Below are 57671 nucleotides of genomic sequence, written 5' to 3' on the forward strand. Positions count from 1 at the left end.
TGCAATGGAAAAATCCAAAGAAGCACTTCTTGAAGGTGTTAAAGGTTCTAATATAGAAATAGTAGATTTCGTATGGTTTGGTGGAGATTCAACATACGAAAATGTAGAAATGCTTAAGAAAAATCCCACAGTTGCAAATGCTGATATGGTATTTGCTGTTGGTGGTGGAAGAAGCGTTGATACAAGTAAAACAATGTGTGACCAAACTGGTCAGCCAATATTTGTGTTTCCAACTATTGCTTCAAATTGTGCAGCAGTAACCTCTACAACTGTAATTTACGATTCCAATCATGTGTTTAAAGAATTGTATTTTCCTAAAAAACCTGCTACTCACTGTTTCATAAATACCAAGATAATAGCAGAATCACCTAGCAACTTTATTTGGGCAGGTATTGGAGATGCATTGTCAAAGCAATACGAATGTACATTTTCTTCAAGAGGCGACAAACTCGATCACACTAATCTATTAGGTGTTGATATAAGTCGCAGATGTGTAGAGCCACTACTTGAGTATGGTAAAAAAGCTTATGAAGATGCCAAACATAACAGAGTATCATATGAACTTGAACAGGTAATTCTCAATATAATAATCACTACAGGGCTTGTATCAGTTTTTGTAATGAATGATTATAATAGCTGCCTTGCACATTCAGTATATTATGGATGCACAACTTTAGAAAATGTAGAAAAGAATCATTTACATGGAGAATTGGTTTCTTATGGTGTCCTTGTTATGCTTACCTGTGACAAACAATTTGAAGAGCGTGACAGAGTATATAATTTTAACAAGAGCATAGGTCTTCCTACTTGTCTATCAGATATTGAAGTGTCTGAAAATGACCTTGACAAAGTACTAGATAAGGCAATGCAAACTCAGGACATAAAGCATGTTCCTTATGAAATAACAAAAGATATGATTTACAACGCAATTATGGACCTAGAGAAGATGAATTCTACAAAACAAGTAGAAATGATTTAAAACTCATATATGTAAGTTTAAGCACTTAGCCTAATACAGGTTAAGTGCTTATTTTAGGTTAAAATTGAAATTATTATAGATAAATTACTTAACTTTAGTTATTTAGAATAATATTCTTGAATATGAAAATAAATCATTGTATAATATAATCTGTTAATATGCGAACAATATCTATAAAAATAGTTCATGTAGGGAGGATATCAATGAAAAAAGTAAGTTTATTTTGTTTAGCTATAGTAATGCTCTTAAGCGGCTGCTCTTCTTCCAAAGATGCAACTAAAACTATAAAAAATACATCTGAAAATAAAACCCAACAATTTATAATGGGCGGAAAAATAGCAACAAATGAAAAGGCAGATATAAGTTCAAAGATTTCTGCAAAAGTTACTGAAGTATCTGTAGATGTAGGATCAACTGTAGCAGAAGGAGATGTTTTAGTAAAACTTGATACAAAAGACCTTCAAGCACAAGTAGATCAAGCACAAGCTGCAGTAAATACTGCAAAAGCAAATCTTACAAATGCACAAAACAGTACACGTCCTGAACAGATTGCACAGGCTGAAGCTTCTGTAGAAAGCGCATCTAAAACCTATGAAACAGCTAAGAAAAACTACGATCGTGTACAAGCTTTAGTAGACTCAGGTGCTGCAACTGAGCAGGAACTAGATTCTATTAGCCAAAGCCTTGCATCTGCAAGTTCAGCATATAAAACTGCTCAAGAACAATTAAACATGCTTAAAAATGGTCAAACCAAATACAGCATAGATGTCTTTAAAGCACAAGTAAATCAAGCAGAAGCTGCCTTAAATACAGCTAAAACCGCTCTAAGTAATACTGTAATAACTGCTCCTATATCTGGAACAGTAAGTGCGAGAAATATAAATGTAGGTGATACTGTATCTCCAGGAGTTTCTATAATTTCTATAGTAAATCCTACAAATTTATTTATAAATGCATATGCACCTCTTGATATTGTAAATCAATTATCTGTAGGAAAATCAGTTAATATAAAAGTATCTGAAATACCTGACAAGGAATTTCACGGAAAAATATCTGTTATAAACTCTCAAGTAAATTCACAAAGCAGAGATGTTTTAGTAAAAGTAACTTTTACAGATAAAAGTTCTGATTTAAAACCTGGAATGTTTGCAGAAATAGCATTAGAAAAATAGGAAAGAAGGTTGTATTTATGAAAGATAAACGTAAAATATTAATTATTGGTATTTTATCAATTATTGTAGTAGCATTATCTAGTATAGGTTTTTATTATTGGTATCAAAACTCATATTATGTTTCAACTGATGATGCTTATGTTGACGCTGACTTTGTAAATGTAACACCCCAAATAAGCGGTAAACTATTGGAACTTAACATAGAAGAAGGAGATACAGTTGTAAAAAATCAGATACTAGCTCGTCAAGATTCATCAAGTTTGCCAGACTCTTCTATAGATAAATCACTTATAAGAGCACCTATAAGCGGAAGAGTGATTAAAAAGCAAGGTACAATAGGTGAAATATGGTCTCCTGGAGAAACTCTTATAACTTTAATAGATCCAGACAATCTATATATAACTGCCAACATAAAAGAAACCAAACTTGGCAGAGTAAGAATAGGTCAGTCAGTAGATATTACAATAGATGAATTTGGATCACAAAAATTTACGGGGAAAGTTAAATCTGTAGGTGAAGCAACTGAATCTGCATTTTCACTTCTTCCATCTTCAACAAGTGGAACATTTACAAAAGTAGTAAAAAGAATACCTGTAAAAATAAAACTAGATAAATTCAATGAAAAAATACTTCCAGGTACCAATGCAGTTGTAAAGATTCATGTCAAATAACGAGGTGATGGCAATGGAACAAAATAAAAATGATTCCATATACAGCTGGTTGGCTTTACTAGTAGTAGTAATAGGCACATTTATGGCTATACTAGACAGTAGCATAGTAAACATTGCTATTCCTAAAATCATGACTGTATTTGGTATATCAATGGATAAATCAAAATGGATACTTACATCATATACACTAGCACTTGGTGCAATTATACCATTGACAGGATATCTTCAAGACGTGTTTGGATCAAAAAAAATATATATGTTTGCACTAGGAATGTTTACTGTAGGCTCTATGCTCTGCGGTTTTTCATGGAACAATACATCTATGATATGTTTCAGAGTAATACAAGCTATAGGTGGCGGTATGATAATGCCTGTTGGAATGTCTATAATATATGAAATATTTCCTAGAGAGAAAATAGGTCTTGCCTTAGGTGTATGGGGAATAGCTTCTATGGCTGCTCCTGCTATAGGACCTACATTAGGTGGATATATAATCGAAAAATTAGATTGGAGGCTTATTTTCAATTTAAATGTACCAATAGGTATAATTGGAGTATTTTTAGCTGCCATTTTGCTTAAGGACTCAAGGCCAAAGAAAGTTAATCCATTTGACATAGTAGGATTTTTATCATCTACTATAGGTGTAGTCAGTATACTATATGTTCTTGGAGAGTGGTCTTCAATTGACTGGTCAAAAGCAAGATATCCACTGCTTATAGCTCTTGGATGTTTAAGCTTATTGCTGTTTGTAGTAAATGAACTTACCCATCCTTACCCTCTGCTTGATCTCAGCGTATTCAAACTATTTAATTTTACTATGAGCCAAATTATAGTTTCCATTTTAACTCTTGCACTAATGGGTGGAGTTTATGTAATGCCTCTATTCCTCCAAAATATAAGAGGATATACAGCAATGGAAACCGGTATTATAATGTTTCCTGCAGCAATTGTAGTAGGGATTCTTATGCCAATAAGCGGAAATTTATTTGATAAAATAGGTATAAAGCCAGTTGTTATACCTGGGCTTGTAATACTTGGTATAAGTTCCTATATGCTTTCAAATTCTATAAATATGAACTCAACTAGAGAATTTATAACTATACTCTTGTGTTTAAGGTCAGTTGGGTTAGGACTTGCCATGATGCCAATAAATACTGCTGGAATGAATGCTGTACCTAAAAATTTAATAGCAAAGGCTTCAGCTCTTTCAAATACTATAAGGCAGATATCAAGTTCTTTAAGCATAACTATAATGACTGTAATTATTCAAAATAGAACAAATTACAACTATCTAAAGTTGTCAGAACAGATAACTTCATATAACAAAACTGCAGTTGATACTATAAATTCACTTACAAGTGGATACATGTATTCAGGACAATCTGCTAGTGAGGCTAAAGCATCTGCCATATATACCTTAACTTCAATAATTCAAGGAAAATCCACAGTAGATGCCATGGCCTATGCTGTAGCCATAACTGCTTTAATAGTAGTCATAGCTATACTTCTCACTTTTCTAATGAGAAATGAATTAAAAAAACAATTAAAGGTAGGTAATTAATTAAAAATGGTTGTGAAAAAAAATTCATCTATTGAGAACAATGAATTACTATTAAAACAAGGAGAGAGAATTTTCTCCGTGTTCAAAACTATTCATAAATTACTTAGTATTAAATTCAAGGAAAGTGCTGATAAATATGGAGTAACAGCACCACAACTTGCAGTTATATTCCATCTTCACTGTATGCCTGGCATAACATTAAATCAATTAAGTGAACATATGATGCTTACAAAGAGCACTGTGTCAGGAATAATAGACAGATTGACAAAACAAAATATAGTAGTAAGAGAAATACCTGAAAATAACCGTAGAATTGTAAAATTATCTCTTTCCGATGAATTTAAAAAAACTCACGATATAACTTCAATGAAAAAAAGTTTTATATCAGATTTTGTATTTGATACTATAAAAGATATGGATCCTTTAGAAGTGGACAACTTTATTGCTTCACTAGAACATTTCGCATCTATTTTAAAAAAATAGCAAACTCAAATAAGCTCTAAAGAAAAATAAATCTCTTTAGAGCTTGACTTTTCTACCTGTATCTTTCTTTCATTTGTCTTTCTATATCTCTCTTTGCAGCCCTTTCAAGCATAGAATTTCTCTTATCATAGTTCTTCTTTCCTTTAACTACTGCAAGATTTACTTTTACACGGCCATTTTTAAGATAAAGGGATAGCGGTATTATTGTATACCCCTTCTGTGAAGTGTATCCAAGTAATTTAGATATTTCTCGCTTATGAAGAAGCAACTTTCTCTTTCTAAGTGGATCCCTATTAAATATATTTCCATTTTCATAAGGACTTATATGCATATTTCGAACAAATATTTCTCCGTTTACTATGTCAGCATAACTATCTTTTAAATTTGCCTTTCCAGCTCTTATAGATTTTACCTCTGTACCAATAAGTTCTATACCTGCCTCCATAGATTCTTCAATAAAATAATCATGTCTTGCTTTTCTATTTTCAGCTAATGTTCGATTTTTGCTATTCTTTTTAACCATAAAAACCACCTTCTTTACTTTTTAATATAATACTATTCATTTATCTTGTTATCTATTTTATCACTTAATTTTTCTTCATCATTACTAACAAGTTCAAAGTAAATTTCATGAGCCGATAAGTCAACTTTCAATACCCTAATTTTTACTTCATCTCCCAATTTATATATTTTTCTAGTCTTTTCCCCAACTAGTGAGAGATGCCTATCATCATATACATAATAATCATCAGTCATAGTACTCAAATGTACCAATCCTTCTATTGTGTTTTCAAGTTCTACAAACATTCCAAAATTAGTTACAGACGATACAATCCCTAAATACTCTTCTCCTATTCTATTGCTCATGTACTCTGCTTTTTTTAAGTCATCTACTTCTCTTTCAGCATCTTGAGCAACTCTTTCCATTTCAGAAGACTGCTTTGAAGCATATTCTACTTTCGGATTAAGCCTTTTTATTTCATTTTCATCTAGTTTACCATTTATAAATTTCTTAATTATTCTATGGATAATAAGATCAGGGTATCTTCTTATAGGAGAAGTAAAATGACAATAATATCTAGCTGCTAATCCAAAATGTCCAGTACATTTAGGTGAATACCTTGCCTGTTTCATTGATCTTAAAAGCAATGTACTAACTACAGTTTCTTCCTTTTTTCCTTTTACCTTTTCTATAATTTCTTGTAGTGCTTTAGGATGAACTTCTTGGCCCCACTTTATTGTATATCCAAGATTGTGTACAAATTCATTGAAATACATCAGTTTCTCTTCATTTGGTTCTTCATGTATTCTATAAACAAATGGCATATTAGTCCAAAACATGTGTTCAGCTATAGTTTCGTTACATACAAGCATAAACTCTTCTATTATATGGTTTGCTATTCCCCTATTATATGGTTTTATCTCTACAGGTCTTCCAAGATCATCAAGTGTTATACTGCATTCTTGAAAATCAAAATCAACTGCACCTCTAAGCATTCTTTTTTTATATAATATCTCTGAAAGTTCTTTCATTAAATTAAAAGTAGGAACTAGATAGTTATATCTAGCTATAGCTTCCTGATCTTTTCCTTCAATTATATTTGTAACATCCGTATATGTCATTCTTTCATTAGAACTTATTATACTTTCAAATATTTCATGATTGACAACTTTGCCACTATTATCTATTTCCATAAAACAGCTAAGAGTGAGCCTATCTGTCTTTGGATTAAGACTACATATACCATTTGACAATTTTTTAGGCAACATCGGTATTACTCTATCAATTAAGTACACTGATGTTCCACGTTTAAGAGCTTCCTTATCAAGTGGACTTTTATCTTTAACATAATTTGAAACATCTGCTATATGAACTCCAAGATAAAAATTACCATTGTCAAGTTTTTCAATAGATACTGCATCATCTAAATCCTTAGCATCTTCTCCGTCTATAGTAACTATAGTTAGATTTCTCAAATCCTTTCTTCTCTTATACTCTTCTTTAGGTATTTCATCTGGTATACTTTCTGCATAATTTTGAACCTTTTCAGGAAATTCCTCAGGCAATCCGTTTTTTTTAATTATAGTTAATATATCAATTCCCTTTTCACTTTTCTTCCCAAGTACATTTGTAACTTTCCCTTCAGGATTTCTCCTTCCATCTGGCCATTGAGTTATTTTAGCAATTACAACATCACCTGTTTTGGCACCTTTTTTACAATTTTTAGGTATAAATATATCTTGATATATTTTCTTTTCCTCTGGTACTACAAATCCGAAATTTCTGCTGTCTTCAAATGTTCCCACTATTGTCTTATTAGCTCTATTAAGTATTCTTATTATTTCTCCTTCACATTTTCTACCTTTGTTTTCTTCTTTTATGATTTTAACTATAACTTTATCTCCATTCATAGCTCCATTAATACCTGATATTGGAATAAATACATCTACTCCTTCTTCAGGTACTACAAATCCAAATCCCTTTTGATGTCCTTGAAATTTTCCAATTACAAGCCCCATCCTATCAGGTACCCCATATCTATTAGTTCTTGTTTTAATTATATAGCCATCTTTCTCCATACTATTAAGTATCTTCTTGAAGTCCTTTTTTTCATGTTTTTTTATTCCAAACACTTTTTCAAGTTCTTTTATATTCATAGGCTTATAGGCCTTTTCTCTCATAAAGTTTAAAATTGACTCAGTTATATTCATAATTTCACCACCTTTTATTATATTGGTATAAATTTTATAAAAATATTCAGTAATTATATAAAAATAAATACAGTAGGAACACTTCTCCACTGTATTTTAAGCAAATTACTTTATAAAGTTTTGAGCTATGCATAAAACAGCAAATATTATAGCCAAAATGACAGTTAACTTAGACAACATAGCCTCTGAAGTCCTAGATTTGTTCCTTGAATAAAAACTTTCAGTTGTTCCTCCAGATATAAAACCACTTAACCCATCAGTTTTACCTGGTTGAATCAATACAACTGCTATTAAAAGAACTGAAATTATAACTTGCATTATTACAAAAAAAGTAGTCATGAGTTTAATCCTCCTGATATTTCCCTTAATCCATATACAATATTTGACCTAAAGAAATAATTTTATGGTAAAATATATACCTATTTGCGTAAATTATATTTTATCATATTTAAGCTTTAATTTCAATTTATATTAAATTTTAAAATTAGAGCAGGCACAAAATGTACCTACTCTATTTAAAATCAATTACTTTTTTAAATTATAGAATGCAGAAAGTCCTCTGTACTCAGCTACTTCTCCAAGTTCTTCTTCTATTCTAAGAAGCTGATTGTACTTTGCAACTCTTTCTGTTCTTGCAGGTGCACCAGTTTTTATCTGTCCTGCATTTACAGCTACAACTAAATCAGCTATAGTTGTGTCTTCAGTTTCTCCAGATCTATGGGAAACTACTGCTGTATATCCTGCTCTTTCTGCCATTTCTATGGCATTCAAAGTTTCTGTAAGAGTTCCTATTTGATTCAATTTTATAAGTATTGAATTGGCAACTCCAAGTTCAATTCCCTTTTTCAATCTAGTAGTATTTGTAACGAACAGATCATCTCCTACTAATTGGATCTTATCTCCAAGTTTTTCAGTAAGTACTTTCCATCCGTCCCAATCTTCTTCAGCCATTCCGTCTTCAAGAGAAATTATAGGATATTTATTTGCAAGATCTACATAGAAATCTACCATTTGCTCAGGAGTTAAAACTTTTCCTTCTCCTTTTAGATTGTATTTTCCATCTTCGAAAAACTCTGATGATGCAGGATCAAGTGCTATATATATATCTTTTCCAGGTTTATATCCAGCTTTTTCTATAGCCTCAACTATTACTTCTATTGCTTCCTCATTTGATTTTAAATTTGGAGCAAATCCACCTTCATCACCAACACCTGTGTCATAGCCTTTTGATTTTAAAATTGATTTCAATGTATGATAAACTTCAGTACTCATTCTCATAGCTTCACTAAAATTAGGAGCTCCAGCTGGCATTATCATAAATTCCTGTAAATCTACGTTGTTATCAGCATGTTTTCCTCCATTTAGTATGTTCATCATAGGAACTGGAAGAACCTTTGCATTAACTCCACCTATATATTGATATAAGCTAATTCCAAGATATTTTGATGCTGCTCTTGCACATGCAAGTGATACTCCAAGAGTGGCATTAGCACCTAATTTTGCCTTATTATCTGTGCCATCTAATTCTATCATAGTTTTGTCAATTAAAACCTGATCAAATATATTCATTCCTATTAATTCTTCTGCTATAACATTATTTACATTATCAACAGCTTTTGTAACACCTTTACCTTGATATTTATCTTTATCACCATCTCTAAGTTCTACGGCCTCAAAAGCTCCTGTAGAAGCTCCTGATGGTACTCCAGCTCTTCCTACTGTTCCATCTTCCAATACTACTTCTACTTCTACTGTAGGATTTGCTCTGGAATCAATAATCTGTCTTGCACTTACATCTACAATCTCTACATAATTTTTCATAAATACCGCCGTTAATCAAATAACGGTTCTTTCAACTCCTTTCTAATCTATAGTACTGTTAATTAAAATTTAAATATTTAAACTATATTATAAACCTATTTTATAAGACTTTTACCTGTCATTTCCTTTGGTTTATCAAGTTTCATAACCTGGAGAATAGTTGGTGCAATGTCTGCAAGGACTCCACCATCTCTAAGCTCGGAAGGGTTTTTAGATACATATACAAATGGAACAGGATTTGTTGTATGTGCAGTCATAGGTTTTTTTGTATCATAATCTATTTCCTCTTCGGAATTTCCATGATCTGCAGTTATAAATAATGTTCCGTCTTTCTCTAATATTTTATCCGCAACTTTCCCAAGACATACATCAACGGCTTCAATTGCTTTTTTTGCAGCTTCAAAAACTCCTGTATGACCAACCATATCAGGGTTTGCAAAGTTTAATATAATTAAGTCATACTTATCTTCATCTAATCTCTTTAAGAGTTCATCTGTAACTTCGTATATACTCATTTCAGGTTGTAAATCATAAGTAGCTACCTTTGGAGATGGAACAAGAACTCTATCTTCATTTTTATTTGGTTTTTCTACTCCGCCATTGAAAAAGAAAGTAACATGTGCATATTTTTCTGTTTCAGCTATTCTCAGTTGATTTTTACCTAACTTACTTACATATTCGCCTAATGTATTTTTATAACTGTCATTTTTAAATGCAACATCTACTCCCTTGATTTCAGCATCGTATTCTGTCATTGTTACAAATTCAAGGTTTAAAGTCTTTCTTTGAAATCCATCAAATTCCTTGTCATTTATAGCTCTTGTAAGCTGTCTTGCTCTATCAGGTCTAAAGTTAAAAAATACTACTGAATCTCCGTCTTTTATTGTTGCCAAAGGCTTACCATCTTTTTTTATTACTGTAGGAACAATAAATTCATCTGTTTTGCCATTTTTATATGAGTTTTCAATAGCAGCAAATGCACTATCTGCCTCAACACCTTTTCCAAGTACCAAAGCATTATATGCAAGTTCTACTCTTTCCCATCTCTTATCTCTATCCATGGCATAATATCTTCCAGAAACTGAAGCTATCTTTCCTACTCCTATTTCATTCATATATTCTTCTATATCTTTTACATATTCTTTAGCAGAAGAAGGAGGTACATCTCTTCCATCTGTAAAGGCATGAACGTATACTTTTTTCAATCCTTTTTCTTTTGCAAGCATTAAAAGTCCTTTCAAGTGTTCCATATGTGAGTGAACTCCTCCAGGTGACAAAAGTCCCATTATATGGAAATCAGAATTATTTTTCACAACATTGTCCACTGCTTTATTCAATGCCTCATTTGTAAAAAATTCTCCATCTTTTATAGACTTTGATATTTTAGTCAATGCTTGATATACTATTCTTCCTGCTCCTATATTTAAATGTCCAACTTCTGAATTTCCCATCTGTCCATCAGGAAGTCCTACACTAAGTCCACTAGCTCCTAATGTTGTGTGTGGACAAGTATTATAATATTTATCAAAATTTGGTTTATATGCTGCTTTGACTGCATTTCCTTCAACTTTGTCAGAAATGCCAAATCCGTCAAGTATCATGAGCATTACTGGTTTTTTATTCATATCTTCCTCCAATCTTGTATTACAAGTCGTAATTTACAATTTTTGAGAAGTCTTCTGCTTTTAAGCTTGCTCCTCCAATAAGTCCTCCATCTATATCAGGTTGTTTCATCTGAGCTTTTATTGTAGCTGGCTTTACAGAACCACCATATTGTATTCTCGTCTTTTCTGCAGTATCTTTGCCATAAAGTTTTGCAATTACGCTTCTTATATATGCAATTGTAGTATTTGCCTGCTCATCTGTAGCAGTTTTTCCTGTTCCAATTGCCCAAATAGGTTCATAAGCTACAACTAATTTTTCTACTTGATCTTTTTCAAGATTTGCTAAGTCTAATTTAATCTGTCTTCCAAGTACTTCTTCTGTAACATCTGCTTCTCTTTCTTCAAGAGTTTCACCACAGCATACTATTGGAATTAAATTATGTTCAAATGCTTTCTTTACTTTTTTATTTATAGCCTGGTCTGTTTCATTAAAATACTGTCTTCTTTCACTATGACCAAGAATTACATAATCTACACCTAATGACTCTAACATAGCTGGTGATACTTCTCCAGTATATGCACCACTTTCTTCAAAATGCATATTCTGAGCTCCAACTTTTATATTACTTCCTTTAGTTGCTTCAATTACAGCATTTAAGCATACATATGGAGGACACACAACTACATCGCATTTAGCATCTTTTACTAAAGGTTTTAATTCCTCTATTAATTTTTTAGCCTCATCTACAGTTTTATTCATTTTCCAGTTTCCTGCAATTATTGCTTTTCTCATTTTCATCTAACTCCTTTTTTTTAGTTTACACCTTATGATAACTATTTTCAACTACAAATCATTATTAGAATTTATTGTTTTTATTTATCATTAAGAGCTGCTATTCCAGGAAGTTCTTTTCCCTCTAAAAATTCAAGTGAAGCTCCACCACCTGTAGATATGTGGGTCATCTTATCGCCATAACCTAGCTGATTTACTGCAGCTGCACTATCTCCTCCACCTATTATAGTAGTTGCTTCAGATTCTGACATAGCTTTAGCTACTTCATTAGTTCCTTTTGCAAATTTAGGGAATTCAAATACTCCCATTGGTCCATTCCATACAATAGTCTTTGCATTCTTTATAGCATCTGTAAATAATTTAACAGTCTTTGGACCTATATCTAGTCCCATGTATCCATCTTTTATGTTTGGATCTTCTGTTACAACAGCTTCTGCATTAGCATCAAATTTATCTGCTGTTACAGTATCTAATGGAAGAAGTAATTTTACATTCTTTTCTTTTGCCTTTTCAATCATTTCTTTTGCATAATCTATTTTATCCTCTTCAAGAAGTGAATCACCTATATTATATCCTCTTGCTTTTGCAAAAGTATATGCCATTCCGCCTCCAATTATCAAAGTATCTACTTTTTCAAGTAAATTATTTATAACATTTATCTTGTCTGAAACCTTTGCTCCTCCTAATATTGCAAGGAAAGGTCTCTTTGGATTTTCTACTGCATTTCCAAGGAATTTAAGTTCTTTTTGAATTAAATATCCACATACAGCTACATCTAAAAATTTAGTAACTCCAACTGTAGAACAATGTGCTCTATGAGCTGTTCCGAAAGCATCATTTACAAATACATCTGCAAGAGAGGCCAGTTCTTTTGAAAAATTATCTTCATTCTTTGTTTCTTCTTTTCTGTATCTAGTATTCTGGAGTAATACTACATCTCCATTTTTCATATTTTCAACTGCAGCTTTAGCATTTTCTCCTACTACATTGTCATCTGCTGCAAATACAACTTCTTTTTTAAGCATCTCGGAGAGTCTTTTTGCAACTGGTTCTAATGAAAGTTCAGGTTTTGGTTCTCCCTTTGGTTTACCAAGATGAGAGCACAATATAACTTTAGCACCATTTTCAATTAGATATTTTATTGTAGGAAGTGCTCCAATTAATCTGTTTTCATCTGTTATTTTTCCATCCTTAAGTGGTACATTAAAGTCACATCTTGCTAAAACTTTTTTACCATTAACATCTATATCCTCAATTGTCTTTTTATTAAAAGCCATAACACACACCTCTTTTAAATTTTTTATTTATTTTTAAAGTTAAGTATTTAACTTTGCGTAGCTATAAATTGCCTTATATTATTAAAGATCTGGCCTCATAGCCTTAACTACAAAACCAGACCTTTTACTATGCCACCCGTTAAATAATATCTATTAAGTAATTAGTCATAAATATTTATTATTTAGAAATCTTTGCAAAATAAGCTAAAGTTCTAACTAACTGTGAAGTATATGACATTTCATTATCATACCATGCAGCAGTCTTAACTAATTGTGATCCATTTACATCTACAATTTTTGTTAAAGTTGCATCAAATAATGAACCATAGCTCATTCCTACAACATCTGCAGAAACTATTGGATCTTCAGTATATCCAAATGATTCATTAGCTGCTTCTTTCATTGCTGCATTAACTTCTTCAACTGTAACATTCTTCTTAAGTACTGAAACCAATTCAGTTATTGAACCAGTTGGAACTGGAACTCTCTGAGCATTTCCATCTAACTTACCTTTTAATTCTGGAATAACTTGACTGATTGCTTTAGCAGCACCTGTTGAAGCAGGAATTACACTTACAGCTGCAGCTCTTGCTCTTCTTAAATCACCTTTTCTGTGTGGTCCATCTAAAGTATTTTGATCATTAGTATATGCATGGATTGTAGTCATAAATCCTTTTTCTATTCCAAATTTATCATTTAATACTTTAGCCATTGGAGCTAAGCAGTTAGTTGTGCATGATGCACCTGATATAACTGTTTCACTACCATCTAAAGCATCATTATTTACATTGTAAACAATTGTCTTTAAGTCATTTCCAGCAGGAGCTGAGATAACAACTTTTTTAGCACCAGCTCTTACATGAGCTTCAGCTTTTTCCTTCTTAGTGAAAAATCCTGTACATTCAAGTACAACGTCTATTCCAAGTTCTCCCCAAGGTAATTTTTCAGGATCTGATTCAGCGAATACTTTAATTTCCTTTCCATTAACTACGAAAGCTCCTTCTTTAACTTCAATATCTCCATTGAATTTACCTTGTGATGAGTCATATTTGAACAAGTGAGCTAAAGTTTTTGAATCAGTTAAATCGTTAATTGCAACAACTTCTAATTCAGGAACTTCAAGAATTCTTCTTAAAGCCAATCTTCCTATTCTTCCAAAACCATTAATAGCTACCTTTGTCATTTTAATTCCTCCTAATAATAATATTATTTATAATAAATAAAAAATTTATTTACTTTTCAATAATTCTAAAATTTTTTTTGCTGCACCTTCATCTGTAATAAGTACACCATTTTTATTATTTATTTCAACAGATAATATTGCCTCAGCTTTGCTGCATCCACCAGCTACTGCTATTAGTGTTTCAATATTATGTATACTGTCGTTCTTTATTCCTATACTTGGAGTAGAATATACTATGTTACCTTTTTTATCAAAATAGTATCCAAAGGCTTCCCCAAGAGCACCTTTGTTTTTTATTTCTAATATTTTTTCATTATTCAGTCCTCTTCTTCTTGCCATCTTACAAGCTTCACCAATTCCATATACAAGAACATTTGCATTGTATATAAATTGTAGTACATTCTGTATAGATTTTTCCTTTAATATAGTATCTCTTGCAATATCACTTAAATTATCTGGAACATGGAGCATTTTGTATGTTCCATTTACTTTATTGGCAAGACTAGCTGCAAGGGTATTTGCCTGAGTTTCTACATTTGCACCCATTCCTCCTCTTGCAGGAACTACAAGTACATCATGTATATTTGATATTTTAGGCATGTTATCTACAACTTTTTTAATAGTGGAACCACCTGTAACTGCAATTACATCACTATTTTTCAAAATGCTTTTTAAATATACTCCTGCTACTCTACCCATTTCACTTAGTATTGTACTATCTTCATCACAATTTCCTGGAACAATAATAACTTTTTTTAATCCAAAATTAATTTTAATAGTATCTTCAACTTCTGACAACCCTCTAAGTTCATGTATTGAATCCTTTAATTTATCTATAATATACTCTCCATCTCTAGTTACTGTCATTCCTGGAGTATTTATGTCAATAAATCCTTGATTTTTCAAGAAATTTATTTCTGTCCTAACTATTCTTTCACCAATACCTAAGTCATTTGCAAGTACTCTTCTACCAATAGGTTGATTATAGTAGATAGTTCTTAAAATATTGTATCTCTTCTCTAATAATTCAACTAGTTCTGGTACTATTCTCTTTTGTAATTTAAGTACTTCTTCCATAACGACGCCTCCTGGTCTGTTACTGTCCCAGTACTATATTCCCTGTCCCACTTAATATTATAAATCATATAAACTTTTTTTTAAATAGTATTTTAAAAAAAGATTTAAAAAATGTGTTAAGTATATAGTTTTAGAATCGTTTTCTGCCCTTAGATGACTTTATTCCTAATTGCTCTCTATATTTTGCCACTGTTCTCCTTGAAATATTCATTCCATTTTTATTTATTAAATTGCAAATTGCCTGGTCAGATAATGGCTTCTTTTTATCTTCTCCATCTATTATATCCTTAATTTGTTTTTTAATTATATTTACAGAAACATTTTCACCTGATTTAGATGTAGAAATTCCTGTAGTAAATAAATCCTTTATTTTCACTGTGCCTCTATTTGTATATATATATTTATCTCTTATAGCTCTGCTGATTGTGGATTCATGCATATCCAAACTTTCAGATATTTCCTTGAGAGTCATTGGCTTTAAATACCCATCTCCATAATCAAAGTAATCTCTCTGAAGCTCAAGTATTTTTTCAAGTACCCTATATATAGTAGTTTTTCTATGTTGTATACTCTTTATCAAAAATACTGCACTATTCAACTTATCTTTTACATACTTCACTGTATCTTTATCTGATTTTTCTTCATTAGTTTCACTTTTTATTATATTTCTATACATGGAATTTATTGTTAATTTAGGGAGTAAATCATCGTTCATTATTATAAAATAATCATTATCTATCTTTTTTATATAAGCATCGGGCAATATATACTTTGTATCTTCTTCTGTATAAAATCCCCTTGAAGGTTTTGGATTTAATCCCTTTATTATATCTCCATACTCTTGAGCTTCTTTTATATCTATATTAAGTTCCTTTGATATTATATCATATCTATTTTCAGCTATAAGTTCAAGATAATTATCTATAATATTTATTATATTTTCATCATCTATATTCTTCTTTTTTAATTGAATTTTAAGACATTCCTTAAGATCTCTTGCCCCTATTCCATCCGGTTCTAAGGATTGTACCTGTTTTATACAATAATCTGCAATTTCCGAGGAAATATTGAATTGTTTTTCAAGTTCCCCCTCTAAAAGTTCAAGATAACCTCTTGAATCTATATTTCCTACAATATATACACATATTCGTTTCAAGTAATCCTTTTCAGGTAAATATTCTATTTGTTCTATTAAATATTCTTTAAGAGATTTACTTTTTGAAATAAAATTAAATGGAGAAACTTCTTCATCATAATTTTTTTCATAACTACTACTGTGACTATAATTATCAAACTCAAGATTTTTTATAATCTCCTTATAGTCCAACTTAGTTTTTTCAATCTCTTTATTAGATTCAATTTCTTTAACATCAAGAATTGGATTTTCCTGTATTTCCTTTTCAACATACTCTTTAAGTTCAAAACTTGACATCTGTAATAATTTAACTGATAATTGCATTTCCTGAGTCATTACTAATTTCTGTTCTTGAGTTAAATTAAGTCCAAAATTAAGATCCATAATCACACCCCCAATATGAGTTCAATGCACAATTCACAATTCACAATGCACAGTTCAATGCACAATTCACAATGCACAATGCACAGTTCAGTTCACAGTTCACAATGCACAGTTCAGTTCACAGTGCACAATTCACGATTCACAGTGATGGTCGTTTTTCTTCACTTTGTTTCAGAAAAACTACATTTTAGATTTTTCCCAAGAAAAATCATCCTTCTTATTCAGTTCACAGTTCAGTTCAATTCACAGTTCACAATTCACAGTGCACAGTGATGGTTGTTTTTCTTCACTTTGTTTCAGAAAAACCTATAATTTTAGATTTTTCCCAAGAAAAATCATCCTTCATTGTGATTTGTGCATTGTGAATTCTTAATTCTCCTTCAATCATTATGATTTGTGCATTGTGAATTCTTAATTATCCTTCAATCATTGTGCATTGTGAATTCTTAATTATCCTTCAATCATTGTGCATTGTGAGTTGTGAATTCTTAATTGTTTAGTTATATTATAGCATGAAGATATGCAAAATATAAGCTCGAAGCTTTAGGTATAAATATAATCAAGCTTATAAATTTTTATAAAAAAATTAGATAAGAATAAAAACTATTCAGCTCTATTCCCATCTAATTTTATCATATTTTTTACTTATTCTTCTCTATATAATTTTCTGCCATAACTGCTGCTATTGCACCATCAGATACAGCTGTAACTATCTGTCTTAGCATTTTTTGTCTAACATCTCCAGCTGCAAATACACCTGGTACATTTGTCTGCATATTTTCATCAGTAATTATATAATTTTTCTCATCTAAATTTATTTTATTCTTAAATACTTCTGTTGCAGGTGTATCACCAATAAATACAAAACATCCTCCAACTTTTAATGTAGTTTTTTCTCCAGTTTCTCTATTCTTTACTACTATACCTTCAAGAAATTGCTCTCCAAAAGCTTCTTCAACTTGTGAATTCCAAATGAAACTTATTTTAGGATTTTTAAAGGCCTTATCTTGAATTGACTTTGCAGCTCTTAGAGAATCCCTTCTATGAATTACTGTTACATGACTTGCAAATTTAGTTAGATATATGGCTTCAGTTATTGCGGAATCTCCTCCTCCTACAACTGCTATATCCATATCACTAAAGAAATCCGCATCACAAGTAGCACAGTATGATATTCCTCTTGCTCTAAATTTTTCTTCATTTTTAAATCCAGCAAGTCTTGGATTAGCTCCAGTTGCAATTATAACGGTTTTTGACTTATATATATCATTTTTCCCTTTTACAATTTTTAATTCTCCTGAAAAATCTACATCTGATACGTCATCTGACACAAATTTAGTTCCAAAAGACTCAGCCTGAATTTTCATTCTATCACTTAAAGTAGCACCTGTTGCATTTTCTACAGATCCAGGATAATTATCTATATCAGCAGTAGTAGATACTTTCCCACCATATATCTCTTTTTCAATAACAACAACATTCAACTTTGCTCTTGAGCAATAAAGTCCAGCAGCAAGGCCTGCAGGTCCTCCTCCAATTATTATGGTATCATAAAAATATTCCATATCAACTCTCCTTTCCAATAAAATAAATATTAGGAATAGCTATTTTGTCATTTATTAATAATCTTCCACAAAGAACAAACCACATGCATCAGGTCCTGCATGTACTCCTACTACGCAGCCAACTTCACTTTCTATAAATTCTACATTTCGTTTTATAAGCTCATTTCTAAGTGGTTCAAGTATTTCGGTCTTCCCAACATGAAGTAGTATAGGAATTTCCCCAGGTTTTATTCCTTTTCTGTCTATATAATCAATCATAGCCTTAAGTACTTTTTTATTTCCTCTTATTTTGGTAGCTACTTCCATTTGTCCATTTTTTGCTTCTACAATTATTTTTATTCCTAAAATATTTCCTATAATTCCTGCTGTTTTAGATAGACGTCCACCTTTCACCAGATTGTCTAAACTATTAAACTCCAGTGTACTTTTAACATGAGGGGAAATCTCTTTAATTTTAGCTTCTATTTCATGTATATTTAAGCCTTCTTCTATAAGTTTTGCAGCTTTAATAACTTGAACTCCAAGACCTGAGGTAACATTCATACTATCTATAACTACTATATCATCGGTTTCAAGCATATCTCGGGCAATGCATGCAGATTGATATGTTCCGCTCATCTTTGAAGATAAATGGATAGATACTATACTATACCCTTCATCAATATATTTTTTATAACACTTCATAAACATCTGTGGATTCACTTGAGCAGTTGCAGGAAATTCATCACTAGTTTTCATTCTTTCAAGAAGTTCTGAAAGATTTATATCAATTCTATCTCTATAAGTCTTTTTATCAATAATTACAAAAAGAGGAAGTACCTCTATATTATATTTTTTTATTATGTAGTCCGGTAAATCTGCTGTACTATCAGTAATTAATTTTATTTTTTTCATAAAATCATACCCTTCCTATTTCATAACTGGAAAATTCATCTGCCTTAAAGCCTCATATGCTATTATAGCTACGGTATTTGATAAATTAAGGGAACGAGTGCTAGTTTTTATCATAGGTACTCTTATACAATTTTTACTATTTTGTTCTCTAATATAGTCAGGAAGCCCACATGTTTCCCTTCCAAATACTATAAAATCTTCATCTTTAAATTTTACATCATTATAATAGTTTTTCCCATGAGTAGTAGAAAAATAAAATGTCCCGTCTTTGTATTTTTCTCTTAGCTCTTCATATGAATCATATAATGTAAGGTCAAGATAAGGCCAATAATCTAATCCTGCTCTTTTTAAATGTTTATCATCTATACTAAATCCAAGAGGTTTTATAAGATGGAGTCTTGATCCTGTAAGAACACAAGTTCTTGCTATATTACCCGTATTTTGTGGTATTTCTGGTTGAAACAAAACTATATTCAAACTCAAAAGTTTCTCCTCCTTTGATATATCAAAAATACATATCCATGTATTCATTTCGCAACTTATAAATATTTTTTGTATTTTTTGTACTTTTTGTACTAAGTAGTTCAATAGTTCTAATAAATATATTACTATATTATAATTATTCAGTCAAAGAATTTAGAGAATTATAAAAGATGTTGCTACACAACTTTTCTGTGCAACAACATCTTTTCTACTATCTCATATATCTCATCCCAACTAAAAACTCTCATTATATTTTCATTAAGTGGCTTCCTATTATAAGTAGTATCAATCAAAAGCACTTTAAAACCATCTTTTGAAAGCTCTAGTGCATTTTCATAACTGTCTTCTATAAATACATCACATCCAACATCTTTTGCTGTACTACTCTTATGAGTTGTACCAAGTACGAAAACATCATCATAAGGAACATTATGTTTATTTAAATAATGATAAGTTAGCATTTCCAAGTCCTTATCTCTTGCAGTTACAAAATATATATTACTTCTATTAAATAACTTATTTATAATTTTAACGGCATCTTCTCTTATAGGTTCCTCATTATGAATCTTAAATCTATTCTTTTCATAAAATCTTAAATATTCCTCTATTGAAACTCCTATAGTTTCATTTATAGAATATTCAGTAATTTCCCATGGTTTTATATTTTTATTAAAATATTTATTTGCAATATCTAGCCAATAATATGGATCTGTAATTGTTCCATCGATATCTATACATATATTGAGATCTTTCATTCATGTATCCACTCCTTTTATATTCATCTTATTACACAATTTATAAAAACAAAATATCTAATAGTTATTTCTTAATGATACATAATATACAGTAAATTCTATAATGTTACTAAAATCGAAAAGTTTTGGTATGAATTTATGATATCATAAAATATTAAGATAGTTTCAGAGAAGGTATAAAATATTTTGATTAGAATATACTAGATGGTGCGGATAACAGGACTTGAACCTGCATGAAGTTTCCTTCACTAGAACCTGAATCTAGCGCGTCTGCCAGTTCCGCCATATCCGCACATAATTACTAATAATTAATTTATGTCCCATAGTATATCATTAGATAATTAGCATGTCAATAGATATACTATATTGCTATATATTTACAATATATGTGTCTTGACTCAAATGAAAAAACATTTATAATGAATGATATATTATGAAATAAGATGATTCCATAATAATTTATGAGATCCTAATTGAAAGGGCCACAATTATGAAGAATAAAAATAATAAAATGAATGTAACACAACTTACAATGACAACTGCAATAAACATGTTAGGAGCAGGAATAGTAATGCTTCCTACAACTTTAGCCGAAGTTGGAACTATGTCCATACTATCTTGGATTGTTACAACATCCGGATCCCTAGCATTAGCCTATGCACTATCAAAGTGTGGAGCATTTAGCAAAAATCCTGCTGGTATGGGCGGATATGCTGAGTATTCCTTTGGAAAATCTGGAGGATTTATTGCAAATTACACATATGGTATATCACTTGTAATAGCAAATGTTGCAATTGCACTTTCTGCTGTAAACTATACTTCAGTACTTTTAAATAAAAATCTTTCTCCTGTTTCTTCAGCGCTGTTTACAATACTTATTCTATGGCTTGCAACTACCCTTAATTTTAAAGGTGCAAGGATTACTGGTAAAATTGAATTTTTAACTGTATGGGGTGTAATTATTCCTGTACTTATTATATCTATATTTGGATGGTTCTGGTTTAGTGGAGATCTATATATTAGATCTTGGAATCCAAATCATTTTCCATTTTTCCAAGGTGTTGGAAAATCAATTTCAATAACCCTCTGGGCATTTCTTGGCTTAGAATCTGCCTCTGTAAATATGGATGCCATTGAAAATCCACAAAAGAACGTACCTATAGCTTGTCTAGCAGGTACTATAATTAGTGCAGTTATATATATAGTATCAACAAATGTAATAGCTGGTATAGTTCCAAATTTAGATCTTTTACACTCTAATGCACCTTTTGGACTGGCATTTACAACTATGTTCAATCCAATTGTAGGTAGAATCGTTATGGCTTCAATGATTATTGCATGTTTTGGTTCTCTACTCGGTTGGCAGTTCACAATTGCAGAAGTTTTTAAAAGTTCTGCTCTTGTAGGATACTTTCCTAAAATATTTGGTAAAGTTTCAAAAACTGACACTCCAGTTCTAGGACTTATTATAATAACAGTAATGCAAACTCTGTTGTCACTTATGACCATTAGTTCGAGCTTGTCAAAACAATTCAATATACTAGTAGATTTAGCTGTAGTTACAAATATTATACCTTACCTGCTATCTATGGCTTCTGTTAACGTAATACAGAGATCTGCTGGTGTGGAAGAACATAAAATAAAGTTTACTAATTTCACTGCATTTTTAGCTTCCTTATACAGTCTTTATGCACTATATTCATGTGGTGCTGAATCTATGCTGTATGGATCTATAACAGTATTTATAGGTTTCACTTTGTATGGATTTATTTCACATAGATTTGATTTAGAAAAGAAATTGAATTGATTCATATTGTACTAAAATTATTGTATTAAAACAACTGATGATTTTATATATATAACTTAGAAGGAGGTTGTAAAATGGCATTAACTATTAAAGCATTATTTCTTGTAGTCATAGCTGAAATGGGTGACAAAACCCAACTGCTTGCTATGGCTATGGCAAGCAAGTACAAAGCATCTCAAGTATTAATGGGTGTATTTATAGCTACTATTTTAAATCATGGCCTTGCCGTTGCAATAGGTGCTTATTTAAGCTCACTAATACCCATGAATATAGTACGAATTGTAGCTGCTATAGCATTTCTTATATTTGGCCTATGGACACTTAGAGGAGATAAAATCGATGATGATGACCAAAATAGAATAAGATTAAGTCCTGTTATAACAGTTGCAGTAGCTTTTTTTATAGCTGAAATGGGTGATAAAACTCAACTTATGACAATAACAATATCAGCACAAAATAATCATCCATTTTATATACTACTTGGAACTACAATAGGTATGATGATATCAGATGGTATAGGAATACTAGGAGGTGCTTGGATATACAGACACCTTTCAGAAATATACATAAAATGGGGAGCAGGAATGATTTTCATACTATTTGGGACTATAACACTTTATGATTCAATTCCTATATGGTCAATAAATATTAAATATATACTCTATTATTTCTTAGTTCTTGGACTATTAGTATATGCATTTGGTGTAAAATTTTCCAATACTTCCAAAGACAAAATCTACAATACAACTCCATCAAATAATAAGACTCTAAATCGTAAAATAAAGTAACTTAAAACTCCTCCATATTTTAAGATTAAACTATCAAAATACGGAGGATTTTTTCAATTATATATTATTTTTTTGCAAATGAACTAGAATACAAGTTAAATACTACTTTTCCACCAGAAGTATAACCTTGTATATATACTGGATACTTAAAATTATTTACAAATTTATAGTCTATATTTCCATAATCTACTGTAGCATCCATTCCCTTATCAACATAATGAACAGGAAGTGTATGGTGCACTCTTTCAGTAGATGTCAATCCTGCTAAATTTACTGCATTATATAAAGTAGTAGAAACCTGACATATTCCCCCACCTAATCCATCTTCAAGTTTGTCCCCAACTATTACAGGAGCAGGCTGATATCCTTTATCTGCAGTTCTCTCACCTACTACACCATTAAAACTAAATTCCTTTCCTGGCATAACAACTGTTCCATCTATACTTTTAGTAGCAAGCACTATATTATTTGCTCTCTGATCAGATGACACCGAAGCATATTCTGTACTAAAATTGGCAATAAGAGTATCTATTTTTTTCAAATCACTACTTTTTATTGAAGCTGGAATAGTTTTAATAGAGGCTTTTATATTTATATCTCCATCTACATCTTCTTCTATTTTAGAAAACAGCGTATTTTCCAAAGTTTTTTTATCTAACTCTGCACCGCTTTGTTCATCTGTTACATTAAATCCTAATCCAGACATAGTTATAGTAGCATTAACAGGGGATTTGTCCACTTCTAACGCAATTTTATTTACTAAATTTTCTACAGACTCTTTATCATACGAAAATTTTAATTTATAATTTATCATTTCAGGATATTTAATTGATTTATATTTTTTCAATATATTGAAATTCTTACCATATAAATAGGCTGAATTAACAGTATCATCTACACTAAACTTTCCATTTATATCAGAATAACTCAATGTATAATTTCTATCGCCTACTGATATGTTAATTTTTCTATTTTCCATCTTTTTCACTAAAACTCTATTCACAATTTCTTTAGCTTGAGCTTTTGTTTTACCTGATAAATCAACATTTTCAATTGTAACACCAGGATAGATCAAATTATTCCAATGTTTTATATCATTATAATTATATACTACAAATCCGGTACTTACAGTTAAAAATACAATCAAAATGGAGATAACTATTGTAGTAACTTTTCTTCTTGATCGTCTTTTTTTTAATCTATTCGGTCTTCTAGAGTTACTTGACTCATCCATGTAATTCACCTCTTCACAAAATTCATACATAATATTATACTATACAGCAGCAGATTTTTATATAGAACGGGAAAAACTATATTTAATTTTATGTTATTATAAATCTATAATATATTTTAAGTAATTTAAAAATAATAATGGAGGAAACAACTATGAAAGCAGAAATTTTGTGTGTTGGAACTGAAATACTTCTCGGAGACATAGTAAATACAAATGCCCAATTTATTTCAAGAGAACTTGCCAATTTAGGAATAGAAGTCTATCATCAATCAGTTGTAGGTGATAATCCACAAAGACTCCTTGAAGAATTAGATAATTCTTTTAAGAGAGTTGATTTAGTTATAACTTCAGGAGGACTTGGACCAACTCCTGACGACTTGACAAAGGAAATAGGAGCTAAGTATTTCAAAAAAGAAATGGTACTTGATGAATATACTGTAGAGAAACTAAAAAGTTATTTTGAGGCTATGGGAAGATCTTATTTAAAGGGTAATAATTTAAAACAGGCATACTTTCCCAAAGGAAGTATAATCCTTAAAAATGACAATGGTACTGCTCCTGGATGTATTATAAATGAAAATGGCAAAATACTCATAGTTTTACCAGGACCCCCTAGAGAAATAAAACCAATGTTCTTAAATCAAGTAGTTCCATTTCTAAGTAAATACCAAAGTGGTACTATAAGATCAAAAGTTTTAAGAATATACGGCATTGGTGAAGGTGAAATGGCTGAAAAAATTAAAGATCTCATAAATAATAGTAAGAATCCTACAATAGCACCTTATGCCAAACAAAATGATGTGACTTTGAGAATTACAGCTAAAGCAAGTACAGAGGATGAGGCCTTAAAATTAATTGAACCTTTAGAAGAAAAGGTAAAAAATATTCTAGGTAAAAATATATATGGCTATGGAGAAACTTCTATGGAAGAAGTAGTATCAAAGCTATTAATTGAAAAAAAACTTACCATATCAACAGCAGAATCTTGCACTGGAGGTTTAGTTGCTGCAAAGCTTATAAACTACCCTGGAATATCTTCAGTGTTTATAGATGGTGCCATAACTTATAGCAATGAAGCAAAGATGAAAAGACTAAATGTGAAGAAGGATACTTTAGAAAATTTTGGTGCTGTAAGCAAGGAAACTGCCATAGAAATGGCTGAAGGTATAGCTAAGACTTCAAATACAGATATTGGACTGTCTACAACTGGAATTGCAGGACCTAGTGGTGGAAGTGACGAAAAACCTGTTGGACTTGTATATGTAGGTTTATATATAAAAGGGAAAACATTTGTAAAAAAATTAAATCTATCTGGGAAAAGAAATGTAGTAAGATCTAGAGCTGCTGTATCTGCTCTTGATTTTCTAAGAAGAAATCTTTAATAATATAAGTATATAAGTAATATAGATAGGAAAAGCTAGTATACTAACTTTGCCTACCTGTATTATTAAAATATTCACAATAAGGTGCAACCGGACAATGGTCGCAGTCAGGTTTCCTTGATTTACATATTTTTCTTCCATGCCATATAAGATAATGATGTGCTCTGCTCCACTTATCCTTTGGTATATTTCTCATAAGATCCTCTTCCACCTTAATAGGAGTATTTCCCTTTCCTATACCAATCCTATTTGATACTCTAAATACATGAGTGTCAACTGCAATAGCAGGTATTCCAAAGGCATTTGATAAAACCACATCTGCAGTTTTTCTTCCAACTCCTGGCAGCTTTAAAAGATCCTCCATAGTAGACGGAACTTCACCATTAAAATCCTCTATAATTGCTCTACTTGTGGCAAGTATATTTTTACTCTTATTCCTATAAAAGCCGCAACTTCTAATTTTATTTGCAAGTTCTTCTTCTGTAAGTGTTACCATCTTTTCAGGAGTATTAAATTCCTTATATAGCTCAGAAGTAACCTTATTTACTCTAACATCAGTACATTGTGCTGATAGTATAGTTGAAATTAAGAGCTCATAGGGTGAGTTAAAATTTAGTGCACATTTAGCCTCTGGATATGTTTCATCTAATATTTTAAGTATATCATCAACTTTTTTTCTATTCAATTTTATCCTCCTCATTAAAATTATATACTCCTCTATATTTTTCTGGTAATAACTTTGCTATTTCATACATTAAAAAGTCAACTGCTCTATTTTCATAATCATGCTTTCCTTCATTCTCATTTTTTTTAGGCATGTTGATTTGTTTCCCTATATTTACTTTTACTTTTGCATAATGAAAGGATTCTGAAGCCATATCATCATTACTTATTGGCAATAGTTTTTCTGTTCCAGATATTCCTATAGGAACAATTGCTGCTTGTGTCAATCTTTCTATAAGCACAACGCCTTTCTTTCCCTTATTCATGGTAGATGTCCTGCTTCTTGTACCTTCTGGAAATATAAGTATATTTTTCCCTTCCTTTAAAGCTTTAACTGTATTTGAAATAGCAGTTTTATCAGCAGAATTTGGCTTTATATTTATAGTTTTAGTCATACTCATTCCAAGCTTTGTGAGAGAATTATTATTTAATTTTCTACCAGCTACAAAAGTCAAATCTTCTTCTTTAAGTATATGACCAAGCACTAAAGCATCGGAATTACTAAGATGATTACATATAAATAATATAGGTCTTTTTACATCCTTTAAGTTTTCCATACCAACTACTTCTATATCTGCATACTTTTTTAAATATCCATTGAATATTTTTTTGGAAACATATCCTAAAAAGCTTTTTGGAAGATATCCCATTATCTTTACCACAAATGGAGAAATCATAATAAATCCACCTTTCCTTAATAAACCTTATAAAATAAAATATATTCCATATATAAATTATAGTTTCAAAATCTGTAAAAGTCTATTATAATAATCTTTCACATAAGGAGACTTTATATCTTTAACTTGTATTTTTTTATTTAATACAAGTGAATTTATTATAGCATTTCTTATTATAATGTTTTTGCCTCTCCATCCACAAGAGCTTTTCTTGTACTTCTCTTTAAATGTTTTATTATCCATATTTACAATTTCATTAAGGTCTGGTGAATTCATAAAGTCAAATGGTCTAAGCTTTTCAATATTTGAAAATAATATATCCTTATTATAAGGACAGACATTCTGACACACATCACATCCAAACAATCTACCTGCAAATTTCAAAAGCCATTCATCTTCAATATGCTTTTTTTGAGTTATATAGGACATACATATATTAAAATTTTCTTTACTTAAGGATCCTGTAGGACATGCTTTTAGACAAATATCACAATCACCACATTTATTTTTACATTCATTGTCAGGCTCAATTTCAAGATCAGTTATTATTTCTCCTAAAAATACATAAGATCCATATTTTTCAGTAATAAGAGATGCATTCTTACCTATAAATCCAATTCCAGAAAGCTTTGCTATATACCTTTCAGGTAAGGCATTACTGTCTACAAGTCCAACTGCTCTGCCACCAAGACTTTTTATAAACAAACATATTTTATTCAAATATTCATGTACTACTTTATGATAATCCTCTCCTCTTGTATACACTGAAAAATATACATCGTCTACATTTTCTTTTTCAAACAAATAAGGAAAGGCAATTGATATTATTGTCCTTCCCTCTTTCATGTATATATGAGGATCAATCCTCTTTTTTTCATCTTTTTCTTCAAATTCATTTTTTAATAAATTAACACGTCTATATTTTAAATTATCATATAGTTCATAAAATACTCTACACTTTGTAAATCCAACAGTATCCAATCCAATTTCATTACAATAGTTTACTATAGTAGTTTTAAGATCCATAATTTCACCTGCTTAAATAAAAAGATTATATAACCATTTCATTATATATCTTTTTTTTCCTTCCTGCATAGTCGCTTATCTCTATAACTTGGCACTTTTTTTTGCGCACTATTTTAGCTGGTATTCCAACTGCTGTACAATCAGAAGGTATATCTTTTAGTACAACTGCATTTGCTCCTATTTTCACTCTATCTCCTATAACTATAGGGCCAAGTAATTTTGCCCCACTTCCAACAAATACATTATTACCTAGAGTAGGATGCCTTTTTCCTGTTTCTTTACCTGTTCCTCCAAGAGTTACTCCATGATATAAAGTTACATTATCCCCAATTTCGGCAGTTTCTCCTATAACAACGCCCATTCCATGATCTATAAATAGTCCTTTGCCTATTTTAGCTCCAGGATGTATTTCTATTCCAGTAAGAAATCTTGAAACTTGAGATATTAATCTTGCTATAAAAAACATTCTCTTTTTATAGAAAAAGTGTGCTATTCTATAGTGTATTAGTGCATGTATAAAAGGATACAATAAAAATACTTCCAATGAGTTTCTAGCTGCTGGATCATTTTTCATAGCATTTTTTATATCATAATTTAAAAGTTTAAATGCATTCATAATTAATTTTACCTCCAATTTACTATTAAAATTCAAATAATTATTATCTAGAACCTAGATAATATGTACTTATCCGGGTTCTAGATAGTATTAATATATCTCAGCATCACAACCCAGAGGATAAATCCATGAAAATATAAGAAATTTAAATCTCTAGTCGTACAATCCCATAGATAGATATTTTTCTCCTCCATCAGGCGCTACAGTAACTACAGATTTTCCGCTTCCTATCTCTTTAGCTAGCTGAAGTGCAGCATACACATTTGCTCCTGAAGATATTCCAATTAGCACGCCTTCTTCTCTTGCTACAAGCCTTGCATACTTAAAAGCATCTTCATCAGTTACAGTTATTATTTTATCTACTACTTCCTTTTTATATATATCTGGTACAAATCCTGCTCCAATTCCCTGAATTTTATGTGCTCCAGTCTGTCCTCCAGAGAGTACAGGTGAATTTGCAGGTTCTACAGCAACTACTTCTATATTTTTATTATGATTCTTTAAATTTTCACCAACTCCAATTAAAGTTCCACCAGTACCAACGCCTGCAACAAATGCACCTATATTGTCTAAATCTTCTAAAATTTCCTCAGCTGTTGTTTCATAATGTTTTTGTGGATTAGCCTCGTTTATAAACTGCTGAGGTATATAAAATCCCTCTTTATCTTTAGCAATTTCATAAGCTTTTTCTATTGCTCCTTTCATTCCTTTAGATCCATCAGTTAAAATAAGTTCTGCTCCATAAGCTTTTATAGTACTTCTTCTTTCAGCACTCATTGTTTCAGGCATTACTATTATAACTTTATATCCCTTTAATTTTCCTATCATAGAAAGGGCTATCCCCATATTACCACTTGTAGGTTCAACTATTGTATCACCTTTTTTCAAAAGTCCTTTTTTTTCAGCTTTTTCAATCATTCCAAGTGCTGCTCTATCTTTTATGCTTCCACCTGGATTATATTTTTCAAGCTTCAAATAAACATCTGCTGCTCCTTCTATTTTTAAATTATTTAACTTCAAAAGCGGTGTATTACCAATTAAGTCTATAGCGTTGTTGAATATCATTTTAAACCCTCCTAAAAAATTAATATTTTAAAAAATAGTATATTTAGTATAAAAAGCTTCGTCCCTATAATATTTATTTAACATTATAGAGACGAAGCTTAAACTCCGCGGTTCCACTCCAATTAGACAATAGTCTCACCTCATTCAGTACATAATTATACCTAATCACTATAACGGGTGAAACCGATGCAGCCTACTATAATTTCGGTACATGACTCAAAAGGGCACTTCATTTAAAGTAAATTTAGAAATCTCTCAGCAAATGATTTCCTCTCTTAAAATTTACATTTAAACTACTTTCCTTTTTCAAAGTCTTTATTTATTTCCGAGTATTATACTATGATTTATACTATATATTATACATTCACATACAATTTTGTCAATGATTTTTGAGATTTTTTTATATTATTTTCATAGAATATAATTCTTTTATGTTAGTACTACCTACAAAACCTATGTTTCCCTATAACTTTAATAAGTGGCCTAGACCATATCCATGAACTTGTAGCTGTGCTTGGGTTAAAATAATAAATAGCTCCACCAGATGGATCCCATCCATTTAATGCATCTCTTGCAGCTTCTATGGAAGTCTGCCTCAAATCTGCATGTATTTGACCATCTACTATTGCAGTAAAGGCTCCTGGCTGATAAATAACACCTGCCACAGTTGATGGAAACCTTGGATCTTTAGTCCTATTTAAAACAACTGATCCAACTGCCACCTGTCCCTCATAAGGTTCTCCTCTTGCTTCCCCGTTTATGAGTCTAGCAAGAAGTAACTCATCTTGACTGTTAGTTGATGAATTTTGCGAAGAATTACTACTTAAAGTAAGTCCCTTCAAAGTAGCATCCCCTGCTATACCATCAACTTTTAATCCATTTTTAGATTGAAAGTACTTTACAGCAGTATAAGTTTGATATCCATATATACCATCTACTTTACCATTGTAATATCCCCATTCCTTTAATTTACTCTGTATATTGGATACCATATCTCCTTTTGATCCATAATAATAGGCTACAGCATTTACAGCATTATTATAGGGAAGTATAAAAAGTGAATTTCCCATATATGTTATTATAATTGCAAGAAATAGTACTATTTCTCTTTTTAATTTCAGTACTTTTTTTACCATAAAAATGTGCACCTCACATTCAACATAAATGAAACTAATTTTACACTTATTATAAATATATGTTGTGCATAAGGCATAAAAAAATACATAAAAAAGACCATTTTCAAATTATTTTGAAATGGTCATGTAAATATCTTTAAGAAGCCAGCATCAATTAAAGCTACTGAAGTCAAAAAAACAAAAATCCATACAATAAAGTTTTGAATACTCCTGTTTACTTTACTTCCCATAACTTCAGGATCACTTGCAATTTTAATAATAAAGATAAATATTACAGAGGATAACACTCCTGATACAGTTTCTGTAATCAATATTGTATTTAAAAAGTTTCCTCCTGGTATTAGCACAATAATTGCACTTACCAATATGATAAATATAAATATTCCAAAAAATACAGGTGCATCTTTTATCTTGTTTTCCTCTCCACTTTCAAATCCAAAAGCCTCACATATTGAAAGAGCAGTACATAAAGGTATTATAAAACAACCAAGAATTGACACAGAAAACATTACAATTCCAAATATAATATAGTATTTATCAAATAATGGTGAAAATACACTTGACAAATTGTAAACAGTAGTTACTCCTATATTTTTCTTTCCAAGCACTTCAAATGCACACACTACTATAAAAAAATCTATGATTAGAGCAATTATGCTTCCCATATAAACTGCTATTTTTTCATATCCATAGTCTTTTAATGGTATTGATCTGTTTAAAAATGAATATTGCATATAAAACTGCATATATGGTGTTATAACTGCACCAATCACGGCAAGCATCATAATAAAATACATACTACTAAATTGTATTTTGGGTACTAATGCCTCTATGGCTATGTAGCTAAAATTAGGCTTTAATACAATGATTAAAGCTACATAGGACAAAATGCATATCTGAACAGCAAGAAGAATTTTTCCAAGTATACCATAGTTGTTTTTCACAAGCATAATCCAAATTAAAAATACAATAAGTGGTATACCAATATACTTGCTTATACCAAATATTTCTAAGGACTGGGCAATACCAGAAAAATTTGCTACAGCTGAACACATACTAGATATAAATAGTATATTCATTACAAAGAAAGTCCATTTTACACCAAATTTTTCTCTAATAAGATCAGACAATCCTTTTCCTGTTACTACTGCCATCCTGGATATCATTTCTTGAACAATTGCCAAAACTATAGCCATAACAAATAGTTCCCATATTGTGGAATAACCATACGTTGCTCCTAACATTGAAAAAATAGTCACAGCACCTACGTCATTTAAGATTGCAGCTACTGTAATACTTAATCCAATTATACTAAATGCAAGGAGTGCTCCTTTATTCTTCATTACTGTATTAACTCCTTTATACTACCTTTTTAAGTTTCTTCCTCCAATTTGGTATAAGTATCTTTTCAACTAAATCATTCATTATTACTATACCACATAGCTTTTCTTCATCATCTACTACTGGAATTGACAGTAGATTATATTTTGTACATATCTCTATAGCTTCTTCTATATTTTTATTGTGATTTATTTTTTCTATACTTGATGACATTATATCCTTAAGTTTGCTATTTGAATTCGACAATATCAAATTTTTTAAAGATACAACCCCTTCAATTTTACCCATAGAGTCAGTTACATAAATATAGTGACATACTTCATCATCAGGATTTGCCTGCTTTAGTATGTCTATAGTTTGACCAACAGTTATATTTATATTAAAAGATATAAAGTCTGTATTCATTATACTTCCTACAGTTTCCTCTTTATAATCCATAAGAGATCTTACCTCATCTGCATCTCCTTTATCCATATTAAGAAGTATATTCCAAGCAGTTTCATTATCTACTTCGTCTAACATATCTGCAATTTCATCATTAGGCATATTTTTAAGAACTTCACTTTTCTTGTCTTGACTCAAATTCTCCAAAATATCCACTTGCATATCAGATTCTATCTCTTCTAGAGTATCTGCTGCAAGATCTTTATCTAAATTCTCAAAAACTCTCTTTCTATAATTAACATCCATATCTTCCACTATATCTGCTAAATCTGCAGGATGAAGTTTAGAAAGTTTTTTATATGGAACTGAAAGCTTCAAATTTTTACTAACCATCTCTAAAGATTCTACACTATCCCATACTATAAGACTATCTTCTAGTTTTTTATTAAACTTCTCACTTAACTTTTTTATTAACTTTTCTATTCCCAATCTTCTAGCAATGGCAAGTACGCCTACATCAACAGCTACGACTCTATATTCTCCTGCCATTTCTGTAATTCTAAGATCATTCACTCTTACAAGCTTTTTGCCATTTATATCTACTATTTGCCTGTCTAATAGATGTTTTGAAAGTAAATAGGAATACTTTTGGAGCATAATATCCCTTAAACCTTCACCTTTAATTATGATCTTATCGCCATCTTCATAAAAGTTTATATTTTTAAATTCACAATTAGATATTTCTGAACCATTTTTTATCTGATATGCTATTGCTCTTGGCATTCCAAGATCAGTTGAAACATAAATGTCCCATAATTTACCTACAAATTCATTTAATTCATTATAGACTTTTTTATGAAGCACTTTGCTAAGGAAGAAACTGGATAACTTTTTCATAAATATTCCCCCTTCTTTAGATATACAGAGAAATATAATGAAAAATTTATAGAATTGCAAAATTGAAATGAATTTAAAATATTTTTCTGTATATCAAATATTCTATTTTTTGTTTTAAACTGCACCGACCTCCATAAGGGCCAATATCCATTTAATATACACCACCTGAAAAAATATTTTTAAATAGTCAAAATAAAAAGAGCCACGCTAGGCCCCTTATAAAAACTTGTACGAGTTTTAGCACTATATAACTTTGGAATACATCCAGCTGCATTAAGTAAAACCTTGATTCGGTAGTACCTGTTCAACCCAAATGGCATCTCTCGATGTTTACGGGCAGCAGCGTATATTTATATAGGAGCCTCACCTAACATATTAACTATACTATATTAATTATATTACAAACTCATCAAAATACAACCCTAAACTATAATTTTCTCCTGCATTGTATTTAAAAAGATATATTACTTATAAATTTTTCATTAAACTCATCATCTAAAGATATATCAACTGTTTCTACAATATCTATTATATGGTTCATATTCGTTTTAGTGTTTTTGTTTGTTAAATACTCTACAGTTCCAAACATTGAGCTATTACCTATAAACTCTACTTTATTTAAAAAACTTTTTGGTATAATTCCTATAGTTGAAGCATTATTAATGTCTATTCCATTTCCAAATCCTCCTGCCATATATACTTTACTTATTTGATTATAACTGCAGCCAAATTTATTGACTAAAATTTCTATACCTGCTCTAATTGCAGATTTTGCCATCTGTACTTCCCTTATATCTTTTTGTGTAAAAATTATCCTCTTATTATTTGGGTCATCTTTAGTTATATTAATATAATTATTTTTAGATTTAGATTCATTGAATTTTCCACTTCTATCTATAATACCATTTTTAAGCATTTCAGCAGTTAAATCTATAATGCCAGAACCGCATATACCAATTGGACTGTTATCTCCTATAGTACTGTAATTTATTTTATAGCCGGATTTATCTTGTTGAAAATTTTCATTTATTTCTACATGTGAAATAGCTCCATCTACACTACCAACACCATTTTCTATATTAGCTCCTTCAAAAGCAGGTCCTGCAGCAGTAGACATGCAAAGTATTCTATCTTTATTACCTATTACCATTTCTCCATTTGTACCTATATCTATAAGCATACAAATTTCGTCTGAATTATAAAAATTGCAAGCTATTATCCCTGATAGTATATCAGCTCCTATATAACTAGATATAGATGGTAAAATATGAACTTTACAATCAAGTAATCTATTCCTAAATAGTTCATTAAAATCAACTTGAACAAGATCATTTACAACACTTGTAAATGGATAAAATGCCATGGAATCACAAAAAAGTCCCAAAAGTAAATGTATCATTATATTATTTGCTGAAATTGCAATTTTATATACATTATTTGAATCCACATTTGAATCTTCAATTAGCTTTTCAACACCTTCTATTATGTCATCTTTAACAGCTCTGCTTATATAGTACATGCCATTTTCCATACTGTACTGAATTCTCGATATAACATCTGCACCAAATTGCCTCTGAGAGTTTAAAACAGAAGTTGATCCTATTATCTTTCCAGTAAATATTTCTATAATATTCATTGCAATTGTGGTAGTTCCAATATCAACTGCAATTCCATATATATCCGCTTCCTTTTCAGTTTTAAATACATCTATTACTCTATCATCTGAGCATGTCATCCAAATTTTTTTACTTCCATAAATACAGTATTCATTTTGCTTTTTAGAGCTTTCATTTATCAAGGTCGATAGTTTTTTTAGTGCTTTAAAGCTAAATGACATATTAGTATGAAGTTTTTGATTTATAACTCCCGTTAAACTTCTAGCCTTTGAAAAGTCTTCATCTATATCAATGGGAATTTTTTTGTATTCTGGATTAACTTTAATTTTATCCCATTTGAAATTTTCCAATATAGAATAGTTTCTATCTTCAATTTCAGGTAGAATTATAGTACAATCCCTTTTGCAGTAAGCTCTACAAGCTAAATATTCATTTTCTTCAAGATTAATATTTTCTTCATGTATCTTACTATAAACCTCACCTTCTTCAAGTTTAAATTTACATTTTCCACAACTTCCATGGCCATTACAAGGTGATGATATTTTAATATTATTTTCTATTAAATTTTGAAGTACAGTTTTATGTTCATCACAATTTATAGAATAAGTAACACTCCCCTTTATAACTTTCAAATACATGGATCTTCCCCCTTTTTATTAAATATAATTAAAATAATTACTAAGTTATATGTTATAATAATTGTGATAATATAACAATTTATTTTATATAAATTATGAAGAATATTTATATAAATAATTTGGTAGAAGGAGCTGATAAAATGCAAGATTTTGAGTTATATACGCCTACTAAAGTTATTTTCGGTAAAAATGCAGAATCAAAAGTAGGAGAACTTGTTAAATCTCAGAATTGTAAAAAGGTACTAGTTCATTTTGGTGGACATAGTGCAAAAAAATCCGGTCTGTTAGATAGAGTTTTTGATTCATTAAATAAAGCTGGCATTGATTATGTAAGCCTTGGTGGTGTTGTTCCAAATCCTAGACTTTCTAAAGTATATGAAGGTATAGAACTCTGTAAAAAAGAAGGCGTTGATTTTATCTTAGCTGTAGGTGGTGGAAGTGTTATTGATTCTTCCAAAGCAATTGGCTATGGTATGGTTAACGATTGTGATGTATGGGATTTATACACAGGAAAAGCAGCTCCTACTGGTTGTCTACCTATTGGAGCAATTCTAACTATAGCCGCTGCTGGAAGTGAAATGAGTAATTCTTCTGTAATAACTAATGAAGATGGTTGGCTTAAAAGAAGTTGCAATAGTGATTATGCCCGTTGCAAATTTGCTATAATGAATCCTGAATTAACATATACTCTTCCCCCATATCAAACATCCAGTGGATGTACAGACATTCTAATGCATACTATGGAACGTTACTTTACTAAAGGCAGCACTATGGATATTACCGACAGCATGAGTGAAGCTCTCATGAGGACTGTAATAAAGAACTCAAAAATACTTGTTAAGGATCCTAAAAATTATAAAGCTCGTGCGGAAGTTATGTGGGCTGGAAGCCTTTCACATAATGGACTAACTGGTTGTGGTTCTATTGGGGATTGGGCATGTCATCAAATAGAACATGAACTTGGAGGAATGTTTGATGTTGCTCACGGAGCTGGCTTAGCTGCTGTATGGGGAAGCTGGGCAAGATATGTATATAAAACAAATCCTGCACGATTTGCACAATTTGCAGTAAATGTTCTTGGAGTTTCCAATGACTTTAATGATCAGGAAAAAACTGCTCTAGCAGGAATAGAAGCAATGGAGGATTATTATCACTCTATTAATATGCCTACTTCAATAAAAGAACTGGGAATAGACCTTACTGATGAGCAAATAGAAGAACTTGCTTATAAATGTAGCTTTAAAAAGACAAGAACTATTGGTGGTTTTAAGACTTTGAATTTTGATGATATTTTAGAAATATATAAAATGGCTAGATAACATGAAAAGAGTGGTTTAATAAAATTAAACCACTCTCTTGCTTAAGCTCTCTGCTTAACAGTTCTAAACACTTCAGTATTTCTATTCTTATTTTCAACTTTCTGTGGAGGATTTATCATAGCTATAATACCTATAGATATAATACACATTATTCCAACCACAACAAATGTACCCTTAAAACTTCCTATTACTGAAGATATTATTGATCCTGATATTGCTCCTATTCCAAATCCTTGATATATTACTCCATAATTTTTTGTTTGATTTTCAACTCCAAAGAACTCTCCAACTATTGCAGGGAAAACTGTTATATTTCCACCAAAACAAAATGCTATTCCAGCAACACATGCAAAGAAGATTCCAAAATTTAAGTGTACAAAGCTTAAAGCTAACACCGAAATTGCTGTAACAGCAAATGTTATAAATATAACTTTTAGTCCACCTATTTTATCTGACAAGGCACCTAAAATTATTCTTCCAGCTGTGTTAAATATTGCAACCATTGCAACTGCATTTGCTGCAGTAGACACATTAAGTCCAACCATTTCTACCCCTATGTCTTTTACTACTCCTATTAAATAAAGTCCACTCATACATGCAGCAAAGAACATTATAAATAGTAAATAAGCTTCTTTTGTCTTTAGCATTTCTTTTACTGTAAAGCTATTTTTATTTGAAATTGAATTTAAATTTACAGATTTAACTTCTGCATCTTTTAAGAACTGAGCACCTATAACTATTAAAATCATAGCTATTATTCCCCAAATGAGGAATGTTTTTAAAACACCAGCAGAGTTTATCATACTTCCATTAATATATTTAAACAGTAAGCTTCCAGTTCCATAGGCACCAACTGAAAGTCCTGATATAATTCCTTTTTTATTTGGAAACCATTTTATACAATTTGAAAGAATAGTTATGTAAGCCATTCCATCAGCTGCTCCAACTACTATTCCTGCTGTAACATAAAGCATTACTATAGAATTTACTTTTGAACTTGCAATAAGCCCAATTCCCAGTAGTATTCCACATATTGTTACTAATTTTTTTATTCCTATCTTTTCTTGAAGTTTTCCTGCAAATAACGTTGAAAAGGCTAAAGCAAAACTTGTAATTGAAAATGTCATAGACACTTTATTTAAATCCCAACCAAACATATTTACAAGGGGCTGATTGAATAAACTCCAAGTATAAATTGTTCCTAAACCCAATTGAGCAATCATTGATCCTACTACTATTAACCAATTTTTTTCTTTTCCATTACTCATTTAACGCATCCCCCTAAATAATTTTGTAATCTCTTTTTTTCATTTCAAATTATAATTCAATAGATATAAAATCCTTTAAATTCTGAATGAAATGCCGTAAAAACTACATTAAATGCATTTATGAATTAATTATTTGCACAAAAAAAGGAAAGCTTTTTTGGCTTTCCTTAAATCTTCTAAAAATAAGCTTTTTATATATGCATAAGCTCTCTAAATTTTTTTATATTGCTTCTACTTACGGGAATTTCCTGATTAATATCTTTAAGTTTTAAATTATAGGTATTATTAAACCATGGAATTATCTCTTTTATCTTATTTATATTAACTATATAAGATCTATGAGATTTGAAAAATTTATTTTTAGGTAGAGTAGTATAAAATTCTGATATACTACTATTAACTATGTATTCTTCTTTCTTAGTATATACAAAAGTCACCCTTTCTTTTGCCGTGCAATAATATATATCATCTAAATCCACAACTATTATCTTTTCATTTTTCCACAAATTTATTTTGTTAATTACAGGATCTTCAAGGTTATTTTCTTTTGATGAATTATAGCTACTTTCCAATTTATTCAGCATAGATATAATTCTACTTTCAGAATAAGGTTTTAATATGTAATCAAAAGCTTCTATTTCAAAAGCTTCAACTGCATGTTCTTTATATGCAGTTATAAAAACTATGTATGGTTTTTTAGAAAATTTACTTATATTTTGTGCTAATAAAACTCCATCTAGTGAAGGTATATTTATATCTAAAAATATCACATCAACTTCATTTTGCTGTATAAATTTAAGTACATCTATTCCATCATCAAACTCATTCACTACTTCTATACTACTATAGTTTTTAATAAAATATTTAAGTTCTTCTCTAGACAAGAATTCATCCTCTACTATTATAGCTTTCATATCCATCCTCCTTAATGTAAAACTCTACCTTCGTTCCTTTTTCAAGTCTATTTATTATTAACCCTTCCCCATATATAAGTTTAAGTCTAAGATGGACATTATGTAGTCCTATTTTATTCTCTGGCATATCCTCTTTATAAAGCCTATCTATTATCTCTTTGTCTATACCTACCCCGCTATCAACTATAGATATTTTAATTTTATTTTCTTCTACTTTTTTGACACTTATAGTTACAGTTCCTTTTCCTTTATCTTTTAATATACCATGAACTATAGCATTTTCAACTAATGGTTGTATTGAAAGACTTGGAATTTTTACAGCTACATCATCTATATCATATACAATATTAAGCTTATCACCAAACCTTGCCTTTTCTATCTCTATATAATCTTTTACTTGGCTCAATTCTTTGTTTATATCTATAAATTCATCATTAAGTTCTAAATTAAATCTTAGATAATTTGAAAGATTTATAATAAGTTCTCTTGCCTTATCTGGATTTATCCTTATTGATGATGTTACAGCATTTAACGCATTAAATAGGAAATGTGGATTTATCTGAGTTTGCAAAGCTTTTATTTCTGCTTTATTAGCCATTTCTTTTATCTTTTCTATTTTTGAAACTTCCATAAGAGTTGATATTATTTGGGAAAGTCCTATGGCCAGTGTTTGAAGTGTATAGGTTATTTTATATTTCTTTGTATAATATATCTTCAGGGAACCTATGACTTCATTTTTCTCCTTTAATGGTATTACAAGTGCTGATTTTAATATTCCACTTTTATCTTCAAAATCACTATTCTTTATTATTATCTTCTTCCTTTTTATAGCTTCTCTTGTTGTGTCTGTTATTATTTCATGTCCTATATTATAAAATTCTTCTCCAACACCAACATAGGCCAAAATATTATTTTTATCAGTTATTCCAACTGCATCTGCCTCTATATCATTTTTTATTATTGTGCATATTTTATTTAAAGAATCGTTATTTATATTTCTAAAATATGGAAGAGTTTTGTTGGCTATATCTAAAGCAAGCTTAGCTTGTTTTGCTGCAATTTTTTCTTTATCATCCTCTACACTTTGTACCATGAGAACAATAAATCCTACACTTATCTGACCAAAGATCATGGGAATAGCTATTTTTGAAACAATATCAGCGCCTAGTGAATATGGTCTACTAAGTATTAATATTAAAATCATAGTAATAGTTTCACTAAGCATGCCAGCACCTATTCCAAATATCCATCTATAGTTTCTCTTAACTTTTTTATTTATATATCCAGATACTATACCTGCAATTATACTACTTATAAGACATGGAAGAGAAGTTACTCCATGAATATCAATTAAAAATCTATGTAATCCTGACACTAATCCCGTTACTATACCTATAACAGGTCCAAAAATAACTCCACCTGAAACTATGGTTATAGTTCTAACATTAACTAAAGATCCCTCAACATTTAATCCTGTATAATTTGCTAAAATAGCAGACAAGATAAATACTAGTTCAATAACAATATAATCTTTTTTCTCGTAATTCTCTTTTAAAAATATCTCCCTAAAACTTTGCAATCTAGTTACTGCAAATATACATACTAATAGAAGCGCAGCTCTATCTACAAATTGCATTATGAGATTATATGTATAATTCATATAAATTTATCTTCCTCTCTCTAAATTTATAATATAAGTAAGTTTAATCACACTATAGTAAAAAATAACTTATGTTCAATAGAATAAAACAATTATTAAGTTATATGTTATAATAATCTTCATGATATAACAATTAATTTTTATATGAATAGGAAGGATATTTAAATGAAATTAAACAATAAGTTTCTACCAATAAGTAGAGAAGATATGAAATTAGAAAATATAGACCAACTGGATTTTATAGTTATTACAGGAGATGCTTATGTAGATCATCCTTCCTTTGGTACTGCAATAATATCAAGAGTTCTTGAAAGCGAAGGTTTCAAAGTTGGAATAATAGCTCAACCAGATTGGAGGAGTGTTAAAGATTTTAAAAGACTAGGCAGACCAAAATTAGGATTTTTAATCAACTCAGGAAATATAGATTCCATGGTAAATCACTATACTGCATCAAAAAAGAAAAGACGCAATGATTTGTACTCGCCTGGTGGTAAATCTGGTTACAGACCTGACAGGGCAGTAATTGTATACTGTAATCGTGCAAGAGAAGCCTATAAAGATGTACCAATAATAATAGGTGGAATAGAAGCAAGCTTAAGAAGATTTGCACATTATGACTATTGGAGCAATAAAGTAAGAAGAAGTATTCTTTTAGATTCAAAATCCGATCTTTTAATATATGGCATGGGTGAAAAAACAATAGTGCAAGTTGCAAATTTATTAAAATATGGCATGAACATTCATAATATGAAAGATGTACGAGGTACAGTTTATTGTGAAAATGATAAAAGTAATTTAAAGGACTATATAGAACTTCCTTCTTTTGAAGAAAGTGCAGAAGATAAGATGTCTTTTGCAAAAGCCTATAAAATTGAATATTTTGAGCAAGATGCAATAAATGGAAGAAGAATGATACAAAAGCACGGTGATAAATATATAGTGCAAAATCCACCTCAATTTCCTCTTACAGAAGCTGAAATGGATATGGTTTATGATCTTCCATATGCGAGAACATACCATCCAATTTATGAAAGTATGGGAGGTATTCCTGCAATACAAGAAGTAGAATTTTCTATAACAAGTCACAGGGGATGTTTTGGAGGATGCTCTTTTTGTGAACTTACATTTCATCAGGGAAGAACAATCCAAAATAGAAGTCAAGAATCTATAATTAAAGAAGCTAAATTATTGACAACACTTAAAAACTTCAAAGGATATATTCACGATGTAGGTGGCCCAACAGCTAATTTTAGACACAAAGCATGTAAAATTCAAGAAAAAAATGGAGTATGTAAAAACAGACAGTGCCTTTTCCCAACTCCATGCAAAAATCTTATAATAGACCACAGCGAATACCTAGATTTACTTAAAAAATTACGAAGTATTAAAGGTATAAAAAAAGTATTTATACGATCTGGCATACGCTATGACTATCTTATGTACGACAAGAATAATGATAAATTTTTTGACGAACTATGTAAATATCATATAAGTGGCCAGCTAAAGGTTGCCCCTGAGCACATAAACAGCAATGTTCTTAGCCAAATGGGAAAACCTCCATTTAAAGTTTATAAAAAATTTGTAAAGAAATATTTTGATATAAATAAAAAACTAGGCAAAAAGCAGTATCTTGTGCCATATCTTATATCAAGTCATCCAGGTAGCGATTTAAATGCTGCTATAGAACTTGCAGAATATATAAAACAGATGGGATATACCCCTGAGCAGGTACAGGACTTTTATCCTACACCAGGAAGTCTTGCAACAACTATATACTACACAGGAATAAATCCTATTACTAATAAAAAAATATACACCCCAACATCTGAAAGGGAAAAACATATGCAGAGAGCACTATTGCAGTTTTCAATACCTAAGAACTATAATTTAGTTAAAAGTGCTTTAATAAAAGCAGGAAGAGAAGATCTTATAGGGAATAATAAAAAATGCTTAATTCCTTCCATTAAACCTAGAAAAAAATTTAAAAAGCATAAATAAAACACCATTTTAAGTAGCTATTTTTTTAGCTTTAAAAGAGCATATAAAAGTATACAGATAAAGCATAAATCACCAAATATGTTTTGTGGAAAAAGTACAACATCTATGATATATAGTAAATTTTCAGCTATAGTTACAAATGAAGCAACTGCAATCATATAAAATCCTAATTTATTAACATTAGATTTTTGAGAAAATATTATAGATCCAAATAATACAATTGTATTAAAAATTATAAAAATCCAATATATTGTGGTATTATTTTGGAACCTCATAGTGTATCCAAAATAATCCACTCCTAAAATAACTGCAGTGTAATTGTACATAGTAAATACATAGACTGCAGTTACTATGCTTGATAGCAAAAATATATAGTTAAATTTTATGTAATTTCTTCTCATAAATATATAAAACAATATAAATACAATAACAGGACCACACAATAAATTTAAAAAGTAAGGAACCTTTAAGATATATAAATGCAGCATACTATGGGCAAGCAACAATATAATTACACTTATATATCTAATTAAAAATAATATAATAGAAATTCCACATATAATCTTAATTTTACTTGGAGAAAACTTATCTAAATAGAGCAAATACAATAGAAGTATAAAGATAACAGATATACTAAAAACATAAATATTAAATAACATAAACAAACCCCATTTTTAAATGCTATATTAAATATTACTAAATGGGATTAATTTATATTACTATTATTTTTTAATACTTAAATTTATACTTAAATTTGCTTTACACCAAGTACCTTAAGTCCTCCCTTAACACATTCTATTAAAAGCGGAAAATCAGGGCCTCTTTCTCCATCTATATCCGTTACTATATCCTCTTTACATTCAATTTCTACTCTATCAGCTTTAAAATATATAAGTCCTGAGGAATTTTCTAAATGATCTCCTCTAATCATTTTTATAAAAAGAGCAATAATATCTTTCATAAGAGAAGCCTTTATTATTATAACATCAAGCATTCCATCATCAACTCGTGCCTTATAGGCAAGGTTTAGATTACCTGCAGTTTGACCATTGAATACAAGAATAAGATACATGTCACCATCAAATACTTTATTTTTAGATTTTACTTTTACTTTAAGCTTTCTCAAATTTGTAAGCTGTTCTAGTCCTGTTATGTAATAAGCTAATTTACCTATTGTATTTTTTAAATTTACATCAGTTTTCTGTGATACATCTGTAAACAGCCCTGTACTGGCAACATTTATAAAGTATTTATCATTTACTTTTCCAATATCAACTGCTTTAGGGCTACTCTCTAATATCTGTTTGCATGCTAAATCAACTTTTGAAGGCATACCTATAAACCTTGCAAAATCATTAGCAGTTCCTACTGGCAAAATAGCTATTGGAATATCTATATTCAATTTTTTCATATGATTCACAACATTATCAACAGTTCCATCGCCACCTGCTATGAGAACATATTTATAGCTATCATCTATATCTGAAAATGCCTTGTCAATTGTGTATCCTGATCCTATCCTAAATGGTACAATTCCATATCCATAGCTTTGATGAATCATAATAATTTTATCTATATGAGAAACTATAGTATTCTCTCCTGCATAAGGATTATAGATAAACTTTACTTTATTCATATAAATTCCCTACTTCCACAATAAACTTTATAGAAACTAAAATTTAGATTTTTGAATTAATATTCCATATTATTTTACTATTAACACTTAAAATTGACTATTATATTATATCATTACATATAATAAATCCACAAGATTGTCAAAAGTAATCTTGTGGATTTATTTATATAGAATTAACTCATTTCATATAAATTTTCTTAAATTTCTAGTACATTGACCTTCCTGGTTGAGAAATACTTGAAAGTGCTCCCTCTGCCTCTCTATCACAATTAGGTGTAACTGCCATATCTCCAAGAGCCACTACTCCAACTAGATTTCCATTCTCTACAATTGGCACTCTTCTTATTTGTCTTTCACTCATTATTCTTGAAACATCTGCTACATCCATATCTGGTGATGCAGTTACTGGATTTGAAGACATAACATCTCTTACAGCTTTTGTTTTTGTGTTTTGTCCCTGTGAAGAACATCGTATGGCAATATCTCTATCAGTTATTATTCCAACCACTTTATCTCCATCACATACAGGTACAGAACCTATATTGTACTGTGCCATAAGTTCTGCTGCTCTTTCTATAGTGTCATTTGCATTAAGACTAACTACAGATTCAGTCATTATATCTCTTATTTTCATAATAAATCACCTCATAAATTTATTTGCAGATTTATTATGTGTCATATATAAGGTTTTCTTACATATAAATTATTGGATATTTTTTGTCCTTTTTTTTAAAATCACTGTAATAATTACTACTAATGTCAAAAATATTACTGGAATAAAAAATTTTATTGAGAATGGTTTTATCATACTATGTCCCATAAATGAATAGCTAATCATTTCAGGAATTATTCCAAAAGTAGTTCCAAAAATAAAATCACTGTATTTCATTTTTGTAAGTCCTGCAGTATAACTTAAGGTATCATAAGGAAATATGAATGAGAGCCTCATAAAAAGAATAATTTTAAATCCATTTTTCTCTATATTATTGTCTAACTTAAGAACTTTTCCTTTAATAATTTTATCTACAACAGATCTTCCAAATAATCTTGCTATAAAAAAAGCTATAGTACCAGCTCCAATACAGCCAATCATATTTAAAATAATAGCTATATATGGACCATAAACATATCCTGCAATAATAGATAGAACAGATGATGGAACTATAAACAAAATTGGTTTTAGTGTATATATAATTATAAATACTACAGCAGAAAATTTTCCATAACTTTTTATAAAATTTATAATAGTATTCAACTTTATTATGTAGAAATATTTACCATATTTGTGTATAATAGATATTATAAAAATAATAAGTATAAATACTAATATTATTTTTATAATATTTTTTTTAATATATATCCTTTTATTATCCATGTAAAGCAACTACTTCCATAATAGAATTATTAAATATAAATATACCAAATATAAAAGCATGTTACAATTATATTATAGTGTATTTTTCATTAGATAATTATAACTTATTGACAAATACTTATTTTACAAAAAATTTATAATACTTCGTTTACTATAATGAATAAAATGAGTTATAATAAAATATAAGTATATAAATATATTTTAAAGGATTATTTATTCTTTATATATTGGGGAGTGATAATAGTGACTAAAATAGCTAAGAGTTCTTTGCCAAACGCATTTACACTGGCAAATCTTGGCTGTGGGGTAATATCTCTTATGATGTCTTTTCAAGAAGAATATAAATTAGCCATTTTTTTTATTTTATTTGCTTGTTTAGCTGACAGATATGATGGAAGAGTAGCCAGATACTTGAATGTATCTAGTGAATTAGGTAAAGAATTGGATTCTCTTGCAGATTTGGTATCATTTGGAGTTGCGCCTTCAGTATTAATATTTAATGTTTATAATTTTTCTACTCTTGGATTATTAGGTTATATTATAGTTCTAATACTTCCACTATCAGGAGCATATAGACTGGCAAGATACAATATAACTGACTTTGATGGTAACTTTTTAGGTATACCTATAACATTTGCAGGTATGTTTATAGCTTTGTTTTGTTTATTTACATTTAGACATCCAATTCATACCAAATTTGTCATTTTACTTATAATATTACTTTCTTATTTAATGATATCTACACATAGATTTAAGAAATTTTAATATCTAGTGGGGTAATTCCCACTTTTTTATTTATTATCATGTCCCCCATCATTATCTTCTTCATACAACTCATCCAAGTCATTTATAAATAGATCTTCATTAATTTCATTTGCCATATATTCTATTTTAATTTTATCTTTTATAAGTTGGGATTTCAATTCACAATAATCTGCATAACAGCGACTTGATTTATTTATTGAACTTATTATCTTGTCAATAGTATCCCCAAGTTTATTTGCCCTATTTATAGCTGACTTCACATCTTTTTTATGCGCAAGTGCAACACTATTAAGCTCGCTAGCACCACCTATTAATAGTCTATATGAATTAGTTAACTTGCCTAGAATATCTGTCAAATTATTTATATCACAATAGTAATCTTCTATCATTTTTCTATGAGACATATAAATCCCCTCTTAATTACTATAAGTATTATACATATAATTAAATATATTCAAAATTAATATATTTAATTATGACTTACTTTGGTTCTAATCGTGTTTCTATATTAAATATATCATTAAATAATTTACTCTTAGTATTAAATTTTATCAGAGTCTTCTGAAATTCACTACTATCTATATAAAATGTTAAATGTTTTTTATCAAGAACTATTTTATCTAGGATAGTATATTTTTTATGAGGACTATCTAGTGCATCAGAAATTCTCAACATAGATATTAGCATTTTTAATTTTTTACGTTCATCTCTATCATAATGTTTAATACCTTTATCTATATTTCTTCTATGACTAGAAGCTATTATAGCCATAGACCTTCTAAGAGAATTAGGTACAGCGTCCAGTATAGAATCATTTAAAATTATATACCTAGTATGTTTATGATGTTTAGCTTTACTTACAAAATATCCAATGTCATGTATAAGTGCACTACAACATAAAATATTCCTATACATTTCAGATAATTTATGAAGTCCCATAGTTTCATCAAATATTGCAGCTGCAAAAGATCCAACTCTAATTTCATGATTTGCACTGCCATTTACATCATATTTTTCTCCAAGGTAAAGTGCTGATTTAAAGCTAAAATATTTACATATATCAAGCATAAATAATCTCCCATTAAATAATTTATATATTATATGATAAGAGATGCTTATTTATTATTTATAACTCACAATATTTATTTATAATTCACAATGAGTTTTTTCCCAAATACCTGTTCAAAGTTGTATTCATAATATGAAACTGTAGTTAATTCAAGAGATGGACTCATCTTTGATTTAATTTTTAAAAGTACCTTATCCTTATCACTACTTATTTTAACATCTACAATATTTCCATCTGATGCTCTATCCAAAGCTTTAGCTATATTTAAAATCACATTCATCTTCTGTATCAATACAACATCCTTATTTTTAATTATGCTTCCAAAATAATAGGATTTTCTAATTTTATAATCTTCAAAATTAGATATTACAAAAGCAGCCATTAACTGTTGTCTATGTGTAAGTCCATATATTTTTATATCTCTTACTATTGAAAATGAATACTTTGTTTGTCTATTAGATCCAATAAATACTCCACAATCATGCAAATATGCAGCTGTCTTCAAAATCTTATAATTAGAATTGTTTGAGTAAAGTTCTGGAACAATATTTTTACTTATTTCCTTTGAAAATTCCCATACTCTTTTTACATGCTCCTGATTTAAATTGAAATTATGTATTATAGTATTCAAAGAAAAATTCAACATATTTTCAATTACATGATCATCTGAAGTAATTGTCATTTTATATATAAGTCCTTGTCTTATTCCATTTCCACTTATAATCACTTTCTTAAAATTGCAATACTTCACTAAAGTTACAATAGCTATAAAAGCTCCTGGAAATATATCCCACCTATCTTTAGATATTCCCTTTACTTCTCTGTATTTAGATATTTCCTTGTATTTTAATGAATTATAAATTTGAATAATATCTTTCCGTGAAATAACATAATTATGAGAGTTATTAAATGGATAAGATACCTTATTTCTATGAACTTTCCCAACAGTTCTAAAACTTCCCCCAATTCCTATAAGAGGAACATTCTCTACCTCCTTTAAAAAATCAATGGAATTAAATACTTCCTTTATATATTTAATTAAACCTTTTGATTTCTTATAAATATCCCCATCTATAGATAGTAACTTATCTGTAAGTGTTATAGCTCCCATGGGAACACTTATACAATTTTTAATACTTCTATTTTTAACAAGTATAAGTTCCATGCTGCTTCCTCCAATATCCACAATAAGTCCAGATTGTATATCTATACTATTTATAACCCCTAGATAATCATAATATGATTCTTCTTCACCAGTTAATATCCTTACATCAATTTGAAATTTTTCTTTTACCATTTTTATAAATTCAATTTTATTTGAAGCTTTCCGCACAGCCTCAGTTGCAACTGCAATAATTTTATTCACATTATTAGCATCACACAATCGTTTAAAATGTGCTAGAGCTTCCATTGCAGCTTTAATCCTGTCTTCACTTAGAGCTCCATTTTCTGTCATATCTTTTCCTAAACGAACTGAATATTTAAGTTCATCTAAAACCTCATAAGCTCTATCTTTAGAAATTTTTACAATTACAATCCTCATAGAATTAGAACCAATATCTATTATAGCTATTTTATCCATAGACTCACCTCTTTGAAAATACGAAATAATGTTTTAATAAAATTAATATCAATTCTATTATGTAACAATACCTCTGATAATATTTTGAATACATAAATATTTACTTTAAATTAGGGAATAATCAAATATATATGATAAACAAAATCATACTAATACTTATGGGGCGTATAAAATGAGCAAATTCAACGACTATAAATATTTTATAAATAGAGAGTTAAGCTGGATACAATTCAATAAAAGAGTTCTTGAAGAATGTCAAAATACAAAACATCCACTGTTTGAAAGACTCAGATTTATTTCAATTTCAAGTTCCAATCTAGATGAATTTTTTATGGTAAGAGTTGGTTCTCTATTAGACCAAATGAAAGCAAAATTCAATAAAAAGGATCCTTCAGGTCTAACCCCAAAACAGCAATTAAAAAAAATTTACAAAAGTGTTGCTAAATTAATGTCTGATGAATGTAATTACTTCAATAACTCTTTAAAGCCGGCTCTAGAAAATGAAGGAATACACTTTCTAACATTAAGACAATTGAATAGCCAGCAACTTTCCTATATTAAAGATTATTATCACAAAAATATATTTCCAGTAATCACTCCAATGATAATAGACAGAAGTACTTCTTTCCCACTTATTTTAAACAAGAGTTTAAACATAGGTCTTTTAATAGATGAAAATGGGAAAAAAACTTTTGCTACAGTACAAGTACCTTCAGTATTAAAAAGAATAATTAAAGTTCCATCTGAAAATGGCTTGGATATAATAATGCTTGAGGATTTGATTAAGGCCAATTTGTCTTCACTGTTTGGAACTTCAAATATAATAGCTGTAGGTTGCTACAGAATTACACGAAATGCTGATTTAACATTAAATGAAGAAGGTGCTGAGGATCTGCTTGGTACAATAGAAAAATTTCTAAAAAAACGCAGATGGGGTGCAGTTGTAAGACTTGAAGTTGAACAAGGAATGGATAAAGAAATAATTGATATTATAGAAAGGGAAATTGAGGTATCAAAAGATCAAGAGTATGAAATAAATACTCCTTTAGATCTTACATTTCTAAAGGAACTTATAAATATAAAAGAATACAATTATCTATGTTATAGCACCATACAGCCTTTCAATCCTCTAAAAAACATAGATAATAATGATATATTTAAAATTATATCAAAAGGAGATATACTCCTTCATCATCCCTATGACTCCTTTGATCCTATAGTAAGTATTATAAAACAAGCTGCTGTAGACGATTCAGTGCTGGCCATAAAACAAACCCTATACAGAGTAAGTGGCGATTCCCCTATTGTAAAAGCATTAATTTCCGCAGCTGAAAATAGAAAACAAGTTACCGTTCTTGTAGAATTAAAAGCTAGATTTGATGAAGAAAACAATATATCCTGGGCAAAGCAGCTAGAAAAATCAGGATGCCATGTTATATATGGACTTGTAGGACTTAAAACTCATTGTAAACTACTTTTAATAGTTAGAAAAGAGAAGTCTGGTATAAAAAGATATGTACATATGGGTACTGGAAATTATAATGATATAACAGCAAAAATATATACGGATATAGGTCTTTTATCCTCAAATCCTGATTATGGAGAAGATGCTTCTATAATATTTAATATGCTTAGTGCTCATTCCATACCAAAAAACTTAAAGAAATTATGTATTGCACCTTTAAATCTTAGAGAAAGATTCTTATATTTTATAGATAGCGAAATTCAAAATGCACTTAAAGGAAGGCCAGCTAGAATAGTTGCTAAAATGAATTCTCTAGTTGATACAGAAATCATTGAAAATTTATATAAAGCATCTTCAGCTGGAGTTAAAATTGATCTTATTGTGCGTGGAATATGCTGTTTAAAACCTAATATTCCCAAAATAAGCGATAACATAAATGTAATAAGTATAGTTGGAAGATTTCTAGAACACAGCCGAATATTCTACTTCTATGGAAACGGCAGAGAGATGATATTTTTATCTAGTGCTGATTGGATGAGGAGAAATCTTGACAAAAGAGTTGAATTATTATTTCCAATTGAAGATATAAAAATTAAGAAAAGGATTAAAAAAATACTTAATATATATTTAAAGAGCAATATAGGCACCAAGAAACTAAATAGTGATGGTACCTATTCCAATATAGATAAACCAAAAAGAGAATCTTTAGACAGTCAAAACACATTCTATAAATCTAATATTTAGCTTCTGCATCTTTATTCAAAACTTTTTCCTTAAGTTTTAGACCTGTTTTAGTTACAGCAAGTCCTCCAAGTGCTGTTTCTCTAAGTTCACATGGCATACGTCTTCCAACATCATAAAGTGCAGAAACTGTGTCATCAAAAGGTATCTTACTTGAGATTCCTGCCATAACCATATCTGCTGCTGAAACTGCATTTATTGCCCCAAAGGAATTTCTCTTTGCACAAGGTATCTCTACAAGTCCAGCTACAGGGTCACACACCAATCCTAGTATATTTTTTATAACTATTGCAGAAGCATTTAGCGCCATTTCCACTGTTCCACCCATCATTTCCACAACTGCAGCTGCTGCCATGGCAGAGGCAGATCCACATTCAGCCTGACAACCTCCTTCAGCTCCTGAAATAGTTGCATTTTTAGCTATAATCATTCCAATACAACCTGCTGTAAGTAATGCCTTTACAAGGTCATCTTCACTTTTTTCTAGTTTTTCTCCTACACTTATTATAACTGCAGGCAAAATTCCACAGGAACCTGCTGTAGGAGCTGCCACTATTTTTCCCATTGCAGCATTTACTTCTGAACATGAAAGTGCCCTTGCCATTAGCTTCAAGTTAAAATCTCCCGTTAAAGAGTTTCCTTTTTTTATGTATTCATTTAATTTATATGCATCTCCTCCTATTAATCCGCTTATAGATTTTACTCTGTGTTTCATTCCATACTCTGCAGAGTTTTTCATTATTTTTAAATTATTTTTCATTTTTTCAATTATTTTATCTGCAGAAACCCCTGTAGATTTAGCTTCATTTTCAAGTGCATATTCCCATATTTTAATATTCTTTTCACTACATACTCTTATAAGTTCTTCTCCACAATTTACCATTTTATAGTTCCTCCAACACAGGATTTATAATTATAGCTTTTCTTATATTTGGAATCTCCTCTATTTCACCTACAAGATCTTCACTTACAAAATCGTCTAACTCAAAAACCATAAGTGCAGTTGACCCCTTACCGCTAGTTCTGTAAACTCTCATAAAAGCTATATTTATCTTATATTTGTATAATATTTCGCATACGTCTTTTATCATTCCAGGAACATCATAATGATTTATAACAAGAGTTGGATAGTTACCTGTAAACTCAACTTCATTGCCGTTTATTTCGCTTACTTTTATATTACCTCCACCTATAGAGGCTCCCGTTATTTCAACTTCACTTCCATCCATTTTAGTTACAACAAACTTCACTGTGTTTGGATGGACATCTCCAAGATCACTTTCTATAAATTGAAATTCAATGCCTTGCTTTCTTGCTATTTCTATTGAATTTCTCAAATTGTCATCCCATGGATCCATACCAATTATTCCTGCAACAAGAGCCTTATCTGTACCATGTCCTTTATAAGTTTTTGCAAAAGAGCCATGAAGATAAAACTTCACTTTCTTTATATCTTTTCCCGATATAATTCTTGCAATCTTTCCAAGTCTAGCTGCACCTGCTGTATGCGAGCTAGACGGTCCTATCATAACAGGACCTATAATATCAAAAATCCCATACTCTCGCATATAAATCACTCCTATTTTTCATTCAATAATACACCCTTAATATTTATAAAAACAACTACCTCCAATAAATTCTCTCAATATGGAATTGTCAGCTACAAGATCCTCATCTACATCTTGGAAAAAATTTAAAAAATTTATAAGCCTTTCTGCTTGCCAATATACCTCACTTGTTTCTTTTATTTTTCTGAGTTCTTTTAGCGCATATTTTTTTAAAACACAGAGTTCATATACCAAAGTTGAGTTAAACATTACATCTGCATTTTCCTGGAATACAAATATATTCTTTTCTTCACCTTTTTTTATAGAAGGCCACATTTTTAAAGTATCCTCTGCATTATATCCTCTTGATATATAATCCCTTACTATTCTCCTTATTATTCTTACATCTGTTGTAGCTATTCTATTGTGATTATCAATATTTAACTGAGTAAGAGCACTTACATATATTTTAAATTTATTTTTATTAGGTATAGAAGATGTCAGTATATCATTTAAAGCATGTATTCCTTCTATTATTATTATACCATTTTTAGGTAATTTTATCTTTTTTCCTGTCCAATTTCTCTGTCCAGTTTTAAAATCAAATTTAGGAATTTCTACTTCTTTTCCATTCATAAGCATTTGAAGATTTTCATTAAATAGCTTCAAGTCCAATGCATATATTGATTCAAAATTATAGTTTCCATTTTCATCTCTAGGTGTATGTGCTCTATCTACAAAATAATCATCTAGTGAAATAGCAATAGGCTTATAACCATTTACTCCAAGTTGTATAGCAAGCCTTCTTGAAAAAGTAGTTTTACCAGATGAGGTTGGTCCTGAAATCAATACAATTTTTGCAGAGTCTTTCTTACTTATCATATCTGCAATATATGCAATTTTCTTTTCATGCAGTGCTTCTGCAACTCTTATCATATATGGCATCTCGTTATTTTTAACTTTTTCATTTAATGATCCAACATCCGATACTTCTAATATATTCTGCCAATTTTTAGTTTCAGTAAATATCTTATTAAGTTTTTTATATTCAACAATTTTAGGCAATATATGAGGCTCTTTTTGATCTGGATAGACTAATAAAAATCCTGAATCATAGTATACAAGATCAAATAGTTTTAATACTCCTGTTGAATAAGCTAATGGTCCATAAAAATAATCATATCTTCCTTCTAATTCATACAATTGTATCCAATCTAAATTAGACTGATCTAATATCTTTATCTTACCTGGCATATTATATCTTTCAAAAATCTCTCTAGCTTTTTCCCTTTTAACTTCAATTCTATTTATAGGAATATCTCTATTTATTATATCAATCATTCTATCCTTTATCTTCTTTATATCTGTAGAATTTAGAGGAACCTTTTTGCAAATCTCTCCATAAACTGCCTTTCCAAGTGAATGTTCTATAATAAGTTGTGCATCACTGAAAATATCATAGGTAGCTTTAATAAGCACAAATTGAAGAGTTCTTTCATAGACCATATTCCCCACAGTATTTGACAAATCAACTACTTCAAAATTTCCACTTTCCTCTAATGTATCCCTTAAATCCAAATACTTTGTATTTAACTTTGCTAAAACTGCATTATTATTTTTGCCATAACAATATTTTTTATATATTTTATATAAGTTTGTCCCTTTACTTATATATACAATTTTATCTTTTATTTTTACTTCTAACTTGTTACTGAAATCATTATCATAAAAATCACTTGATTCATGTGGACAACATAACTCGCTCATTTTCTCATCTCCTTAAAAAAAATTTCACAATATCATTATACGTCATGAATGCATATAAATGTGATAATTTTAGTCATATTTTTATCATTAATGCAAAATATAATACAGAGGTGATTTTGTGTTCATTGTAATTTTTAGAACAATTATACTCTACACAGTTGTAATAATTTCTATGAGGCTCATGGGTAAAAAACAAATAGGTGAAATGGAACCTTTTGAACTTGTAATTGCAATTATGATATCTGAGCTTGCTTCTCTTCCCATGCAAGATACAAGAATATCAATATTAAGAGGCATTATTCCAATAATCACACTTTTATTTTTACAAAGCACTATTGCCTTCTTGCAGCTTAAAAGTGAAAAAATGAGACTTTTATTCAGTGGAAGTCCAACTATACTTATAAACAAAGGAGTACTAAACCTAAAAGAACTTAGGCGTGAAAAATTCAACTTAAATGATTTATTGGAAGAACTACGGCTCCAAGGCTATTACAACATATCAGATATAGAATATGCTGTACTTGAAACTAGCGGAAAAATTTCAGTAATACCAAAAACTAACCTTTCACCAGTAACAAAAGAGGATATGAAAGTCACATCCCCACAAGATAGATTGCCTATAACTTTAATACTAGATGGAAAGCTTAATTTGAAAAATTTAAAAATAATAAATAAAGATAAAAGTTGGTTAAATAATAAACTAAAGAAAGATAATATAGATTCAGTAGAAGATGTATTAATAGCCATGATAGATTCAAAAGGTAAATTATTTTATCAATGTAAGAAATAAAATATTAATTATGGGAAATGGATGTGATAAAATGAGAAGTACAATAACTTCTATAACTATATTTATAATTATGGTTATATGTATAGGTTTCTCTGTAAACGGCTTAAAAAAAGCTATTTATGAACTTAACTGTTCAACATTCAAAATAGAAAATTCAATAAATTCTAATTCCTTTGAAAAAGCAAATGCTTCTTTAGAAGAATTCAAGAATATATGGAATACATATTCTCATAAAATATCCATGTTTACAAATAACAATGAATTAGATGATATAAACAATGAAATAGATAAATTAAATGAATATATAACTTACAAAAATAAGGAACAATGTCTTATCTCTATAAATATAATAGAGAACATTCTAAAATCTATAAGTGAACTTGAAGATGCAAATATATATAACTTATTTTAAAATATTTAAGTTCATCTTTACTCAATATAAAGCTATATATTAAGATATCGTTTAAATATTATCATTAATTAACAAAACTTATAAAATAATTTATAATTAAACTATAGAAAATATCTGTATATTGGATTATAATAGATTATGAAAGTTATCATTAAAGTCCCAGTGGGACTTATTTAGTCCCCTTATTGGATTATTTGTATATTGTTATTAATATAATTTTAAAAATAAAATTTTTCGAAAGGTGGAATACAAATGGCATTAGTTACTACAAAAGAAATGTTTAAAAAGGCTTATGCTGGAAAATACTCTATAGGTGCCTTTAATATCAATAATCTTGAAATACTTCAAGGTGTAATAAGAGGTGCAAAGGCTAAAAACTCTGCTGTTATAATTCAATGTTCAGCAGGTGCAATAAAATACGCTGGTCCTAAATATATACAGGCAATGGTAAATGCAGCAGTAGATGAATCCGGTATTGACGCAGCACTACATTTAGACCATGGTCCAGATTTAGATACTGTTAAGTTATGTATAGAACACGGATTTACATCTGTTATGTTTGATGGATCTCACTTCGATTATGATGAAAATGTAAAGAAAACAAAAGAAGTAGTTGAATATGCTCATGCTCATGGAGTAGTAGTAGAGGCTGAGCTTGGAGTTTTAGCAGGAGTTGAAGATGACGTATCTGCAGATGAACATATATACACAGATCCAGATCAAGCTAAAGACTTTGTAGAGAAAACTGGAATTGACTCATTGGCAATAGCTATTGGAACTTCTCATGGTGCATTCAAATTTCCACCAAACTTTAAACCTTCTTTAAGATTTGATATATTAGAAAAAGTACAGGAAAAATTACCTAATTTCCCAATAGTTCTTCATGGTGCTTCAGCTGTAGACCCAGAAGCTGTTAATACTTGCAATAAATACGGTGGAAATATAGCTAATGCTAAGGGTATACCAGTAGATATGCTTAGAAAGGCATCTTCAATGGCTGTATGTAAAATCAATATGGATACAGACTTGAGATTAGCTATGACTGCTGCAGTAAGAAAGACATTTGGAGATCATCCAGAAATATTTGATCCAAGAAAATATTTAGGAGCAGGAAGAGATTATATACAAAAAGTTGTAGAAGACAAAATAGACAATGTATTAGGTTCTGCTAATTCATTAGACTAGACATTTAGTTAAATTCCGTTTACGTTTAACTAAGAATAGAAACTTATATAAAATAAGATTAGCTTCTGTGTTTATAGGAGCTAATCTTATTTTATATAATAGCTATTTATGATATAATTCAAACTAGTAATATTTTTAAAAGTGAAGTGATATTTTGAAAGAATTTGAAACTAGAATAATAAAAATAGATGTAGACAATATAAGAAATAGATTAAAGTCAATGAATGCCAAAAAAGTAAAAATGGAAAATCAAATAAACAGTATATATGATTATCCCGATAAGCGTTTAATAAAAAACA

At 29.9% G+C, this 57671-nt stretch carries 53 protein-coding genes, 1 tRNA gene, 1 riboswitch and 1 other annotated feature (2 of these 56 cut by a window edge); of the genes, 16 read left to right on the forward strand and 38 right to left on the reverse strand.

Going from position 1 to position 57671, the window contains the following annotated elements:
- The 5 genes from H2684_RS08390 to H2684_RS08410 form a co-directional block, all read left to right on the forward strand.
- On the forward strand, positions 1–979 hold the 3' portion of the coding sequence (locus H2684_RS08390; protein ID WP_182088953.1) for an iron-containing alcohol dehydrogenase family protein. Its footprint begins 116 nt before the window's first position; the window shows 979 of its 1095 coding nt (coding positions 117–1095); its start codon lies off the left edge, out of view; the stop codon is at positions 977–979.
- Between the two features lie 203 nt (positions 980–1182).
- Positions 1183–2151, forward strand: a complete 969-nt coding sequence (locus H2684_RS08395) for an efflux RND transporter periplasmic adaptor subunit (protein WP_182088954.1) — start codon at positions 1183–1185, stop codon at positions 2149–2151.
- A gap of 17 nt (positions 2152–2168) precedes the next feature.
- Positions 2169–2822 (forward strand): HlyD family efflux transporter periplasmic adaptor subunit, encoded by a 654-nt coding sequence (locus H2684_RS08400; protein ID WP_182088955.1) that lies wholly within the window; start codon positions 2169–2171, stop codon positions 2820–2822.
- Positions 2823–2835: 13 nt separating this feature from the next.
- The gene (locus H2684_RS08405; protein WP_182089026.1) at positions 2836–4383 is read left to right on the forward strand and encodes a DHA2 family efflux MFS transporter permease subunit; all 1548 of its coding nucleotides are present in this window, start codon (positions 2836–2838) and stop codon (positions 4381–4383) included.
- Between the two features lie 78 nt (positions 4384–4461).
- Entirely contained in the window at positions 4462–4866 is a 405-nt protein-coding gene (locus tag H2684_RS08410; protein WP_347707539.1) for a MarR family transcriptional regulator, read from the forward strand.
- Between the two features lie 52 nt (positions 4867–4918).
- On the opposite strand, the gene smpB is transcribed toward H2684_RS08410, so the two are convergent.
- The 15 genes from smpB to H2684_RS08485 all read right to left on the reverse strand — a co-directional run bounded on the left by smpB (position 4919) and on the right by H2684_RS08485 (position 20841).
- Positions 4919–5389 (reverse strand): SsrA-binding protein SmpB, encoded by a 471-nt coding sequence (gene smpB, locus H2684_RS08415; protein ID WP_182088957.1) that lies wholly within the window; start codon positions 5387–5389, stop codon positions 4919–4921.
- Positions 5390–5421: 32 nt separating this feature from the next.
- On the reverse strand, positions 5422–7578 hold the full coding sequence (gene rnr / locus H2684_RS08420) for a ribonuclease R (protein ID WP_182088958.1): 2157 nt from the start codon (positions 7576–7578) through the stop codon (positions 5422–5424).
- A 105-nt stretch (positions 7579–7683) separates the two neighbouring features.
- Positions 7684–7917, reverse strand: coding sequence for a preprotein translocase subunit SecG (secG, locus tag H2684_RS08425; RefSeq protein ID WP_182088959.1), 234 nt, complete (start codon positions 7915–7917; stop codon positions 7684–7686).
- A 186-nt stretch (positions 7918–8103) separates the two neighbouring features.
- Complete coding sequence (gene eno / locus H2684_RS08430) at positions 8104–9399, reverse strand: phosphopyruvate hydratase (protein WP_182088960.1); 1296 nt, start codon at positions 9397–9399, stop codon at positions 8104–8106.
- A gap of 95 nt (positions 9400–9494) precedes the next feature.
- Positions 9495–11024 (reverse strand): 2,3-bisphosphoglycerate-independent phosphoglycerate mutase, encoded by a 1530-nt coding sequence (gene gpmI / locus H2684_RS08435; protein ID WP_182088961.1) that lies wholly within the window; start codon positions 11022–11024, stop codon positions 9495–9497.
- A 19-nt stretch (positions 11025–11043) separates the two neighbouring features.
- Complete coding sequence (tpiA, locus tag H2684_RS08440) at positions 11044–11796, reverse strand: triose-phosphate isomerase (protein WP_182088962.1); 753 nt, start codon at positions 11794–11796, stop codon at positions 11044–11046.
- 80 nt (positions 11797–11876) lie between these two features.
- On the reverse strand, positions 11877–13073 hold the full coding sequence (locus H2684_RS08445) for a phosphoglycerate kinase (RefSeq protein ID WP_182088963.1): 1197 nt from the start codon (positions 13071–13073) through the stop codon (positions 11877–11879).
- Between the two features lie 178 nt (positions 13074–13251).
- A complete protein-coding gene (gene gap / locus H2684_RS08450) occupies positions 13252–14256 on the reverse strand; it encodes a type I glyceraldehyde-3-phosphate dehydrogenase (protein WP_182088964.1) in 1005 nt (334 codons plus the stop codon).
- Between the two features lie 45 nt (positions 14257–14301).
- A complete protein-coding gene (locus H2684_RS08455) occupies positions 14302–15333 on the reverse strand; it encodes a sugar-binding transcriptional regulator (protein WP_182088965.1) in 1032 nt (343 codons plus the stop codon).
- A gap of 130 nt (positions 15334–15463) precedes the next feature.
- Entirely contained in the window at positions 15464–16852 is a 1389-nt protein-coding gene (gene rpoN, locus H2684_RS08460; RefSeq protein ID WP_182088966.1) for an RNA polymerase factor sigma-54, read from the reverse strand.
- Positions 16853–17493: 641 nt separating this feature from the next.
- Entirely contained in the window at positions 17494–18417 is a 924-nt protein-coding gene (trxB, locus tag H2684_RS08465; protein ID WP_182088967.1) for a thioredoxin-disulfide reductase, read from the reverse strand.
- Between the two features lie 54 nt (positions 18418–18471).
- Positions 18472–19311, reverse strand: coding sequence for a DegV family protein (locus tag H2684_RS08470; protein WP_182088968.1), 840 nt, complete (start codon positions 19309–19311; stop codon positions 18472–18474).
- 15 nt (positions 19312–19326) lie between these two features.
- Positions 19327–19794, reverse strand: a complete 468-nt coding sequence (gene trmL, locus H2684_RS08475) for a tRNA (uridine(34)/cytosine(34)/5-carboxymethylaminomethyluridine(34)-2'-O)-methyltransferase TrmL (protein WP_182088969.1) — start codon at positions 19792–19794, stop codon at positions 19327–19329.
- A gap of 176 nt (positions 19795–19970) precedes the next feature.
- Positions 19971–20549: a hypothetical protein gene (locus H2684_RS08480; RefSeq protein WP_182088970.1), complete on the reverse strand. Its 579-nt coding sequence runs from the start codon at positions 20547–20549 to the stop codon at positions 19971–19973.
- A 205-nt stretch (positions 20550–20754) separates the two neighbouring features.
- Positions 20755–20841, reverse strand: a tRNA-Leu gene (locus H2684_RS08485).
- 198 nt (positions 20842–21039) lie between these two features.
- Between H2684_RS08485 and potE the strand changes: the two genes are divergently transcribed.
- Together potE and H2684_RS08495 are read left to right on the forward strand one after the other, a co-directional pair.
- Positions 21040–22356 carry a putrescine-ornithine antiporter gene (gene potE / locus H2684_RS08490; protein ID WP_182088971.1) on the forward strand — a complete coding sequence of 439 codons (1317 nt, stop codon included), beginning with the start codon at positions 21040–21042 and terminating at the stop codon, positions 22354–22356.
- A gap of 74 nt (positions 22357–22430) precedes the next feature.
- Positions 22431–23144: a TMEM165/GDT1 family protein gene (locus H2684_RS08495; RefSeq protein ID WP_182088972.1), complete on the forward strand. Its 714-nt coding sequence runs from the start codon at positions 22431–22433 to the stop codon at positions 23142–23144.
- 64 nt (positions 23145–23208) lie between these two features.
- Here the strand turns inward: H2684_RS08495 and H2684_RS08500 are convergent, their stop codons facing one another.
- Entirely contained in the window at positions 23209–24378 is a 1170-nt protein-coding gene (locus tag H2684_RS08500; RefSeq protein WP_182088973.1) for a VanW family protein, read from the reverse strand.
- A gap of 152 nt (positions 24379–24530) precedes the next feature.
- On the opposite strand from H2684_RS08500, the gene H2684_RS08505 reads away from it, so the two are divergent.
- A complete protein-coding gene (locus tag H2684_RS08505; protein ID WP_182088974.1) occupies positions 24531–25760 on the forward strand; it encodes a competence/damage-inducible protein A in 1230 nt (409 codons plus the stop codon).
- A gap of 43 nt (positions 25761–25803) precedes the next feature.
- Here H2684_RS08505 and nth read toward each other — a convergent pair whose 3' ends face one another.
- The 9 genes from nth to H2684_RS08550 form a co-directional block, all read right to left on the reverse strand.
- On the reverse strand, positions 25804–26445 hold the full coding sequence (gene nth, locus H2684_RS08510) for an endonuclease III (RefSeq protein WP_182088975.1): 642 nt from the start codon (positions 26443–26445) through the stop codon (positions 25804–25806).
- Positions 26438–27160, reverse strand: a complete 723-nt coding sequence (locus tag H2684_RS08515; protein WP_182088976.1) for a lysophospholipid acyltransferase family protein — start codon at positions 27158–27160, stop codon at positions 26438–26440. Before H2684_RS08515 ends, nth begins: the two co-directional genes overlap by 8 nt.
- A 57-nt stretch (positions 27161–27217) precedes the next feature.
- Positions 27218–28186: a tRNA epoxyqueuosine(34) reductase QueG gene (queG, locus tag H2684_RS08520; protein WP_182088977.1), complete on the reverse strand. Its 969-nt coding sequence runs from the start codon at positions 28184–28186 to the stop codon at positions 27218–27220.
- A 25-nt stretch (positions 28187–28211) separates the two neighbouring features.
- Positions 28212–28805 (reverse strand): serine O-acetyltransferase EpsC, encoded by a 594-nt coding sequence (gene epsC, locus H2684_RS08525; protein ID WP_182089027.1) that lies wholly within the window; start codon positions 28803–28805, stop codon positions 28212–28214.
- Positions 28806–28955: 150 nt separating this feature from the next.
- The gene (gene cysK / locus H2684_RS08530) at positions 28956–29867 is read right to left on the reverse strand and encodes a cysteine synthase A (RefSeq protein WP_182088978.1); all 912 of its coding nucleotides are present in this window, start codon (positions 29865–29867) and stop codon (positions 28956–28958) included.
- An 84-nt stretch (positions 29868–29951) separates the two neighbouring features.
- Positions 29952–30186 (reverse strand) — a binding site (T-box leader).
- A 121-nt stretch (positions 30187–30307) separates the two neighbouring features.
- Complete coding sequence (gene sleB / locus H2684_RS08535; protein ID WP_182088979.1) at positions 30308–31003, reverse strand: spore cortex-lytic enzyme; 696 nt, start codon at positions 31001–31003, stop codon at positions 30308–30310.
- A 122-nt stretch (positions 31004–31125) separates the two neighbouring features.
- On the reverse strand, positions 31126–32346 hold the full coding sequence (locus H2684_RS08540) for a divalent metal cation transporter (RefSeq protein ID WP_182088980.1): 1221 nt from the start codon (positions 32344–32346) through the stop codon (positions 31126–31128).
- 16 nt (positions 32347–32362) lie between these two features.
- The gene (locus tag H2684_RS08545; RefSeq protein ID WP_182088981.1) at positions 32363–33625 is read right to left on the reverse strand and encodes a CBS domain-containing protein; all 1263 of its coding nucleotides are present in this window, start codon (positions 33623–33625) and stop codon (positions 32363–32365) included.
- Positions 33626–33840: 215 nt separating this feature from the next.
- A riboswitch (M-box (ykoK) riboswitch) is annotated at positions 33841–34007 on the reverse strand.
- Positions 34008–34076: 69 nt separating this feature from the next.
- Positions 34077–35879: an ASKHA domain-containing protein gene (locus tag H2684_RS08550; RefSeq protein WP_182088982.1), complete on the reverse strand. Its 1803-nt coding sequence runs from the start codon at positions 35877–35879 to the stop codon at positions 34077–34079.
- Between the two features lie 140 nt (positions 35880–36019).
- On the opposite strand from H2684_RS08550, the gene H2684_RS08555 reads away from it, so the two are divergent.
- Positions 36020–37198: an iron-containing alcohol dehydrogenase gene (locus H2684_RS08555; protein ID WP_182089028.1), complete on the forward strand. Its 1179-nt coding sequence runs from the start codon at positions 36020–36022 to the stop codon at positions 37196–37198.
- A 41-nt stretch (positions 37199–37239) separates the two neighbouring features.
- Here H2684_RS08555 and H2684_RS08560 read toward each other — a convergent pair whose 3' ends face one another.
- The 3 genes from H2684_RS08560 to H2684_RS08570 all read right to left on the reverse strand — a co-directional run bounded on the left by H2684_RS08560 (position 37240) and on the right by H2684_RS08570 (position 41040).
- The gene (locus H2684_RS08560) at positions 37240–38466 is read right to left on the reverse strand and encodes an OFA family MFS transporter (protein WP_182088983.1); all 1227 of its coding nucleotides are present in this window, start codon (positions 38464–38466) and stop codon (positions 37240–37242) included.
- Between the two features lie 191 nt (positions 38467–38657).
- Entirely contained in the window at positions 38658–39380 is a 723-nt protein-coding gene (locus H2684_RS08565; RefSeq protein WP_182088984.1) for a LytTR family DNA-binding domain-containing protein, read from the reverse strand.
- A complete protein-coding gene (locus H2684_RS08570) occupies positions 39355–41040 on the reverse strand; it encodes a sensor histidine kinase (RefSeq protein WP_182088985.1) in 1686 nt (561 codons plus the stop codon). The genes H2684_RS08565 and H2684_RS08570 overlap by 26 nt, the downstream gene beginning before the upstream one ends.
- 165 nt (positions 41041–41205) lie before the next feature.
- Here H2684_RS08570 and H2684_RS08575 point away from each other — a divergent pair, with 165 nt between their 5' ends.
- Positions 41206–43038, forward strand: coding sequence for a YgiQ family radical SAM protein (locus H2684_RS08575; RefSeq protein ID WP_182088986.1), 1833 nt, complete (start codon positions 41206–41208; stop codon positions 43036–43038).
- 17 nt (positions 43039–43055) lie between these two features.
- On the opposite strand, the gene H2684_RS12345 is transcribed toward H2684_RS08575, so the two are convergent.
- The 4 genes from H2684_RS12345 to H2684_RS08595 form a co-directional block, all read right to left on the reverse strand.
- A complete protein-coding gene (locus H2684_RS12345) occupies positions 43056–43439 on the reverse strand; it encodes a hypothetical protein (protein ID WP_243159305.1) in 384 nt (127 codons plus the stop codon).
- A 347-nt stretch (positions 43440–43786) separates the two neighbouring features.
- Entirely contained in the window at positions 43787–44674 is an 888-nt protein-coding gene (locus H2684_RS08585) for a YegS/Rv2252/BmrU family lipid kinase (protein ID WP_182088988.1), read from the reverse strand.
- Positions 44675–44879: 205 nt separating this feature from the next.
- Entirely contained in the window at positions 44880–45308 is a 429-nt protein-coding gene (locus tag H2684_RS08590; protein WP_182088989.1) for a CBS domain-containing protein, read from the reverse strand.
- A 69-nt stretch (positions 45309–45377) separates the two neighbouring features.
- Positions 45378–45929, reverse strand: coding sequence for a TVP38/TMEM64 family protein (locus H2684_RS08595; RefSeq protein ID WP_243159306.1), 552 nt, complete (start codon positions 45927–45929; stop codon positions 45378–45380).
- Between the two features lie 363 nt (positions 45930–46292).
- Here H2684_RS08595 and pssA point away from each other — a divergent pair, with 363 nt between their 5' ends.
- Positions 46293–46814 (forward strand): CDP-diacylglycerol--serine O-phosphatidyltransferase, encoded by a 522-nt coding sequence (gene pssA / locus H2684_RS08600; protein ID WP_182088991.1) that lies wholly within the window; start codon positions 46293–46295, stop codon positions 46812–46814.
- Between the two features lie 26 nt (positions 46815–46840).
- Here pssA and H2684_RS08605 read toward each other — a convergent pair whose 3' ends face one another.
- The 3 genes from H2684_RS08605 to H2684_RS08615 form a co-directional block, all read right to left on the reverse strand.
- Positions 46841–47218 (reverse strand): hypothetical protein, encoded by a 378-nt coding sequence (locus tag H2684_RS08605; protein ID WP_182088992.1) that lies wholly within the window; start codon positions 47216–47218, stop codon positions 46841–46843.
- A gap of 76 nt (positions 47219–47294) precedes the next feature.
- On the reverse strand, positions 47295–47882 hold the full coding sequence (locus H2684_RS08610; RefSeq protein WP_182088993.1) for an HD domain-containing protein: 588 nt from the start codon (positions 47880–47882) through the stop codon (positions 47295–47297).
- A 74-nt stretch (positions 47883–47956) separates the two neighbouring features.
- The gene (locus H2684_RS08615) at positions 47957–49465 is read right to left on the reverse strand and encodes a Ppx/GppA family phosphatase (RefSeq protein WP_182088994.1); all 1509 of its coding nucleotides are present in this window, start codon (positions 49463–49465) and stop codon (positions 47957–47959) included.
- A gap of 127 nt (positions 49466–49592) precedes the next feature.
- Between H2684_RS08615 and H2684_RS08620 the strand changes: the two genes are divergently transcribed.
- Positions 49593–51674 (forward strand): RNA degradosome polyphosphate kinase, encoded by a 2082-nt coding sequence (locus tag H2684_RS08620; protein WP_347707541.1) that lies wholly within the window; start codon positions 49593–49595, stop codon positions 51672–51674.
- Here H2684_RS08620 and sdaAA read toward each other — a convergent pair.
- Genes sdaAA through H2684_RS08635 form a run of 3 tightly spaced genes read right to left on the reverse strand, consistent with a single transcriptional unit; the run spans position 51664 to position 54985 of the window.
- Positions 51664–52554, reverse strand: coding sequence for an L-serine ammonia-lyase, iron-sulfur-dependent, subunit alpha (gene sdaAA / locus H2684_RS08625; protein WP_182088996.1), 891 nt, complete (start codon positions 52552–52554; stop codon positions 51664–51666). The genes H2684_RS08620 and sdaAA overlap by 11 nt on opposite strands.
- A 1-nt stretch (position 52555) precedes the next feature.
- A complete protein-coding gene (gene sdaAB, locus H2684_RS08630; protein WP_182088997.1) occupies positions 52556–53239 on the reverse strand; it encodes an L-serine ammonia-lyase, iron-sulfur-dependent subunit beta in 684 nt (227 codons plus the stop codon).
- A gap of 36 nt (positions 53240–53275) precedes the next feature.
- Positions 53276–54985, reverse strand: coding sequence for a nucleoside kinase (locus H2684_RS08635; protein WP_182088998.1), 1710 nt, complete (start codon positions 54983–54985; stop codon positions 53276–53278).
- A 118-nt stretch (positions 54986–55103) separates the two neighbouring features.
- On the opposite strand from H2684_RS08635, the gene H2684_RS08640 reads away from it, so the two are divergent.
- The 4 genes from H2684_RS08640 to H2684_RS08655 form a co-directional block, all read left to right on the forward strand.
- Positions 55104–55775 carry a DUF421 domain-containing protein gene (locus H2684_RS08640; protein ID WP_182088999.1) on the forward strand — a complete coding sequence of 224 codons (672 nt, stop codon included), beginning with the start codon at positions 55104–55106 and terminating at the stop codon, positions 55773–55775.
- A gap of 31 nt (positions 55776–55806) precedes the next feature.
- Positions 55807–56187: a DUF4363 family protein gene (locus H2684_RS08645; protein WP_182089000.1), complete on the forward strand. Its 381-nt coding sequence runs from the start codon at positions 55807–55809 to the stop codon at positions 56185–56187.
- A gap of 252 nt (positions 56188–56439) precedes the next feature.
- A complete protein-coding gene (fba, locus tag H2684_RS08650; RefSeq protein WP_182089001.1) occupies positions 56440–57372 on the forward strand; it encodes a class II fructose-1,6-bisphosphate aldolase in 933 nt (310 codons plus the stop codon).
- Between the two features lie 154 nt (positions 57373–57526).
- Positions 57527–57671: the 5' end (the start) of a CYTH domain-containing protein gene (locus H2684_RS08655; RefSeq protein ID WP_182089002.1), read on the forward strand. It continues 389 nt past the right edge of the window; 145 of the gene's 534 nt are visible here — the first part of the coding sequence; the start codon lies at positions 57527–57529; its stop codon lies beyond the right edge, outside the window.

Source organism: Clostridium sp. cel8, from assembly GCF_014050525.1.
In the GTDB taxonomy this organism is placed as follows: Bacteria; Bacillota; Clostridia; order Clostridiales; family Clostridiaceae; genus Clostridium_B.

Excerpts from the sequence above, each read along its gene's own strand:
- H2684_RS08395 (WP_182088954.1), top strand. The coding sequence starts at position 1,183 with ATGAAAAAAGTAAGTTTATTTTGTTTAGCTATAGTAATGCTCTTAAGC.
- H2684_RS08400 (WP_182088955.1), top strand. The coding sequence starts at position 2,169 with ATGAAAGATAAACGTAAAATATTAATTATTGGTATTTTATCAATTATT.
- H2684_RS08405 (WP_182089026.1), top strand. The coding sequence starts at position 2,836 with ATGGAACAAAATAAAAATGATTCCATATACAGCTGGTTGGCTTTACTA.
- smpB (WP_182088957.1), bottom strand. The coding sequence starts at position 5,389 with ATGGTTAAAAAGAATAGCAAAAATCGAACATTAGCTGAAAATAGAAAA.
- rnr (WP_182088958.1), bottom strand. The coding sequence starts at position 7,578 with ATGAATATAACTGAGTCAATTTTAAACTTTATGAGAGAAAAGGCCTAT.
- secG (WP_182088959.1), bottom strand. The coding sequence starts at position 7,917 with ATGACTACTTTTTTTGTAATAATGCAAGTTATAATTTCAGTTCTTTTA.
- eno (WP_182088960.1), bottom strand. The coding sequence starts at position 9,399 with ATGAAAAATTATGTAGAGATTGTAGATGTAAGTGCAAGACAGATTATT.
- gpmI (WP_182088961.1), bottom strand. The coding sequence starts at position 11,024 with ATGAATAAAAAACCAGTAATGCTCATGATACTTGACGGATTTGGCATT.
- tpiA (WP_182088962.1), bottom strand. The coding sequence starts at position 11,796 with ATGAGAAAAGCAATAATTGCAGGAAACTGGAAAATGAATAAAACTGTA.
- H2684_RS08445 (WP_182088963.1), bottom strand. The coding sequence starts at position 13,073 with ATGGCTTTTAATAAAAAGACAATTGAGGATATAGATGTTAATGGTAAA.
- gap (WP_182088964.1), bottom strand. The coding sequence starts at position 14,256 with ATGACAAAGGTAGCTATTAATGGTTTTGGAAGAATAGGAAGATTGGCT.
- H2684_RS08455 (WP_182088965.1), bottom strand. The coding sequence starts at position 15,333 with ATGGAAGAAGTACTTAAATTACAAAAGAGAATAGTACCAGAACTAGTT.
- rpoN (WP_182088966.1), bottom strand. The coding sequence starts at position 16,852 with ATGGATCTTAATTTTGGACTTAATTTAACTCAAGAACAGAAATTAGTA.
- trxB (WP_182088967.1), bottom strand. The coding sequence starts at position 18,417 with ATGGAATATTTTTATGATACCATAATAATTGGAGGAGGACCTGCAGGC.
- H2684_RS08470 (WP_182088968.1), bottom strand. The coding sequence starts at position 19,311 with ATGAAAAAAATAAAATTAATTACTGATAGTACAGCAGATTTACCGGAC.
- H2684_RS08480 (WP_182088970.1), bottom strand. The coding sequence starts at position 20,549 with ATGAAAGATCTCAATATATGTATAGATATCGATGGAACAATTACAGAT.
- potE (WP_182088971.1), top strand. The coding sequence starts at position 21,040 with ATGAAGAATAAAAATAATAAAATGAATGTAACACAACTTACAATGACA.
- H2684_RS08495 (WP_182088972.1), top strand. The coding sequence starts at position 22,431 with ATGGCATTAACTATTAAAGCATTATTTCTTGTAGTCATAGCTGAAATG.
- H2684_RS08500 (WP_182088973.1), bottom strand. The coding sequence starts at position 24,378 with ATGGATGAGTCAAGTAACTCTAGAAGACCGAATAGATTAAAAAAAAGA.
- H2684_RS08505 (WP_182088974.1), top strand. The coding sequence starts at position 24,531 with ATGAAAGCAGAAATTTTGTGTGTTGGAACTGAAATACTTCTCGGAGAC.
- H2684_RS08515 (WP_182088976.1), bottom strand. The coding sequence starts at position 27,160 with ATGATTTCTCCATTTGTGGTAAAGATAATGGGATATCTTCCAAAAAGC.
- queG (WP_182088977.1), bottom strand. The coding sequence starts at position 28,186 with ATGGATCTTAAAACTACTATAGTAAACTATTGTAATGAAATTGGATTG.
- cysK (WP_182088978.1), bottom strand. The coding sequence starts at position 29,867 with ATGATATTCAACAACGCTATAGACTTAATTGGTAATACACCGCTTTTG.
- sleB (WP_182088979.1), bottom strand. The coding sequence starts at position 31,003 with ATGGTAAAAAAAGTACTGAAATTAAAAAGAGAAATAGTACTATTTCTT.
- H2684_RS08540 (WP_182088980.1), bottom strand. The coding sequence starts at position 32,346 with ATGAAGAATAAAGGAGCACTCCTTGCATTTAGTATAATTGGATTAAGT.
- H2684_RS08545 (WP_182088981.1), bottom strand. The coding sequence starts at position 33,625 with ATGAAAAAGTTATCCAGTTTCTTCCTTAGCAAAGTGCTTCATAAAAAA.
- H2684_RS08550 (WP_182088982.1), bottom strand. The coding sequence starts at position 35,879 with ATGTATTTGAAAGTTATAAAGGGGAGTGTTACTTATTCTATAAATTGT.
- H2684_RS08555 (WP_182089028.1), top strand. The coding sequence starts at position 36,020 with ATGCAAGATTTTGAGTTATATACGCCTACTAAAGTTATTTTCGGTAAA.
- H2684_RS08560 (WP_182088983.1), bottom strand. The coding sequence starts at position 38,466 with ATGAGTAATGGAAAAGAAAAAAATTGGTTAATAGTAGTAGGATCAATG.
- H2684_RS08565 (WP_182088984.1), bottom strand. The coding sequence starts at position 39,380 with ATGAAAGCTATAATAGTAGAGGATGAATTCTTGTCTAGAGAAGAACTT.
- H2684_RS08570 (WP_182088985.1), bottom strand. The coding sequence starts at position 41,040 with ATGAATTATACATATAATCTCATAATGCAATTTGTAGATAGAGCTGCG.
- H2684_RS08575 (WP_182088986.1), top strand. The coding sequence starts at position 41,206 with ATGAAATTAAACAATAAGTTTCTACCAATAAGTAGAGAAGATATGAAA.
- H2684_RS12345 (WP_243159305.1), bottom strand. The coding sequence starts at position 43,439 with ATGAGAAGAAATTACATAAAATTTAACTATATATTTTTGCTATCAAGC.
- H2684_RS08585 (WP_182088988.1), bottom strand. The coding sequence starts at position 44,674 with ATGAATAAAGTAAAGTTTATCTATAATCCTTATGCAGGAGAGAATACT.
- H2684_RS08590 (WP_182088989.1), bottom strand. The coding sequence starts at position 45,308 with ATGAAAATAAGAGATATAATGACTGAATCTGTAGTTAGTCTTAATGCA.
- H2684_RS08605 (WP_182088992.1), bottom strand. The coding sequence starts at position 47,218 with ATGTCTCATAGAAAAATGATAGAAGATTACTATTGTGATATAAATAAT.
- H2684_RS08610 (WP_182088993.1), bottom strand. The coding sequence starts at position 47,882 with ATGCTTGATATATGTAAATATTTTAGCTTTAAATCAGCACTTTACCTT.
- H2684_RS08615 (WP_182088994.1), bottom strand. The coding sequence starts at position 49,465 with ATGGATAAAATAGCTATAATAGATATTGGTTCTAATTCTATGAGGATT.
- sdaAA (WP_182088996.1), bottom strand. The coding sequence starts at position 52,554 with ATGGTAAATTGTGGAGAAGAACTTATAAGAGTATGTAGTGAAAAGAAT.
- sdaAB (WP_182088997.1), bottom strand. The coding sequence starts at position 53,239 with ATGCGAGAGTATGGGATTTTTGATATTATAGGTCCTGTTATGATAGGA.
- H2684_RS08635 (WP_182088998.1), bottom strand. The coding sequence starts at position 54,985 with ATGAGCGAGTTATGTTGTCCACATGAATCAAGTGATTTTTATGATAAT.
- H2684_RS08645 (WP_182089000.1), top strand. The coding sequence starts at position 55,807 with ATGAGAAGTACAATAACTTCTATAACTATATTTATAATTATGGTTATA.
- fba (WP_182089001.1), top strand. The coding sequence starts at position 56,440 with ATGGCATTAGTTACTACAAAAGAAATGTTTAAAAAGGCTTATGCTGGA.